The 57671-nt window shown below is 33.6% G+C and carries 50 protein-coding genes and 1 rRNA gene; 29 read left to right on the plus strand and 22 right to left on the minus strand.

Features of this window, described 5'->3' with window-relative positions:
• Window positions 1-116, minus strand: a 16S ribosomal RNA gene (locus tag GTZ96_RS13170); the annotation flags it as partial.
• A gap of 934 nt (window positions 117-1050) precedes the next feature.
• On the opposite strand from GTZ96_RS13170, the gene thrS reads away from it, so the two are divergent.
• From thrS to GTZ96_RS18435, 7 genes are all read left to right on the plus strand, one after another.
• Window positions 1051-2997: a threonine--tRNA ligase gene (gene thrS / locus GTZ96_RS13175; protein ID WP_161644381.1), complete on the plus strand. Its 1947-nt coding sequence runs from the start codon at window positions 1051-1053 to the stop codon at window positions 2995-2997.
• A 16-nt stretch (window positions 2998-3013) separates the two neighbouring features.
• The gene (infC, locus tag GTZ96_RS13180) at window positions 3014-3571 is read left to right on the plus strand and encodes a translation initiation factor IF-3 (RefSeq protein ID WP_394368016.1); all 558 of its coding nucleotides are present in this window, start codon (window positions 3014-3016) and stop codon (window positions 3569-3571) included.
• A 117-nt stretch (window positions 3572-3688) separates the two neighbouring features.
• Window positions 3689-3886, plus strand: a complete 198-nt coding sequence (rpmI, locus tag GTZ96_RS13185) for a 50S ribosomal protein L35 (protein ID WP_022827375.1) — start codon at window positions 3689-3691, stop codon at window positions 3884-3886.
• A gap of 171 nt (window positions 3887-4057) precedes the next feature.
• Window positions 4058-4402 (plus strand): 50S ribosomal protein L20, encoded by a 345-nt coding sequence (gene rplT, locus GTZ96_RS13190; protein ID WP_035633036.1) that lies wholly within the window; start codon window positions 4058-4060, stop codon window positions 4400-4402.
• A gap of 149 nt (window positions 4403-4551) precedes the next feature.
• Window positions 4552-6282, plus strand: coding sequence for a tetratricopeptide repeat-containing sensor histidine kinase (locus tag GTZ96_RS13195; RefSeq protein ID WP_161644382.1), 1731 nt, complete (start codon window positions 4552-4554; stop codon window positions 6280-6282).
• Window positions 6283-6292: 10 nt separating this feature from the next.
• Window positions 6293-6463: a hypothetical protein gene (locus GTZ96_RS18430; protein ID WP_317168908.1), complete on the plus strand. Its 171-nt coding sequence runs from the start codon at window positions 6293-6295 to the stop codon at window positions 6461-6463.
• 8 nt (window positions 6464-6471) lie between these two features.
• Window positions 6472-6867 (plus strand): response regulator, encoded by a 396-nt coding sequence (locus GTZ96_RS18435; RefSeq protein WP_317168909.1) that lies wholly within the window; start codon window positions 6472-6474, stop codon window positions 6865-6867.
• A gap of 660 nt (window positions 6868-7527) precedes the next feature.
• Here the strand turns inward: GTZ96_RS18435 and GTZ96_RS13205 are convergent.
• The 7 genes from GTZ96_RS13205 to tgt all read right to left on the minus strand — a co-directional run bounded on the left by GTZ96_RS13205 (window position 7528) and on the right by tgt (window position 16834).
• A complete protein-coding gene (locus GTZ96_RS13205) occupies window positions 7528-8790 on the minus strand; it encodes an asparagine synthetase B (protein WP_161644383.1) in 1263 nt (420 codons plus the stop codon).
• A 34-nt stretch (window positions 8791-8824) separates the two neighbouring features.
• A complete protein-coding gene (dnaB, locus tag GTZ96_RS13210; RefSeq protein ID WP_161644384.1) occupies window positions 8825-10369 on the minus strand; it encodes a replicative DNA helicase in 1545 nt (514 codons plus the stop codon).
• Window positions 10370-10510: 141 nt separating this feature from the next.
• The gene (locus tag GTZ96_RS13215; protein WP_161644385.1) at window positions 10511-11464 is read right to left on the minus strand and encodes an acetyl-CoA carboxylase carboxyltransferase subunit alpha; all 954 of its coding nucleotides are present in this window, start codon (window positions 11462-11464) and stop codon (window positions 10511-10513) included.
• A gap of 184 nt (window positions 11465-11648) precedes the next feature.
• Entirely contained in the window at window positions 11649-13583 is a 1935-nt protein-coding gene (locus GTZ96_RS13220; RefSeq protein ID WP_161644386.1) for an LTA synthase family protein, read from the minus strand.
• 67 nt (window positions 13584-13650) lie between these two features.
• Window positions 13651-14553 (minus strand): DMT family transporter, encoded by a 903-nt coding sequence (locus tag GTZ96_RS13225; RefSeq protein WP_161644387.1) that lies wholly within the window; start codon window positions 14551-14553, stop codon window positions 13651-13653.
• Entirely contained in the window at window positions 14540-15628 is a 1089-nt protein-coding gene (locus GTZ96_RS13230) for an LptF/LptG family permease (RefSeq protein WP_161644388.1), read from the minus strand. The genes GTZ96_RS13225 and GTZ96_RS13230 overlap by 14 nt, the downstream gene beginning before the upstream one ends.
• A gap of 75 nt (window positions 15629-15703) precedes the next feature.
• Window positions 15704-16834, minus strand: coding sequence for a tRNA guanosine(34) transglycosylase Tgt (gene tgt, locus GTZ96_RS13235; protein WP_161644389.1), 1131 nt, complete (start codon window positions 16832-16834; stop codon window positions 15704-15706).
• A 388-nt stretch (window positions 16835-17222) separates the two neighbouring features.
• Here tgt and GTZ96_RS13240 point away from each other — a divergent pair, with 388 nt between their 5' ends.
• The 4 genes from GTZ96_RS13240 to GTZ96_RS13255 all read left to right on the plus strand — a co-directional run bounded on the left by GTZ96_RS13240 (window position 17223) and on the right by GTZ96_RS13255 (window position 21540).
• Entirely contained in the window at window positions 17223-18785 is a 1563-nt protein-coding gene (locus tag GTZ96_RS13240; RefSeq protein ID WP_161644390.1) for a protein adenylyltransferase SelO, read from the plus strand.
• Between the two features lie 116 nt (window positions 18786-18901).
• A complete protein-coding gene (locus GTZ96_RS13245) occupies window positions 18902-19456 on the plus strand; it encodes an RBBP9/YdeN family alpha/beta hydrolase (protein WP_161644391.1) in 555 nt (184 codons plus the stop codon).
• Window positions 19457-19620: 164 nt separating this feature from the next.
• Window positions 19621-20475, plus strand: a complete 855-nt coding sequence (locus tag GTZ96_RS13250; protein ID WP_161644392.1) for a transketolase — start codon at window positions 19621-19623, stop codon at window positions 20473-20475.
• A 111-nt stretch (window positions 20476-20586) separates the two neighbouring features.
• Window positions 20587-21540, plus strand: coding sequence for a transketolase family protein (locus GTZ96_RS13255; RefSeq protein WP_161644393.1), 954 nt, complete (start codon window positions 20587-20589; stop codon window positions 21538-21540).
• Between the two features lie 598 nt (window positions 21541-22138).
• Here the strand turns inward: GTZ96_RS13255 and GTZ96_RS13260 are convergent.
• Both GTZ96_RS13260 and GTZ96_RS13265 read right to left on the minus strand, forming a co-directional pair.
• Window positions 22139-22639: a hypothetical protein gene (locus GTZ96_RS13260; protein WP_161644394.1), complete on the minus strand. Its 501-nt coding sequence runs from the start codon at window positions 22637-22639 to the stop codon at window positions 22139-22141.
• Window positions 22640-22650: 11 nt separating this feature from the next.
• Entirely contained in the window at window positions 22651-23415 is a 765-nt protein-coding gene (locus GTZ96_RS13265) for an MBL fold metallo-hydrolase (RefSeq protein WP_161644395.1), read from the minus strand.
• Window positions 23416-23516: 101 nt separating this feature from the next.
• Between GTZ96_RS13265 and GTZ96_RS13270 the strand changes: the two genes are divergently transcribed.
• From GTZ96_RS13270 to GTZ96_RS13280, 3 genes are all read left to right on the plus strand, one after another.
• Entirely contained in the window at window positions 23517-24971 is a 1455-nt protein-coding gene (locus GTZ96_RS13270; protein WP_161644396.1) for a TonB-dependent receptor, read from the plus strand.
• A gap of 158 nt (window positions 24972-25129) precedes the next feature.
• Complete coding sequence (locus GTZ96_RS13275; protein WP_161644397.1) at window positions 25130-26986, plus strand: sensor histidine kinase; 1857 nt, start codon at window positions 25130-25132, stop codon at window positions 26984-26986.
• Window position 26987: 1 nt separating this feature from the next.
• Window positions 26988-27752, plus strand: coding sequence for a LytR/AlgR family response regulator transcription factor (locus GTZ96_RS13280; protein WP_161644398.1), 765 nt, complete (start codon window positions 26988-26990; stop codon window positions 27750-27752).
• A gap of 356 nt (window positions 27753-28108) precedes the next feature.
• Here the strand turns inward: GTZ96_RS13280 and bcp are convergent, their stop codons facing one another.
• Complete coding sequence (gene bcp / locus GTZ96_RS13285) at window positions 28109-28561, minus strand: thioredoxin-dependent thiol peroxidase (RefSeq protein WP_161644399.1); 453 nt, start codon at window positions 28559-28561, stop codon at window positions 28109-28111.
• A 177-nt stretch (window positions 28562-28738) separates the two neighbouring features.
• Here bcp and GTZ96_RS13290 point away from each other — a divergent pair, with 177 nt between their 5' ends.
• Window positions 28739-29386, plus strand: a complete 648-nt coding sequence (locus tag GTZ96_RS13290; protein ID WP_161644400.1) for an endonuclease III domain-containing protein — start codon at window positions 28739-28741, stop codon at window positions 29384-29386.
• Window positions 29387-29446: 60 nt separating this feature from the next.
• Here GTZ96_RS13290 and GTZ96_RS13295 read toward each other — a convergent pair whose 3' ends face one another.
• Window positions 29447-29590, minus strand: a complete 144-nt coding sequence (locus GTZ96_RS13295) for a hypothetical protein (protein WP_181033191.1) — start codon at window positions 29588-29590, stop codon at window positions 29447-29449.
• Between the two features lie 54 nt (window positions 29591-29644).
• Window positions 29645-30229 (minus strand): RNA polymerase sigma factor, encoded by a 585-nt coding sequence (locus GTZ96_RS13300; RefSeq protein WP_161644437.1) that lies wholly within the window; start codon window positions 30227-30229, stop codon window positions 29645-29647.
• A 280-nt stretch (window positions 30230-30509) separates the two neighbouring features.
• Here GTZ96_RS13300 and uvrA point away from each other — a divergent pair, with 280 nt between their 5' ends.
• Entirely contained in the window at window positions 30510-33296 is a 2787-nt protein-coding gene (uvrA, locus tag GTZ96_RS13305; protein ID WP_161644401.1) for an excinuclease ABC subunit UvrA, read from the plus strand.
• 62 nt (window positions 33297-33358) lie between these two features.
• Here the strand turns inward: uvrA and GTZ96_RS13310 are convergent, their stop codons facing one another.
• From GTZ96_RS13310 to GTZ96_RS13340, 7 genes are all read right to left on the minus strand, one after another.
• Complete coding sequence (locus GTZ96_RS13310; RefSeq protein ID WP_161644402.1) at window positions 33359-33652, minus strand: hypothetical protein; 294 nt, start codon at window positions 33650-33652, stop codon at window positions 33359-33361.
• A gap of 139 nt (window positions 33653-33791) precedes the next feature.
• Window positions 33792-35264: a lipopolysaccharide biosynthesis protein gene (locus GTZ96_RS13315; RefSeq protein WP_161644403.1), complete on the minus strand. Its 1473-nt coding sequence runs from the start codon at window positions 35262-35264 to the stop codon at window positions 33792-33794.
• 14 nt (window positions 35265-35278) lie between these two features.
• Complete coding sequence (locus GTZ96_RS13320) at window positions 35279-36571, minus strand: glycosyltransferase family 4 protein (protein ID WP_161644404.1); 1293 nt, start codon at window positions 36569-36571, stop codon at window positions 35279-35281.
• Window positions 36572-36594: 23 nt separating this feature from the next.
• Window positions 36595-37062, minus strand: coding sequence for a nucleotidyltransferase (locus GTZ96_RS13325; RefSeq protein ID WP_235972991.1), 468 nt, complete (start codon window positions 37060-37062; stop codon window positions 36595-36597).
• A 6-nt stretch (window positions 37063-37068) separates the two neighbouring features.
• Entirely contained in the window at window positions 37069-37233 is a 165-nt protein-coding gene (locus GTZ96_RS13330) for a hypothetical protein (protein WP_181033192.1), read from the minus strand.
• A gap of 58 nt (window positions 37234-37291) precedes the next feature.
• Window positions 37292-39724 (minus strand): YfhO family protein, encoded by a 2433-nt coding sequence (locus GTZ96_RS13335; RefSeq protein ID WP_161644405.1) that lies wholly within the window; start codon window positions 39722-39724, stop codon window positions 37292-37294.
• A gap of 44 nt (window positions 39725-39768) precedes the next feature.
• Window positions 39769-40053 carry a DUF4834 family protein gene (locus GTZ96_RS13340; protein WP_161644406.1) on the minus strand — a complete coding sequence of 95 codons (285 nt, stop codon included), beginning with the start codon at window positions 40051-40053 and terminating at the stop codon, window positions 39769-39771.
• A 121-nt stretch (window positions 40054-40174) separates the two neighbouring features.
• Here GTZ96_RS13340 and GTZ96_RS13345 point away from each other — a divergent pair, with 121 nt between their 5' ends.
• Together GTZ96_RS13345 and GTZ96_RS13350 are read left to right on the plus strand one after the other, a co-directional pair.
• Window positions 40175-41128: a transporter gene (locus GTZ96_RS13345; protein WP_161644407.1), complete on the plus strand. Its 954-nt coding sequence runs from the start codon at window positions 40175-40177 to the stop codon at window positions 41126-41128.
• 12 nt (window positions 41129-41140) lie between these two features.
• Window positions 41141-42259 (plus strand): GTP cyclohydrolase, encoded by a 1119-nt coding sequence (locus GTZ96_RS13350; protein ID WP_161644408.1) that lies wholly within the window; start codon window positions 41141-41143, stop codon window positions 42257-42259.
• Between the two features lie 132 nt (window positions 42260-42391).
• Here GTZ96_RS13350 and GTZ96_RS13355 read toward each other — a convergent pair whose 3' ends face one another.
• Entirely contained in the window at window positions 42392-43660 is a 1269-nt protein-coding gene (locus GTZ96_RS13355; protein WP_161644409.1) for an aminotransferase class I/II-fold pyridoxal phosphate-dependent enzyme, read from the minus strand.
• A gap of 352 nt (window positions 43661-44012) precedes the next feature.
• Here GTZ96_RS13355 and GTZ96_RS13360 point away from each other — a divergent pair, with 352 nt between their 5' ends.
• The 10 genes from GTZ96_RS13360 to GTZ96_RS13405 all read left to right on the plus strand — a co-directional run bounded on the left by GTZ96_RS13360 (window position 44013) and on the right by GTZ96_RS13405 (window position 54257).
• Entirely contained in the window at window positions 44013-44327 is a 315-nt protein-coding gene (locus tag GTZ96_RS13360; RefSeq protein WP_161644410.1) for a hypothetical protein, read from the plus strand.
• A gap of 128 nt (window positions 44328-44455) precedes the next feature.
• Window positions 44456-45019 (plus strand): GNAT family N-acetyltransferase, encoded by a 564-nt coding sequence (locus GTZ96_RS13365; RefSeq protein WP_161644411.1) that lies wholly within the window; start codon window positions 44456-44458, stop codon window positions 45017-45019.
• Window positions 45020-45193: 174 nt separating this feature from the next.
• The gene (locus tag GTZ96_RS13370; RefSeq protein WP_161644412.1) at window positions 45194-45730 is read left to right on the plus strand and encodes a YfiT family bacillithiol transferase; all 537 of its coding nucleotides are present in this window, start codon (window positions 45194-45196) and stop codon (window positions 45728-45730) included.
• Window positions 45731-46103: 373 nt separating this feature from the next.
• The gene (locus GTZ96_RS13375; protein ID WP_161644413.1) at window positions 46104-46454 is read left to right on the plus strand and encodes a DUF2200 domain-containing protein; all 351 of its coding nucleotides are present in this window, start codon (window positions 46104-46106) and stop codon (window positions 46452-46454) included.
• Window positions 46455-46512: 58 nt separating this feature from the next.
• Window positions 46513-47310 carry an NYN domain-containing protein gene (locus GTZ96_RS13380; protein ID WP_181033193.1) on the plus strand — a complete coding sequence of 266 codons (798 nt, stop codon included), beginning with the start codon at window positions 46513-46515 and terminating at the stop codon, window positions 47308-47310.
• A gap of 521 nt (window positions 47311-47831) precedes the next feature.
• A complete protein-coding gene (locus GTZ96_RS13385; RefSeq protein WP_161644415.1) occupies window positions 47832-49340 on the plus strand; it encodes an FMN-binding glutamate synthase family protein in 1509 nt (502 codons plus the stop codon).
• Between the two features lie 712 nt (window positions 49341-50052).
• Window positions 50053-50631, plus strand: a complete 579-nt coding sequence (locus GTZ96_RS13390; protein WP_161644416.1) for a non-canonical purine NTP diphosphatase — start codon at window positions 50053-50055, stop codon at window positions 50629-50631.
• A 205-nt stretch (window positions 50632-50836) separates the two neighbouring features.
• Window positions 50837-52735, plus strand: coding sequence for a DEAD/DEAH box helicase (locus tag GTZ96_RS13395; protein ID WP_161644417.1), 1899 nt, complete (start codon window positions 50837-50839; stop codon window positions 52733-52735).
• A gap of 89 nt (window positions 52736-52824) precedes the next feature.
• On the plus strand, window positions 52825-53592 hold the full coding sequence (locus GTZ96_RS13400) for a carboxypeptidase-like regulatory domain-containing protein (RefSeq protein WP_161644418.1): 768 nt from the start codon (window positions 52825-52827) through the stop codon (window positions 53590-53592).
• Between the two features lie 137 nt (window positions 53593-53729).
• Complete coding sequence (locus tag GTZ96_RS13405; RefSeq protein ID WP_161644419.1) at window positions 53730-54257, plus strand: hypothetical protein; 528 nt, start codon at window positions 53730-53732, stop codon at window positions 54255-54257.
• Window positions 54258-54573: 316 nt separating this feature from the next.
• Here GTZ96_RS13405 and GTZ96_RS13410 read toward each other — a convergent pair whose 3' ends face one another.
• Window positions 54574-56037: an aminoacyl-histidine dipeptidase gene (locus GTZ96_RS13410; protein WP_161644420.1), complete on the minus strand. Its 1464-nt coding sequence runs from the start codon at window positions 56035-56037 to the stop codon at window positions 54574-54576.
• A gap of 216 nt (window positions 56038-56253) precedes the next feature.
• Here GTZ96_RS13410 and GTZ96_RS13415 point away from each other — a divergent pair, with 216 nt between their 5' ends.
• Entirely contained in the window at window positions 56254-57315 is a 1062-nt protein-coding gene (locus GTZ96_RS13415) for a DUF3810 domain-containing protein (protein ID WP_161644421.1), read from the plus strand.
• Window positions 57316-57671 lie beyond the last annotated feature (356 nt).

Here is a 57671-nt window from a genome sequence, read left to right on the forward strand (position 1 = left end):
TACGCGTTACGCACCCGTGCGCCGGTCTCTTGGTCCGAAAACCAATACCCCTCGACTTGCATGTGTTAAGCCTGCCGCTAGCGTTCATCCTGAGCCAGGATCAAACTCTTCATCGTATATTATGCGAATTAGATAAATCTAATTCTATTTATTTTGACTGAAGATTCTAGTGGTTTATTCTAATCTCTCGATTCTATTACTCTTATTCTTTTGTTTTGAAATCTCTTTCAAAACGGCTGTCAATTCAATATGTCTAGGAACGTGTTCTTCTTGTTTAAACTGAATTTATTTCAGTTTCTTTTCGTTTCGTTTAACGCGCTTGGCGTGTTTCCCGAAGCGGGTGCAAAAGTACAACTTCTTTTTAATCTCGCAAGAAATTTTTAAAGTTTTTTTTGAAGATTTTTTTCTTCGTTTTTCTCTCAAATCTCTTAGCAGTTTTTCAAATAACTTGCCGCTTTTGCGGGGTGCAAATGTAACATCTGTTTTTAAATCTCACAAACTTTTTGAAGCTTTTTTTTAAGAAATTAATTTTCTAATTAAGCTTATTTGTCTGTCAGTATTTTAATGAACGTCTGCGTTGTTGCGGGTGCAAAAGTAGAACCTTTATTCGTTTTGACAATAGATTTTCGGAAGTATTTTCAATCTTTTTTTTAACACATTGATAACATGAAGTTTAAATTGCGAGTTTTTTAAGCATTTTAAAAGCTCAAGGCTCATTTTGTCTTTCTACAGCGATTAATTAGACTTTACTACATTAGTTTATGAAAAGAATTCATCCATTTTCAAGAACAAAACAGCCTTTTCTAGCCTTTACCCTAGCCCCGACCTGTCTGCCGACAGGCAGATAGCAACGAAAATCCTTTCTTGCCCCGTTTTTTTTTAAAACGGGACAAGGAAGATTGTAGTGAATAGCGGGAAATAGCTTCAAAAAACAATACATATATAGGTAAGCTTTTTTATTTAGACTTGGATTCCAAGAAACATACTATAATATATATTGTATGTATTTTTCTAATACTCTATATTTGCATTCTCAAAATTAAACTAACAATGATTAAGATTACTTTGCCCGATGGGTCAGTTAGAGAGTTTGCGCCAGACGCGACTCCGATGGATGTTGCTAAAAGCATTAGCGAAGGATTTGCAAGAAATGTAATTTCGGCTTCTTTTAATGGTACAACTATAGAAACAGTAACTCCTTTAACGACGGACGGCAGTCTTACATTATATACATGGAATGATTTAGAAGGCAAAAAAGCTTTTTGGCACTCTACTTCTCACGTGATGGCACAAGTTCTTGAAGAAATGTATCCAGGAATTAAATTAACTCTTGGTCCAGCTATCGCTAATGGTTTTTATTATGATGTGGATTTTGAAGATCAAAAAATCACCGAAGCAGATTTCAAGAAAATCGAAGACCGTGTTTTGGAAATTTCGAGAGGAAAACACGAATTCAAACTTCGCCCTGTTACTAAAGCAGAAGCTTTAGAACTATATAAGGACAATGTATACAAAACAGAATTAATTTCGAATCTAGAAGACGGAACAATCACTTTTTGTGATCACGATACTTTTACTGACTTATGTCGTGGAGGTCACATCCCAAACACTGGACTTATCAAAGCCATGAAAGTGATGAGTGTTGCTGGCGCTTACTGGAGAGGTGATGAAAAAAACAAACAGTTGACTCGTGTTTACGGAACTTCTTTTCCAAAACAAAAAGACTTAACTGAGTATCTTTTACTTCTTGAAGAAGCAAAACGTCGCGACCACCGTAAATTAGGAAAAGAACTGGAATTGTTTGCTTTTTCTCAAAAAGTAGGCCAAGGCCTACCTTTATGGCTACCAAAAGGAGCTGCTTTAAGAGATCGATTAGAGCAATTCTTGAAAAAAGCGCAGAAGAAAGCTGGTTATGAGCAAGTAGTTACTCCACATATTGGTCAAAAAGAACTTTATGTAACTTCTGGTCACTATGCAAAATATGGAGCTGATAGTTTTCAACCAATAAACACTCCTGCCGAAGGCGAAGAGTTTTTATTAAAACCTATGAATTGTCCTCACCACTGTGAAATCTACAATGTAAGACCTTGGTCGTACAAAGATTTACCAAAGCGTTATGCTGAATTTGGTACTGTTTACAGATACGAACAATCTGGCGAATTACATGGTTTAACTCGTGTAAGAGGATTTACTCAAGATGATGCGCATATTTTTTGTACTCCGGAGCAATTAGACGATGAATTCAAAAAAGTAATTGACCTTGTTCTTTATGTATTTGGCTCATTAGGTTTCGAAAACTTTACTGCTCAAATTTCATTAAGAGACAAAGAGAACAGAGAGAAATATATTGGTACAGATGAAAACTGGGAAAAAGCTGAAAATGCTATTATCAACGCTGCCGCTGACAAAGGTTTAAATACCGTTGTTGAATACGGCGAAGCTGCTTTCTACGGACCGAAATTAGATTTTATGGTGAAAGACGCATTAGGAAGACAATGGCAACTAGGAACAATCCAAGTTGACTACAACCTACCTGAGCGTTTCGAATTAACCTATAAAGGTTCTGACAACGAATTGCATCGCCCAGTTATGATTCACAGAGCTCCTTTTGGATCTATGGAACGCTTTATCGCTATCTTACTGGAACATACAGCAGGAAATTTCCCTCTTTGGCTTATGCCTGAACAGGCTATTATATTGTCTTTGAGCGAGAAATATGAAAATTATGCTAAAAAAGTTTTAGATTTGCTGGAAATTCACGAAATTCGCGGGCTAATTGACAACAGAAGCGAGACAATTGGTAAGAAAATTAGGGATGCTGAATTGCAAAAAATCCCATTTATGCTTATCGTTGGTGAGGAAGAGGAGAAAAACGGAACCATTTCTATCCGTCGTCAAGGTCAAGAAGGAAAAGGAAATATCAGCGTAACAATAGAAGAATTTGCTTCGATTGTAAACGAAGAAATAAACAAAACATTAAAAGTATTTACAGTTTAACTTAAATTTAAAAGTCATAGCAATAAGAAGCAACAGAGGTTTTCAACCTCGCGTAGAAAAAAAAGATGCACACAGGATAAACAATCTTATCCGTGGAGTGCAAGAAGTAAGGCTTGTAGGTGAAAACATTGAGCCTGGAGTTTTTAAACTTTCCGAAGCATTAAGATTAGCGGACGAGTTTGAACTAGATTTAGTTGAAATTTCACCAAATGCAGATCCACCGGTTTGTAAAATCATGGATTATAAAAAGTTTGTCTATGAGCAAAAGAAACGAGAAAAAATTCTAAAAGCGAAATCTTCACAAGTTGTCGTTAAAGAAATTCGTTTTGGTCCTCAAACAGATGAGCATGATTATGAGTTTAAAAGAAAGAACGCTGAAAAATTCTTAAAAGAAGGTGCTAAATTAAAAGCATTTGTTTTCTTTAAAGGACGTTCGATTATTTATAAAGATCAAGGTCAAATCTTGTTATTAAGATTAGCTACGGATTTAGAAGAATATGGTAAAGTAGAAGCGATGCCAGTTCTTGAAGGAAAGAGAATGATTATGTTCATTGCTCCGAAAAAGAAAAAATAAGACACTAAGCACCTGAGTTGCTGAGTAACTGGGAAAAACTCAGTAACTCAGTTTCTTAGATTCTTAGTAACTCAAAATAAATAAGTAAGTAAGAATAAATTAAAACACTAGGAAAAAATGCCTAAAATGAAAACCAAGTCTAGCGCCAAGAAACGTTTCAAAGTTACTGGTTCTGGAAAGATCAAAAGAAAACACGCTTTTAAAAGTCACATCTTGACTAAAAAATCTAAAAAACGTAAATTAGCTTTGACTCACTCAGCGCTAGTTCACAAAACAGATATGAAAAGCATCAAACAACAATTAAGAATTATATAATTGTTAATCGTTAAAAGTTATTTGTTATGAGTTTTAAAACCTCTAACCTCTAACTTCTAACCTCAAACTTTTTTATTCTTTAGGTTAAAAACAATTTCAATAACCTTGGAGTATGGCTGTAAGTTCCCTTGATTAAATTCGGGACGCCTGCTACAAAAAAACAATAAAATTATGCCAAGATCGGTAAATTCAGTTGCTAAAAGAGCAAGAAGAAAAAAAATAATGAAGCAAGCCAAAGGTTTCTTTGGTAGACGTAAAAACGTTTGGACAGTTGCAAAGAATGCGGTAGAAAAAGCAATGTGCTATGCATACCGTGATAGAAAAGTGAACAAAAGAAATTTCCGTGCTTTATGGATTCAACGTATCAACGCTGGAGCTAGATTAGAAGGAATGTCTTATTCACAATTCATGGGTAAAGTAAAAGCTAACGGAATCGAATTGAACAGAAAAGTTCTTGCTGATTTAGCTATGAACCACCCAGAAGCTTTCAAAGCTGTACTTAATAAAGTAAAATAAACGTTTTATCAACTCAATTTAAGACTACTTACTTATATAAAATCCCTTATCGTTTGATAAGGGATTTTTTTATTTAAACAATCAAAGGAAACATAACAGATATAGAAAAATCATTTTTATAACATCGGATAAATCTGTATTTTCGTACTATGATAGTCAAAAAAAATCTCTACCCTATTTACATAATTTTAATCGTTATTTTTTTCTCTTTACAATCCTGTGAGAAGAAAAAAGAAGTCATTAGGAATACAAACTACAATTCAAAACTAGTTGATCAATACTACAAACTTGCCAACGATTATTACGACAATTCTAAATATGATAGTGCATTTTATTATGCCAATAAGACAAAACTAATAATCAATCCTGAAAAGGAAAGTAAAAAATATACCATTGCGATGTTTATTTTAATAACATCTCAGCAGCTACAAGGAGACTATTCAGGCGCTGAAAGCTCCATTGTAGAAACGCTTTCATTTGTCGACAAATCAAACAACGATAGATATAAATGGAAATTCTATGGCATGTTGGCTAGTAACTATTCTTATTTACACAATTACGATGATGCAATATACTATCACAAAAAAGCATTATCCTTCAATGTAAGTAAAATAAAAAAACTATCAGATGTTCTTAATATAGCTTATGCATACAGCAAGAAAGGAGATTTCAAAAAAGCTTTAGAAATATACGAACCAATATTAAAAGGACAAGAAATAAAAACAAACAAATACTACCATTCAAACCTTTTAAACAACATAGGATATTGCTATATTAAAATCGGCAACCCTAATGCAATTAATTATTTAAATAAATCGTTAGAGATGAATTTTAATATGGATTCCACTGCAGATGATGATTATAATTTAGCAACAAACTATCATTACTTATATAAATATTACCAAGCTCATGCCAAAAAAAAAGCTATAAAATATGCTGACTTATATTATCAAAAAGCGACAGAATATAACAATCCTGACGATCGCCTACAAGCCTTAGGTTTTTTAATAAAAAACAGTTCTGGAGAAGAATTAAAAAAATACTCTCTTACTTATGTTAATATTAATGACAGTATTACTGTAGTTAGGCAAAAAGCGAAAAATTATTTTGCCAAACTAAAATACGATTCTAAAAAAGAAAAAGAAGAAAACCGTAAACTTAAAGGCGGAAAAGAGCTACAGCAGGAATTAGAGAAAAACAAAAACATAGTAATCGTATTTATAATCGTAATCATAATAATTATTTTGGGCTTTGTTTATTATTATCTGATTGAGAAAAACAAAAAAGAAAAACTTAAAACCGCCTATAATACCGAAATTAGAATTGCCAAAAAATTGCATGATGAATTGGCCAATGATATCTACCAAACGATTGCTTTTGCAGAAACTCAAGACTTATCCACTCCTAACAATGCTGAAAAATTACTTGACAGTTTGGACAGTATCTATACTACAACAAGAAATATTTCGAGAGAAAACAACCTAATCGAAACGGGGAGTCTTTTCTCCTCCAACTTAAAAGAGATGATTTCAGGTTTTGACCATCATTCGATAAATCTTATGATTAATGGATTAGATGAAATAGATTGGACAAGCTTAGAAAACTTTAAAAAAATCACAATCTATCGTGTTCTTCAAGAGCTATTAGTAAACATGAAAAAACACAGTCAATGCAGCGTAGTCATTGTATCATTTAAAAAGCAGGAAAACAATTTGTTTATAAACTACTTTGACAATGGAATAGGAATAAATCTTGATGAAAAAATCAAGAAAAATGGTCTTCAAAATGTAGAAAGTAGCATTATAGCAATCAATGGAACGATTACTTTTGATAGTAAAGTAAGCAATGGAGTTAAAATAAATATGACTATACCAATATAATTAAGTCAATATGTTTAAAAAAGTATTAATTGCCGAGGATTTAGATTCTATTAGCCAAACCATTATACACACTTTAGAAGGCTTGTCTATAGCCAATATCCAGCACGTAAAATATTGTGATGATGCTTATATATTAAAATTAAAAAAGCCCAGGCAGACAATGAACCATTCGACTTATTAATAAGTGACTTGTCTTTTAAACAAGACCACAGAGAAAACAAGCTCATCAATGGCGAAGAACTCATTGCTGCTGTAAAAAAAACACAACCTGATATTAAAACAATTGTGTTTTCAATTGAAGACAAATCTTTTAAAATAAAGTCATTATTTAACAATTTGGAACTTAATGCTTATGTAGTAAAAGGAAGAAACAGTGTAGAAGAACTCAAAAAAGCAATCAACAGCATTTACAATAACGAAACTAGAATACTATTACCCAAAACAGTAGCGAATGCTTTAACAGAGAAATCAATAATCGAAATTGAATCTTACGACATTTCATTACTAACATTACTATCAAAAGGCTTAATATTAAACGAAATTGCAACTGAATTAAAAAATTCAGGAATAACGCCTAATAAGTAATAGTAGTATAGAAAAACGCACTAATAAACTAAAAACATACTTCAAAGCAAATAATAATGTACAACTTATTGCTATTGCTAAAGATATGGGACTAATATAAATCAAACCCTTACTAACTCAGCTGTTTCCTCTTTAAATTACTTACAAAAAAACACTCCGTTTACGGTTTTCCGTAAATAACTCATTTTTATTAGTCATAAATTTGGTCTTTAATTTTATTAAAACTGATTGAAATGCCTAATTTTCTAGCAAAGATTTAGCTTATGCTGGCTATGATACTATTTTCAAACTTAGCTTTATTGGATTATTAATCTGCTCTACTTCTTGTAAAAATGAAAATAGCAATAAAAAAGCTTTAGCTATAAAAAAACAATCAAAAGATTATACTTCAAATAGAATAAGACAAAGACTTTCTGTTTCTGATACGCAGCAACTTTATTATTATTCTACGGCGAATAATCGAAAATTCGATCATCGATTTACAGGAATAGATGAAAATGGAAAAAAAGTAAATGGAGTAATCAATCTTGAAAATGAAATAGCTATTGGAATTCTAAAAGCAGATGACGGTAATGAAATTGAAATTATTAGCGATCAAATCAAAGCTGATAAAATAATAGCTTCAGATATAAACGGTTTTATGTATCGTTTAAGAATGGATTAAGTTTTTTGCTTTTTCTTTCTTGCTGCAGGAAATAAAACATTATTTAAAATCAATCGATAACCCGGCGAATTAGGATGTAAATCTAAAACTGTTGGTGGATCCCCTACTTTGTGTTGATAATCTTCCGGATCATGCCCTCCATAAAAACTGAACATTCCTTTTCCTTTTTGCCCATGAATGTATCTTGCTTCTCCATTTAGCTCACAAGTTCCCAAAATCAAAACATTAGATTTGATTAATTTCGAATCAAAAGCAGTTGTTTGTCCCATAAATCCTTTTACGAGTTGGGTATGATTTTGACATAACATACTAGGAATAGGATCCCATTTGGCCGAAAATTCCATTAGCGTAAAATAATCTTTTTCCATAGGAATAATTCTTTTTTCAGTCATATCAATATCTGAAAACTCATATTTCTCCGGACTTCTTTCTAATACAAAATCTTTAAATGCAAATGAATTATTATAGTTCAATTTCGACTGATAATTAGCCTCACTAGGATCTCCATCAAACATCGATTCACAAATGTCTACCCCATCGGCTGATAAAGCAATATCAAAACTATCCGTTGCTGAACACATGGCAAACATAAATCCGCCACCGATAACAAAATCTCTAATTTTTTTGGCAACAGCTCCTTTTTCCTGAGAAACTTTTGCGTAACCCAACTTCGCAGCAAGAATTTCAGCGTCTTTTTTTTGTTCTATATACCAGGGCACATTTCGATAAGAACCGTAAAATTTACCATACTGTCCGGTAAAATCTTCATGATGCAAATGCAACCAATCGTAAAGAACTAACTGGTCACTTAAAACTTCTTCATCATAAATAGCGGTAAAGGGAATTTCGGCATAGGTTAAAACCAATGTTACAGCATCATCCCAAGGTTGTTTTCCCTTAGGTGTATAAACAGCAATTTTTGGTGCTTTTTCCAAAATTACATTTTCCATATTTTGGGATGGACTTGCAATTTCGTTTAAAATAGCCTGCTCTTCATTATCCGATAAAATTTCGAAACTTACTCCTCTAATCTGACATTCTTTTCGAATTTCAGTAGCATCAGGCAATAAAAATGAACCTCCGCGATAATTAAGTAGCCAACTCGCTTTGTATTTTTTATCTAAACACCAATAGGTAATTCCATAGGCTTTTAGATGATTTTGTTGCGAATTTTCATCCATTGGCAACAAAATAAAAGAAGCCTTTACCGAAAAAGAAATTAAGACAATAATAAGTAAGGCTATTTTTCTAAAAACCATTGGACTGTTTTATTTCAAATATAGCGCTTTTATCTTAAAACGGCATATCATCGTCGTCGTCATCATTCAAATTGCTACCAAAAGCTTCATGAGGAGACGGCAGATTTTTAGTAATAAACGAATTATCATCCTGATTCATTGCTGAAGGCAAATCGTCATCATAACCTCCACTGTAATCATCTAAATTATCAAACTTACCTAAATGACCTAAGAATTTCAAACGAACGTTTTCAATTCCACCATTACGGTGTTTAGCAATCATAATTTCGGCTTGTCCAGCTGTAGGAGCAGCTTCATCATCATCCCATTCGTCAATTTTATAATATTCAGGTCGATACAAGAACGATACAATATCGGCATCTTGCTCAATCGCTCCCGATTCACGAAGGTCAGAAAGTAAAGGTCTTTTACTAGAACCACGCGTCTCAACGGCACGCGATAACTGTGAAAGTGCAATTACAGGAACGTTCAATTCTTTAGCCAAGGCTTTTAAATTTCGAGAAATAGTAGAAATCTCCTGCTCACGATTTCCTCCTCCTTTTCCATTTCCACCGGCTGTCATTAATTGCAAATAATCGACAATAATAATTTTAATACCGTGTTGCGAAACCAAACGTCTAGCTTTAGCACGTAAATCAAAAATAGATAACGAAGGTGTATCGTCAATAAATAATGGTGCTTTTTCTAAGTCTTTTACTTTAGTACTCAACATTGTCCATTCGTGTGGTTCTAATTTACCTGTACGCAATTTTTCTGAAGATAAACCTGTTTCAGACGAAATCAAACGGGTAATTAACTGTACCGATGCCATCTCCAGAGAGAATAACGCCACTGGATGTCCATAATCAATAGCCATATTTCTAGCCATTGATAATACGAATGCTGTTTTTCCCATTGCAGGTCTTGCTGCAATAATAATTAAATCACTTGGTTGCCAACCCGAAGTAAGCTTGTCTAAGTTAGTAAAACCAGTTTCAACACCACTTAAACCTTCTTGTTTACTAATTTCTTCAATACGCTTTTTAGCTTGTAAAACTAAACTTTGTGCAGTTTCCGAACTACGTTTAATATTTCCTTGGGTAACTTCGTAAAGTTTAGATTCCGCTCTGTCTAATAAATCAAAAACATCGGTAGTTTCATCATAAGAATCTTCAATAATTTCAGAAGAAATACGAATCAAACTGCGTTGAATAAATTTTTGAAGAATAATCCTTGAGTGAAACTCAATGTGAGCCGAAGAAGATATTTTTTGCGTTAGCTGAATTAAATAAAAATCACCTCCTGCTAACTCTAATTTTGCATTTTTTTTCAACTGTGCAGAGACAGTCAATAAATCGATAGGTTGGGTTTCTGTAAACAATTGAACAATTGCTTCAAAAATATGTTTATGGGCTTCTTTATAAAATGCATCAGGCTGTAGGATATCAATAACATCATCAACTCCTTTTTTATCAATCATCATCGCACCTAACACAGCCTCTTCTAAATCAAGAACTTGCGGAGGTAACTTTCCTTTTTCCAGGTTTATAATAGTAGATTTATCCACCTTTACAGGCTTAACATTTTTGAAATTTTCCATATCACGAAAGTACCACAAATTTTAAAAAAAACACAGTTTAGTTATTACAACAATATGTTTACAACTAGTCTTTTTTTGTTCATAACCAAAAAAAAATCCGAAACGGTAAGGCTTCGGATTATAATCTTAAAAATAGGTTTGTTATTCTTTAAATTCACCCATTTTAGTGTATTTATCCATTCTCTGAGCAATTAAGTCTGCTGTTGATAAAACTTTCAATTCGTTGTATCCTTTTAGAATATATTCTTCAACTGTTTTAAAAGTTGTCTCTCTATCATAATGAGCACCACCTAATGGCTCTGGAATAATATCATCTATTAATTCTTGCTTTTTCATATCAGCAGAAGTCAATTTTAATGCATCAGCTGCTTTTTCTTTATATTCCCAGCTTTTCCATAAAATAGAAGAACATGACTCAGGAGAAATTACAGAATACCAAGTATTCTCAAGCATATAAACGCGATCTCCAACTCCTATTCCTAAAGCTCCACCCGAAGCACCTTCACCAACGATAATCGTAATAATAGGCACTTTAAGCAAAACCATTTCATAGATATTTCTGGCAATAGCCTCCCCTTGTCCGCGCTCTTCAGCTTCTAAACCTGGATAAGCACCTGGAGTATCAATTAAAGTAACTACAGGAATTCCAAACTTCTCAGCCATTTTCATCAATCGCAAAGCTTTACGATATCCTTCAGGATTAGCCATCCCAAAGTTTCTATACTGACGTGTTTTAGTATTGTATCCTTTTTGTTGGCCAATAATCATAAAAGATTGACCACCAATTTTCCCTAAACCACCTATCATGGCTTTATCATCTTTAAAACCTCTGTCTCCATGAAGCTCTAAAAATGTATCACCACAAAGTCCTCTAACATGATCTAAGGTATAAGGTCTACTTGGATGCCTTGATAATTGAACACGCTGCCAAGCAGTAAGGTTTTCATAGATATTCTTCTTAGTCTCAATCAGTTTATCGTTGATTTGATTGCATGTAGCAGTAACATCAACGTCTGATTCTTGCCCAATAACTTGACATTTTTCTAACTGTTCTTCAAGTTCTTTTATTGGAAGCTCAAAATCTAAATATTCCATAGGATTTGTGCGTTATTATTTTATTTGGAAGTGCAAATATAAAATATTAAATCATTTACACCCCTTTATTTTTAATTTTAGTACTACTTAGTAAAGATACTACCTATAATGTCATTCTTGTATTAAGCTCATTATAAACTTGATTCACCTGAAAATCAACACAAAAAACTTCTATTTTCTTAATCTATTTTTGCCCTTTCATTCTGTATTTTCTCTCTTTATATAGATAAGATGCCGTTGTAATATGTGCTAAAGCATCTTTGGCCAATTCAGGATTTAGCTTAGTTGGAATCAATACCGTATCATTTTTCATTTCAAACTGCAACGGTTTTGTATTAGGCTGTAAAATAACAACTTGATTTTCAACCCTAAAAGCATTATTGTCATGAAATTGCATAATAGCTCTTCCCGGTACATTAGCAGCTAAACTCATTAAATTTCTCCCTGGCATAGGATCATTAATATCCATTCCTATAAAACTTAATAATGTAGGAGCAATATCTATTTGACTACATAACTTTTTATAAGCTTCTCCTTTAGAAACGTTAGGCCCAATAAGTAGAGCCGGAATATGAAATTTATTAATTGGAACTAAGTTTTTTCCATAAGTTCTGGTATTATGATCGGCAATCACAAGAAAAATAGTATTCTTAAAATAGGCTTCTTTTTTAGCCATTTCAAAAAACTTTCCAATAGAAAAATCGGCATATTTCATTGCATTATTTACCGTATTTTTCTTTTTATCGTATAATTTTATTCTTCCATCAGGAAATTCAAATGGTTCGTGATTTGAAGTAGAAAACATCAAAGAAAAAAATGGTTTATTCCCCATTGATTTAAAATAGCTATTGGCTTTTGTAGCTAAATCTTCGTCAGAATATCCCCAAGTACCTTTAAAAGCAGCTTTTGATGAATCATAATCTTTTTCATCAATAATTTTACTAAAACCATTTCCATTAAAGAAAGCAGCCATATTATCAAAGTTAGCCATGCCTCCGTAAATAAAACTGGTTTGATACCCTTTCTCTCTTAAATTTTCAGCAAGTGTGTAAAATCCTGTTTGCGAATTACTCAATTTCACCACACTCTCAGAAGGCGAAGGCAAAAAACCAGTAACCACAGCCTCAATACCTCGCACACTTCGGGTTCCTGTACAATATAAATTGCTAAACAACATTCCTTCTTTAGTCAGTTTATCAAATTCAGGAGTTAAGGGCAATCCTCCTAAACTCCCTACATATTCCGCACCAAGGCTTTCCTGCAAAAAGATGACAACATTATAAGTTTTTGCAAGTGTCGTATTCGTTTTTTGCAAATGCATCAATGGTAAATTAGCATCAGTAAAATTAGCTTGAGGAACACCCATATATTTTTTTACACGACTAATAGCTTCATTAGTGTCCATTTCACCATACATCTTAGCCGCATTCGATTCATTTTTAAGCGAATACAAAGCAAACCCAACCGTATACATTGAATTTAAACCTAGATTATTAGTCAATTGATCTGTAGAAAAGATTGCATTACTAGCATTAATAGGTCTTTTTGAAACCAAACTGGAACGCGCTCCAAAAAATAACAGAAAAGCTACTAAAGGAAACAACATTAATTTAGTACGATAAGCTACAAATTTTGGATAAAACCAAAAAGCAGCTTTTTTAATACTATAATACAAGGCAATACCCAAAACCAAAAACGAAAACAACATTGAAGTCAAATAACTCTTCAGTAAAGTCCCCACTACTTCTTTAGGATAAATCAAATAATCAATAAATAATTTATTAGGACGTGTATCGTATTCTTTTATAAAATCATAACTCGCTAATTCCATAAAAAGCAATAGAAATAAAAAAGCGATAAAATAGAAACTGAAAAATTTCTTTATTTTTTGCAAATAATTATCAGGCAAAACAGCTAATAATAAAGTCGGCAAAAATGAGATATAAGACAATAGAATGATATCCATACGCAAACCAATAGGGAATATCATCCAATAATCAGGTGTTTGGGTTACGCGTTCCATAAAAATAAGAAACAACACTAAACGACTTATTGTAGTAATCAATAAACCAATAAGAAAGAAATTAATTATTGGTTTAATAAAAATATATATTTTCATTTTATGTAAAAGATAAATTTTGAATAGTAAAAATGCGGCACCTTTTAACAAAGTACAATATGAATCATTATTGACTACTATTGTACGTTTTTCTAAAATTTCTTCGGTGTTTTAAAACACCATTCAAAATTACCGTAAGAATAATAACAACTGCCCCTAAATAAAATGAAGGACTCATTTTCTCTTTTCCTCCAATAATAAAATAAGCCAAAACAATACCGTAAACAGGTTCTAAATTAGTCGTTAACATCACGGTATAAGGACTCAATTGTTTCATAACCTTTACCGAAGCAGTAAAAGCATAGGCTGTACAAACACTGGATAAAACTAATAACAACATCCAATTATTGAAAGAAACGGTGAAAAAGTCTGCAGTAAATTTATTTTGAAAAAAGAAATAACAGCTTATAAAAAACAACCCTGCCAGAAATTCATAAAAAGTAATCACTGCCGAATCATGATTCTGAATAAGCTTCCCATTAGACAAGGTAAATAAAACACCTAAAACTATTGAGATTAAAGCAAATAACATTCCCTCAAAATAATTTACCTCAACCTGCATGATTATTGCCAATGCTGCAATTATAACTAATCCAAAAAACACTTCGTACCAAAGTACTTTTCTCCCATAAAACAATGGTTCCAGTAATGAAGTAAGAAAAGCACCCAGTGAAAAAACCGATAAGGTAATCGACACATTAGAAACATGAATCGCATGAAAGAAGAAAATCCAATGCAGCGCAATTAATAAACCTACAAAGCTTAATTTAAGCAAAGAATACCAAGGAATAAGAAAAGATTTTTTAGAAAAGAACAAATAAAACCCCAAAAACAGACCTGCAAAGAGCATTCGATACCAGACAATTACATCGGCCGAAATGGTAATCAAAGCACCAAGTATAGCGGTAAACCCCCAAATAAAAACAATGAGATGAAGATTTAAATAACTTTTAAGTCTATCGTTTGGCATTGCGCAACAAAAATACAGCTAAAATTCCAAAAATGATATTAGAGAACCAAACCGCTAAAAAAGGGGAAAAAGTCGATTTTTCAGCTAATACTCCAAATATCTTATCAAAAAACACAAAACCAAAAGCAACAGCAATTCCTATGGTTAGATTCATTCCCATCCCTCCTCTTCGTTTCATAGAGGAAACCGAAACAGCAATAATTGTTAGAATAAATGCCGAAACAGGAATACTGAATTTCTTATACAACACCACCAAATAAATGTTGATATTTGAAGAACCACGCTTTTTTTCCGTGTCAATAAAATCAATCAAATCACCCAATCGCAATGTCTCAGCAATATAAACCACGGGAGTTAAATCTTTGAGTTCAAATTTAAACTTGACTTTCTTTTCGGGTGAAATTTCAATCTTATCGCCTAATTTCCCAACTGTTCTTTTAGCATAATCATATAAAGTATAGGTACTATCTTTTTCATTCCATTTAATTCTACTGGCTGTGATTTTAGAGACCATTTTTTCTTTATCAAATTTCTCTAAAACAAAATTAAAAGCCATTTTAGACGCAGTATTAAAATTACTTACATACAAAAACTCTTTATCATTCAGCTGTCTGTAAACATCCGTATTATCGCCAGCCATTAGCTCTTTCCCGCCCGATCTTAAGTACGTATAGCGAAAATTATTGAATCCCTCACTGGCTTTTGGAACTACATAAAAACCCATTAACAAAACCAGAACAGAAACAATGGATGCGCCAATGATATACGGCTTTAAAAAACGGGTAAATGAAATTCCTGAACTCAAAATAGCTATAATCTCAGTATTGTTAGCCAATTTTGATGTAAACCAAATTATAGATAAAAACAAAAATATCGGAAACAAGGCATTTGCAAAATAGATGGTAAAATTATAATAATAGATAGCAACATCCGTAAATGGAACTTTGTTCTCTATCATCTTATTAATCTTCTCCGAAACGTCAATTATAATCCCAATTGGGATAAACATCAACAACATAGCCCCAAAAGTGGCTAAATATCTTTTCAGGATATACTTATCTAATATTGTTAACATATTTTTAAGTTAGAAGTTAGAAGTTGGGAATTAGAAGTTTCTTAACGTATAATAACCTCTAACTCCTAACTTTTTTTACAAACGTTGGCTCATGTTTTTCACCATCATCTCTTTCCATGGTCTAAAATCGCCAGCTAAAATATGTTTTCTAGCTTCGCGCACCAACCACATATAAAAACCAAGATTATGAATCGTAGCAATTTGCTTTCCAAGGTATTCATTGGCAGCAAAAAGGTGACGCAAATAGGCTTTTGTATATTCCGTATCCACAAATGTAATTGCCATTTCGTCAATTGGCGAAAAATCGTCTTCCCATTTCTTATTCTTGATATTGATGGTACCATTAGCCGTAAACAACATTCCGTTTCTGGCATTACGAGTTGGCATCACACAATCAAACATATCAATTCCTAATGCAATATTTTCTAAAATATTAATTGGCGTTCCCACTCCCATCAAATAACGGGGTTTGTCTTCTGGCAAAATTTCGGTAACGACCTCAGTCATCGCATACATTTCTTCCGCTGGTTCTCCAACAGATAATCCGCCAATAGCATTTCCTACCTGGTTCGAATTCGCAATATATTCTGCCGATTGACGTCTTAAATCTTTATAAGTACTTCCTTGAACAATAGGGAAAAAAGCTTGATCATAACCGTATTTGACTGGCACTTTATCCAAATGATTGATACAACGATCCAACCAACGGTGTGTCATATGCATCGAGCGTTGTGCATATCTATAATCGCAAGGATAAGGCGTACATTCATCAAAAGCCATAATAATATCGGCTCCAATAGTACGTTGAATTTCCATTACACTTTCTGGTGAAAAAAAGTGATAAGAACCATCAATATGCGATTTAAACTTTACTCCTTCTTCCTTAATTTTTCTATTATTCGAAAGAGAATATACCTGATAACCTCCGGAATCAGTCAAAATATTACGATCCCAATTCATGAATTTATGCAAACCACCCGCTGCTTCTAAAATTTTAGTTTGCGGACGCAAATACAAATGATAGGTATTTCCAAGAATAATATCAGGATTAATATCGTTTTTTAATTCTCTCTGGTGCACTCCTTTTACCGAGGCAACAGTGCCTACAGGCATAAAAATAGGCGTTTCAATTACACCGTGATCTGTGGTAATGCTTCCCGCTCTGGCTTTAGAAAGTGGGTCTTTTTGTAATAAATCAAACTTCATACTAAGGTTTTTCTTCCGATTGTTCGGCTGGCAAAGATAGTTTAATTTAGAAAATGTTACTCTGTTTTTAACAGCAAAGTAACGCTTAAAAAATACAGTTTAAAAAGTCATTTGGGCGTGCCACTAAGTTAAGGGATTTTTGATTGAAGATTAACGATTCTTGATTTCTGATTTTGGTGTTAGTAAATAAAATTCTTCCTGTTTTCAAGAATCCACACATCTAAAATCAAAAATCATTAATCAAAAATATGCAATCAAATTCATTGATTTTTCCTTAAGTTAATGACATTAACTACTATCCCTCACACTAAAAAAGCAGCAACAACATCATTAATCCGAAATTACAATTTGTAACTTTGTATCTATAAAAGGTAAAACAACAAACACAATGAAGCTCAACATTCAAGATACATTCAATAAAGAATTACCCGCCGACCCAATTACAGAAAACTATGTCAGACAGGTCGAAAATGCTTGTTTTTCATTTTCAACACCTACAAAAACAGCAAATCCTGAAATCATCCATGTTTCACCCGAAATGTTAGAAAACTTAGGATTAGCAACCGCTGATACGCAAAATGACGAATTCAAAAATGTTTTCACAGGAAACGAAGTTTTGCCTGACACTCAACCTTATGCCATGTGTTATGGCGGACATCAATTTGGCAACTGGGCAGGACAACTTGGCGATGGTCGCGCAATCAATTTAACTGAAATCGTTCATAACAATCAACGTTGGGCAATCCAACTCAAAGGTTCTGGAAAAACACCCTATTCCAGAACCGCCGATGGATTAGCCGTTTTGCGTTCTTCCATTCGGGAATATTTATGCAGCGAAGCCATGTTTCATCTTGGTGTTCCTACCACTCGCGCCTTATCTCTTGCCTTATCGGGTGACGAAGTTTTAAGAGACGTGCTTTACAATGGCAATCCTGCTTACGAAAAAGGAGCCATCGTCAGCCGAATTGCGCCTAGCTTTTTGCGTTTTGGGAATTACCAAATCCTTGCGGTTCGCAATGACATACAAACACTAAAAACATTAGTTGATTATAGTATCAAACATTTTTATCCCGAATTAGGTGCACCTTCTAAAGAAAGCTATCTCCAATTTTTTAAAAAAGTTGCCGAAAATAGCCTAGAAATGGTCATTCACTGGCAACGTGTGGGTTTTGTACACGGAGTGATGAATACCGATAATATGTCAATCTTGGGATTAACCATTGATTACGGTCCTTACGGTTGGCTGGAAGGTTACGATTATGGCTGGACTCCCAACACCACCGACTCGCAACACAAGCGTTACCGTTATGGAAACCAACCCAATATAGTGCTTTGGAATTTATACCAACTTGCTAATGCTTTATTTCCATTAATCGGAGAAACCGAAGGATTAGAAAAAGTTCTTGCTGATTTCGGTACTGCGTTCGAAAGTAAATACTTGAACATGATGCGTTCTAAAATCGGTCTTTTCACCGAAGATGAAAACGATCAAAAACTCATTCAGGAATTGGAAAACAATTTGCATTTGACAGAAACCGATATGACCATTTTCTTTAGAAACCTAAGTCGTTATCAAAAAGAAAACCTAGAACTAGGAATCTCGATTATTCAAGATGCTCTTTATAGTTCAATTGAAGCATTTCCAGAAATCACAGAAGCATGGAATAAATGGTTCGAGAAATACAGCCTTCGTTTACAATTAGAAAAAGAGTCCGATACAGAACGTGCTGAAAAAATGAATGCTATCAATCCAAAATATGTATTGCGAAATTATATGGCACAACTAGCCATCGATGCCGCCGACAAAGGAGATTACAGCCTAATTGACGAACTTTTCAACTTACTTAAAAAGCCGTATTCTGAACAAGAAGACCAAGAAAAATGGTTCGCCAAACGACCTGATTGGGCAAGAAACAAAGTAGGTTGCTCTATGCTTTCGTGTAGTTCTTAATTTTTCAATCATTTTTCCCATTATATAAAACAAAAATCAATTTTTATTAGACTAATTTGATATAATAAATTGGTATTTCATAGCTTTGTAGTATTCTTAGATTAGTATAAAACAATATGGAGTATAGCGTATTAATAGTTCCCGGATTAGGCGATTCGACCGCAGGACATTGGCAAGACAATTGGTTACAACATTTCCCAAATGCAAAAAAAGTAGTTCAAAACAATTGGAATCAACCGCAATTACAGGATTGGTTAATCAATCTGGATGCTACTATTAAAAGTATTGAAACACCCATTATTATTGTGGCTCACAGTCTGGCGGTTTCTTTAGTGGCACATTGGTCCCAACAAAATGATACCAGCAAAATTGCCGGTGCTTTACTGGTTGCTCCCGCCGATGTAGAATCATCAGAACACACACCTGAAGAAATTTGGAACTTCGCCCCTATCCCTTTAGATAAATTGAAATATCCATCTATTGTAATCACCAGCGCTAATGATCCTTATATCTCGGCAGAAAGAGCCGAATTTTTAGCTCAAAATTGGGGAAGTCTTTTTTACAATGTTGGCCCAAAAGGACATCTAAATCTGGCATCACAACTGGGACTTTGGGAAGAAGGGCAGGAAATATTACAAACATTAATAGAATCGATTGCAAAAAACGGATAAAAAACAACTAGTTTCAACCTCCACACATAGCATATTATTAAAAAAGTCCATGAAAATTGGGCTTTTTTTATGCCTATACATTCGACAATAAACAATTATAAAAATCATTTGTCTTAAGGGAAAATAAAATTTACATTTGCAACAGTTTAACTTTTACACTCAAAATGAAACCTAACACTCAACAATTAAACGATTTAATTATCCAAGTAAGAAGAGACATCCTTCGAATGGTACACGCTGTTAATTCAGGTCATCCAGGAGGTTCTCTAGGTTGTACCGAATTTTTGGTAGCCTTGTATCAAAATATAATGGACCGCAAAGAAGGTTTTGACATGGACGGAGCTGGAGAAGATTTATTCTTCTTATCAAACGGTCATATCTCTCCTGTTTTCTATAGCGTTTTAGCAAGAAGCGGGTATTTTCCAGTAGCGGAATTATCAACTTTTCGTTTATTAAATTCAAGATTACAAGGACACCCAACTACTCATGACAACTTGCCGGGAGTACGTATTGCATCTGGTTCTCTAGGTCAAGGATTATCAGTAGCAATTGGAGCAGCGCAAGCTAAAAAATTAAACAAAGACAATCATATCGTTTATACACTTCACGGTGATGGTGAATTGCAAGAAGGTCAAAACTGGGAAGCTATCATGTATGCTTCTGCTAAAAATGTTGACAACCTTATCGCTACAGTAGATTTAAACGGAAAACAAATTGACGGAACTACTGACGAAGTTTTATGTATGGGAAGTATCCGTGCTAAATTTGAAGCTTTTGATTGGGAAGTGGTTGAAATCACTAAAGGAAATGATGTTGAAGCAATCATTGCTGGAATGAATGAAGCAAAAGCAAGAACTGGAAAAGGAAAACCAGTTTGCGTATTGTTGCATACTGAAATGGGTAATGGAGTTGACTATATGATGTACAGTCATGCTTGGCATGGTAAAGCACCTAACGATGCTCAACTTGAAAACGCTTTAGGACAAAATTATAATACTGGAGGTAATTCAGATTATTAATTCCCTCCTACCTCCCGCCACGGCGGGGAGGAATATCAAAATTAATAAATAACATAAACCCTATCACCCCAATAGGAACTCCCCCGCCGCGGCGGGGGTTGGGGAAGGAAAATGAAAAAATATATAAATACAGGAAGTAAAGATACCCGTTCAGGTTTTGGAGTGGGAATGACTGAATTAGGTCAGAAAAATGAAAATGTAGTAGCACTTTGTGCGGATTTAATTGGATCATTAAAATTTGATGATTTCAAGAAAAATCACCCAGAGCGTTTTTTCCAAATCGGAATTGCTGAAGCAAACATGATTGGAATTGCTGCCGGATTAACTATTGGTGGAAAAATTCCTTTTACTGGAACTTTTGCTAACTTTTCTACAGGAAGAGTTTATGACCAAATTCGTCAATCGGTTGCTTATTCTGATAAAAACGTAAAAATCTGTGCTTCTCACGCTGGATTAACTTTAGGAGAAGATGGAGCTACGCACCAAATCCTTGAAGATATTGGTTTGATGAAAATGTTACCAGGAATGACTGTTATTAACACTTGTGACCACAACCAAACTAAAGCGGCTACAATTGCACTTGCTGATCACCACGGTCCAGCTTATTTGCGTTTTGGTCGTCCGGTTGTACCTAACTTTACTCCTGCTGACGAACCTTTCATCATTGGAAAAGCAATTATGTTAAACGAAGGTACTGATGTAACTATTGTTGCTACAGGACACTTAGTTTGGGAAGCTTTAATTGCTGCTGAGAAATTAGAAGAAAAAGGAATTTCTGCTGAAGTAATCAACATCCACACGATTAAACCATTAGATGCAGAAGCTATTTTAAAATCGGTAGCTAAAACTAAATGTATCGTAACGGCTGAAGAGCACAATTATCTTGGTGGTCTTGGAGAAAGCATTGCAGGTGTATTAGCTTTAAACAATCCTACTCCACAAGAATTTGTGGCTGTTCAAGATAGTTTTGGTGAGTCTGGAACTCCGGAACAATTAATGGAAAAATACAAGTTAAACAATCAAGCTATTGTTGAAGCGGTAGAAAGAGTTATTAAAAGAAAATAATTCGATTCTGAAATATATTAAAATCCCATCTTGTATAAACGAGATGGGATTTTTTTGTGCTATAATTATAATAAAATCGTTGGGTGAAATTGTTTTTGATTTTAAATTTTCGTCAGTTCGAGGAGTAATTTTTTATTCTAAAAAAACAATATAAAATGACGTTAACTTGTCTTATATTAAAAAATCAAACTCTCGTTATTTACGAGTTTCAACTGTCCTTAGCTTCCGCAGTCGAGTGTCAAATGTTTGAAGAATACGTAAAAAGAAAAGCTGTTTGATCCGCCGCGGCGGAGAGTTCTTTTCTTTTAGACTCGAGCCGAAGGCGAATAGAGCGAAGCTAATTCGAAAACTAATTTGACCGACGAGGAAGTGTTAGACTTGATTTTTTTGTTTCTTTTTTGATCAAGCAAAAAAGAAAATTGGTAAATCTAATTTTTCACTTTTGATAAAAACGTCATTGGTAGTGATTTTGATTAGAAAATCGTATCAAGCACAAGAAAATTTATCATCAAAAACGGCTCTCGATACATTTTTTGCTCTATTTCATTATGCAAAAACACTCGAACTAACGTTTTTGATTTCATTCAATAGATAATAACTACTGCGCATAAAGCAAAGACTGTATTACTTCAAAAGAAATACTTTCATCTTCATTGACAAAATACTTCAACAAGACTTCGCCCCACATTTTGCCATCACTATAATCAGCAATAATCCAGCGGTGGTTTAGAACTTTTACTTTGTTGATTACAAACTTATTCGCTCCTATTTGATCTTGTCCCACATAAGGATTCCCTTTTGGATTGGCATTAAAATCCATCAACTTTTCCTTTAATACAGGAATCAATTTTTCGTAAGGAATTATTTTATTGGCTATAGCCGAATCAAAATAATTTTGGGCATTCTCATTTTTTTCCAAAGAAAAATAATTAGCATCATTTAACTTTGTGGTAACCGAGTTCAAACTATCCTTCAATTTCTTTGTAGTTTTCTCGTACCTGTTTTGCTCAAATTCTACCTCTTTACTTAAAAACATATAGGTAAAAACATTAATTAATACCAGTAAAATAAAGGCGTAGAGCGCGAATGACTTTTTCATTGTAAAAAATATTATAGGGTGATTTCTAAATTATCATAAGCAAGGAATACATTTTCAGGAAGTTTTTGTTGTACTTCTTCATGAAAGCCCATCACATGACTAATATGGGTTAAATAAGCCTTTTCTGGTTTTACCAAAGCAATAAAATCCAAAGCCTCTTGTAAATTAAAATGCGAAAAATGATGTTCTTCACGCAAAGCATTAACCACTAAAACTTTTAAGTCTTTCAATTTTTCGATTTCGACATCCTCAATAGTTTTTACATCCGTTAAATAGGCAAAATCATCTATCCGATAACCAAAAACCTGAAGATCACCATGCATAAAATCAACAGGAATAGCTATTTTATTCCCTAATGGAAACGGAACATTATTCACTACCTCAATTGTTTTTACCGATGGCGCTCCTGGGTATTTATTCACCGTTTCAAAAACATAACCAAAACGACTTCGCATATCATCAAGAACTCTCTGATGAGCATAAATAGGCATTTCACCCTGTCTAAAATTAAAAGGTCTTATATCGTCTAAACCTGCAGTATGATCGGCATGTTCGTGAGTAAAAACAATTCCATCTACTTTATGACAATTGGAAGTCAGCATCTGTTGCCTAAAATCAGGACCACAATCAATAACAAACGAATACTCATCCCAGCGTATCAAAACCGAAACGCGAAGTCTTTTATCCTTACTGTCCGTACTTTTACATACGGGATGATCGCTCCCTATAACTGGAATGCCCTGAGAAGTACCTGTACCTAAAAAATATATCTTCAAATCTTATTTTTTTCACAAAAATAGGATTATTTCCCTTTTATTAGGCTAGCTATTTAATTAACTTTGTAACATCAGGCAAATACATAAAATTAAACTAAAAAATGGGTAGCGAAATAAAACTAAAAGGTGACAGAGTCATTGTACAAGTCCCTTCAATAAAAGACAAGGCACTACGTATCAATTTAAACGAAAATATTTATGGAACATTTGCCGAGATAGGCGCAGGACAAGAAACAGTAAGACATTTTTTTAGAGCAGGTGGCTCATCAGGAACCATTGCAAAAGCCATGTCAGCATACGATAAAGACTTTAGTGATGCCGTTTATGGTACCGAAAAAGACGGTCGTTATGTTACTGAAAACCGACTGAAGAAGATGCTCTCGCACGAAGTTGACTTAATTGAAAAACGATTAAGCAGAGAGAAACACCCCAACAAAATGTTTTTTAGTTATGCCAATACCGTAGCTACAATTGACTTCGCTAAACAATTTAAAGGACACGGATGGGTAGGTATTAGTTACCAAATTGACCCTAACGAAGAATACAACGAAATCATACTTCACATTCGTTTTAAAGAAACGGATGCCAAACTTCAACAGGAAACCCTTGGAATCCTGGGCGTAAACTTAATTTACGGCGCTTATTACAAGTACAACGACCCTAAAAAATTATTACGCTATTTATACGATCACCTGGACAAAGACCAACTAGAGATTGACACCATCAATTTTTCAGGACCTCGTTTTGCTGATGTAGACAACCGTTTAATCAGTTTACAATTAGTTAAAAACGGAATGACTGATGCCGTAATGTTCAACCCAAAAGGAAAAAACATTCTTCCTGCTACTATTTTATACAAAAAAAACATTCTTGCGCTAAGAGGAAGTTTCCGTCCGGTTACTAAGGTAAACATGGACATGTACGAGAAATCGATGCGCATGTTCATTGAAGAAAACAAAGTGGACAAAGAAAACACCTTGGTTATTTTCGAAATCACCTTGTCTAACTTGCGTTCGGATGGTGAAATTGACGAAAGAGATTTCATGGATCGTGCCGAACTCCTTTGTTCTTTGGGACAAACGGTAATGATTTCTAATTTCCAGGAATACTATAAGGTAGTAGAATATTTTGCTAATTATACGAAAGCCCGAATGGGACTTGCTATGGGTGTCAACAATCTGGTTGATATTTTTGACGAAAAATACTATCGCCATTTAAGTGGTGGAATTCTGGAGGCTTTTGGTAAATTATTCTTCAGAGACATGAAGGTTTTATTGTACCCAATGTTAGACGAAAACGGAGAAATCACTACTTCTGAAAACTTAAAAGTACATCCACGAATGAAAGAATTATACAAATTCTTTAAATTCAACGGAAAAGTAATTGACATTAAAGATTACAATCCAGAAAACCTAAAAGTGTTTTCACGTGAAGTTCTAAAAATGATCAGTAACGGAACACCCGATTGGGAACCAATGCTTCCTGAAGGAGTTTCTGAAATCATCAAAAAGCAACGCCTTTTTGGTTACGATCCTGAAAAGAAATTAGTTGAATAAAACAACATCTTAATTATATCAAACGCCACAAAGAAATTCTCTTGTGGCGTTTTTGCTTAAATGCAGTTTGCATCTCTATTTTGCAGTTTACAAGAAACTTGTTTTTATCTTATAATCATTATAGTTCTTTTGTGGGATAAATATTTAAATTTACTACCATGAAAAAATCACTCTACTTTTTAGTATTTCTAACAATTGGAAACTATTGTTTTTCTCAAGACCAAGAAAAACTTCCTGTAAAACCTTGGAAAGAAATCGTTGAGATAAACTCTTTTTACTATAATTCATTACAAAAATGGGACACTGATATACGTGTTAAATTAGAAGGAAACTATACTAAAAATGATTCTATAACGATAGATCATACTTTAAAAAAATTAGATGCTTTAACAGAAACTATTTCGATTAAATTTTCAAAAACAGAGAAACCTAATTTTAAAATTAATTTTTTAGATGCTGCTCTAAAAGAAGGCAATAGTTATACAACAAGCAGTTTTGGCCCTCAAAAGCAAGGACAAGGATATACAAGCTGTGAACTTTATATTTATAAAATTGATGCTACAGATACAGATTTAGAAATTAAAAAATCTTTAGAATCTCGAATAGCAAAAATGCTAGTTGGAGGATGTTTTGCATATCCGCCAATAGAAGAAAAAAGAAACAGTATCTTCCATTCTATATATGGACATTCAAACTACGATATCCCCTTAAACCATGAAGACGAAGCAATTATAAAAGAGGTTTACAAAAAAGGCTTTGAAGAACGACTGGCAAAGGCAGAAGATCAATTTGAAGACAGTGTTACAAAAAAAATACAAGATGCTAAAATTTCAAGCAGAGACCGTTCTTTATGGTGGGTAAGAAACCCAGTAGCATTAATTTTTTTACCTGCATTAATTTTAGGATTGCTAGGGCTATTTTTTATTAATAGCATCAATAAATCAATAAGCATTAAAATTAAGAAAGATTGGCTTCGATTTGGTACTATAGCCTTAATAACGTTGCTATTTGCAGATATACTAATCGTATTTTGTGTGTCTTTTTATGATTTTTTAACTATACCCGATGATTACAAAAATGTCCGTATAGTCAGAAATGACACAATTAAATCTACCACTTTATTCTTGGTTATTTTATTTCCTTTTCTTTATTTGTTTCGTTTTATTGAATTAAAAATTCAAAAAACTGCAAAGAACCTATTTACAAAAACGGGATTAATCTTTTTGTCAACAGGGTTCTTGCCTTTCGCCTGTTTATTAATTGTCTTTTTTATCTTAAAAAATGCACTTAGCTATCAACAAGATTATTACGCTTTATCTAAAATGTTTTTATTTTTAATGGCAATTGCATCGCTTCGAGCATTGATCGGTTATTTTATTTTTAAAGAACGAAACTTAATTATAGAAAATGAAACAAAGCTTGCCAACTTAAGAGAACTAAAAGTTAAAGCCGAATTAAAATCATTACAATCCCAAATAAATCCTCACTTCTTGTACAATTCTTTGAACTCAATTGCTAGTTTAGCACCTATAGATGCTCAGAAAACACAAAAAATGGCACATTCGTTATCCGATTTATTTAAATACTCCATAAACCGAAAGGATAAAAAAACGAATACCATTTTAGACGAAGTGAACATGGTCAAAACCTATTTAGATATAGAAAAAATTCGTTTTGGTGATCGTTTACAATTTACTGTAGATTTAGAAAAAGATTTAGAAAATCATGAAATTCCTTTGTTTTTAATTCAGCCACTAGTAGAAAATGCTGTAAAACATGGTATTTCAAAAAATGAAGGTCAAGGCAACATTGGTTTAAAAATTTCAAAAGAACAACATGAGATTACAATTTCGGTAAGCGATAATGGCCCAAATTTCCCCGAAGGTTTGTTAAGCGGTCACGGTTTACAAACGGTTTTCGATTTATTGCGATTAACTTATGGAGACAAAGCCACTTTAAACTGGACAAACAAACCAGAAAAAATGATTATCATTACAATTCCTGAAACTATATAATATGAACAAACGCTATTCCACTATAATTATTGATGATGAAACGCCTGCCAGACTAGGCTTACAAAATTTACTAAAAGAATTCCCTGAAACTTTTGATGTTATAGATATAGCACAAAACGGAACGGAAGCACAGCAAAAAATAGAAGCTTTAAATCCTGATATTATTTTTTTAGATATTGAAATGCCTGGTTGCTCTGGTTTTGAATTATTAGCACGTTTAGAAACTATTCCAATGGTAGTTTTTTGTACGGCTTACGACCAATATTCTCTGGAGGCTTTTGAGACCAATAGTATCGATTATTTGGTTAAACCAGTCAAATTAGAACGTATTGAAAAAACTGTACAAAAATTAAAAACGTTTCATGTAAAAAGTTCTTCAGATGAAATTTTAAAAGTTCTAAAAGACATTACAAATAGAAAAGAAGAGAAAAAAATGACTTCTATTACAGTTAAAAAGAACGATAAATTAATTTTTATAAAATTAGAAGATATATCCTTTTTTGAAGCCGATAATAATTACACAACAATACATTCAGAATCTGGAGTATTCTTAAGCACAGAATCTATTTCAAATTTAGAAAAGAAATTACCTGATAACTTTTTACGCATTCATAGAGGTATCATTATTAACAAAGACTATGTAAAAGAGGCTCAGAAATATTTCAACAGTCGTTATATCATTACTCTCAATGATGTTAAAAAAACAAATATTACTTCTGGGAGAAGCTATTCAGAAAATGTAAAAACTTATTTGGGATTTTTTTAATCTATTTTTTTTAGAATATCAATAGAAATGGGCTTTAGCCCATTTTTAAGAATGAAATATTGATAGGCTTTAGCCAAAATTTTTATATAAGTTTCGGCTAAAGCCTTATTATCTTATAAATTCTATCATCTGGCTAAAGCCAGATGCAATTGATTTCTGTATGTTTAATAATAATAGAACTCTAGTTTTAGATCAAGACATGACATGATAACAAAAACGCTACAAAATTTCTCTTGTGGCGTTTTTAGTTTATACCGATTGTATATTCAATATAGTCCAATTGCATTGTACTATTTTCATATTACATCGGTATGATACAAGAATAATTAGAATTAAAATTCACTATTATTTTGGTATCACTTCAAAATTTGAGCGGCGTGCTCTTTGGTTTTTACATTTTCAATGACTTCATCAATGATTCCGTTTTCATCGATTACAAAAGTAGTTCTGTGGATACCGTCGTATTCGCGTCCCATGAACTTTTTTGGTCCCCAAACGCCAAATGCCTCAATAACTTCTTTTTCTTCGTCAGCCAATAAAGGAAATGGGAATTCATACTTTTCTTTGAATTTGGCTTGCGCTTTTGCCGAATCGGCACTTACACCTAACAAGGCATAATTATTAGCCTTAAAACGCTCGAAATTATCTCTTAAATCACAGGCTTCGGCAGTACATCCTGGCGTACTGGCTTTTGGATAAAAGAAAACCACTAATTTTTTTCCTTTATAATCTTCTAATTGATGCGGCTTTCCGTCTTGGTCTACGCCAAAAAAATCGGGAGCTTTATCGCCTTTTTTTAATGTTATCATGTTTGTGAGTGTATGGGTTATGAGTTATGGGTTTTGAAGTGTGAAAATTAATTATTTAAAATTGAAATTGCTATTGACATTGTATTTTGTAATTGTATTTTTGACATTGCTATTGCTATTGATTTTTTGCCATTGCCATTGAAATTCCTTTTCTTTACAATCCAAAATTAAACTAAAATGACCAAACAAGAACGGGTAACATTTGTTATAAATACGTTAAAAGAACTCTATCCTACCATCCCGATTCCGCTAGACCATAAAGATCCTTATACACTGTTGATTGCTGTTTTGCTTTCGGCACAATGCACAGATGTAAGAGTCAACCAAATTACGCCTTTGCTTTTTGCTAAAGCCGATAATCCGTATGACATGATAAAAATGTCGGTGGAGGAAATCAGGGAAATTATTCGTCCTTGCGGCTTATCGCCAATGAAATCCAAAGGAATTCATGGTTTATCGCATATTCTAATCGAAAAACACGATGGCAAGGTGCCGCAGAGTTTTGAAGCTTTGGAAGAATTACCTGCCGTGGGACATAAAACCGCCAGTGTGGTGATGTCGCAAGCCTTTGGTGTTCCTGCTTTTCCTGTGGATACGCACATTCACAGATTGATGTACAAATGGAATTTAACCAATGGAAAAAACGTAGTTCAAACCGAAAAAGATGCCAAACGCATATTTCCTGAGGAAATTTGGAACGATTTGCACTTGCAAATTATTTGGTATGGTAGAGAATATTCGCCAGCTCGTGGCTGGAGTTTAGAGAAAGATATTATTACCCGAACTATTGGAAGAAAAACCGCCTTAGACGGCTATAAAAAGTAAATCTCACTAATTTTAAAAAATAATTAGTGAGATTTACTAAAACAGCTATTACTAGCTTAACTAATTTGCAATAATTTCAAAACTTTTATCTGCAACTTTTATCATGTGCAGTGCTTTTGAATAATTCAAAAGAAAAGAAATAACTTCTTTTTTAGGTTTCATCGTTGTAGTAACTAAATTTTTCTTAGAGTAAATTTTTGCCATATACTATTTCTATTTGTTTGTTAGAATAGAACGGGACAAGTATTAAAATATTGTTTAATTGGTTAAAATAATTTGGTGTTTATCAATTACTTTTCTCAAATTCATCAAAGCATAACGCATTCTTCCTAAAGAAGTATTAATACTTACTCCTGTCTGTTCTGAAATTTCTTTAAAACTCATATCCTTGTACATTCGCATAATGAGAACTTCTTTTTGATCTTCAGGAAGTTCTTCAATCAGTTTTTGAATGTCTAATTCTACCTGATCGGCAATTAACTGATTTTCGATAGTCAGACTATCATCAGTCATAATGGAAAAAACTGAAAACTCCTCGGTTTCCCGATACAATGGCATTTTTTTGTTTTTTCTAAAAAAATCAATAATAAGATTATGAGCAATGCGCATCACCCAAGGTAGAAATTTCCCTTCCTCATTATAGGAATTTGATTTTAAAGTTTTAATTACTTTTATAAAAGTATCTTGAAAAATATCGTTAGAAACATCTCTGTCGGATACTTTTGAATATATAAAACCGTAAATTTTGGATTCGTGTCTTTTAATCAACGTAGCTAAGGCCTCTTCGTTACCTGCTACATAATCCTGTACCAACAAAGCGTCGGGAATTTGAATATTAGCTATCATAGTAATACTTTTTAGTATGGGTTAAGGGTATTTTCTAAAAAGTAGTTTTATACTATAGGCGCTTTTATTTTTAAAGATGATTGATTCTTCAAATTTAACGAATTATTGTCTTGCTTGGCAAATAAAAAATAGAAAAATTATATATAAATTACTATTTATAAAAAAATAAGCCGTATTTTTTTAAAGTCAATCTTCGAATTTCATTATTATTTATGACTTCGCGGAGTTCTTTTCTCAGCTGGAAAATGATTACTTTTGTAAAAATCCAATATTTTTTATGAAAGTTGACTTTTCTAAAATAGATCCAAAGAAAAATATAATAATAAAAGGGGCTCAGGTACACAATTTAAAAAACCTTGATGTCGTAATTCCTCGTAATAAATTAGTGGTAATTACCGGGCTTTCGGGCTCCGGGAAATCCAGTTTAGCATTTGATACTTTGTATGCCGAAGGACAACGCCGATATGTAGAAAGTTTATCGTCGTATGCAAGGCAATTTCTTGGAAGATTGGATAAACCAAAGGTTGAGTACATTAAAGGAATTGCTCCTGCAATTGCTATTGAACAAAAAGTAAACACCACTAATGCCCGTTCTACCGTAGGAACTTCGACCGAGATTTACGATTATATGAAATTATTGTATGCTCGAATTGGAAGAACATTTTCTCCAGTTTCGGGTCGTGAAGTCAAAAAAAATACGGTTTCGGATGTTATTAGCGATGTGAAAAATCTGGAAATCAATAGCAAATGGTTGCTTCTTGCTCCTATTCATCTGGAAGAAGGAAGACAGCTAGAAGACAAATTAAAAGTATTGCTTCAACAAGGTTTTTCTCGAATATTAGTCAATAATGAAACGGTTCGTTTAGACGAAATTGACCAACATTCGTTAGACAATAAAGATATTACTTTAATTGTGGACCGAATTGTAGTAAAAGACGAAGAAGAATTCTATAATCGTCTTGCCGATGCAGTACAAACTGCTTTTTACGAAGGAAAAGGAATCTGTTATTTACAGGAATTAAATTCAGACAAGCGATTTGATTATTCGAATAATTTTGAATTGGACGGAATTACGTTCCTGGAGCCGAATCTGCATTTGTTTAGTTTCAACAATCCTTACGGAGCTTGTCCTAGCTGTGAAGGTTACGGAAATATCATCGGGATTGATGCCGAACTGGTAGTTCCAAACACCAGTTTATCGGTTTTTGAAAACGCTATTTTTCCTTGGCGTGGTGAAAGCATGAGTTGGTTTCGAGACGAATTAGTGAACAAAGCCTATAAATTTGATTTCCCTATTCACAAACCGTATTTTCAATTAACCGAAGAACAAAAAGAATTAATTTGGACTGGAAACTCCTATTTCCAAGGACTGAATGATTTTTTCAAAGAACTGGAAGAGAAAAATTATAAGATACAAAATCGTGTGATGCTATCGCGTTACCGAGGAAAAACCAAGTGTCAAACTTGCAAAGGAAAACGCCTGCGTGTAGAAGCATCTTACGTTAAAATAAATAACAAAACCGTTTCTGATTTAGTCGATTTACCCATTAAACATTTAGTTGATTTCTTTAAAAATTTAGAATTAGATGAATACGAAAAACAAATAGCCAAAAGATTATTAGTCGAAATTAACAATCGTCTGTCATTTTTAACCGAAGTTGGTTTGGATTATTTAACGTTGAATCGAAACTCGTCTACACTTTCCGGAGGAGAATCGCAGCGTATCAACTTAGCCACTTCGCTTGGAAGTAGCTTAGTGGGATCTATGTATATTTTGGACGAACCTAGTATTGGTTTACACCCAAAAGACAGCGAACGTTTGATAAAAGTATTGTTGTCTCTGCGTGATTTAGGCAATACTGTGATTGTGGTGGAGCACGACGAGGACATCATGAAAGCCGCCGATATGATTATCGACATTGGTCCTGAAGCGGGAACTTTTGGAGGTGAATTAGTTGCTCAAGGTAATTTTGCCGAAATCCTCCGTTCGACTTCGCTCACGGCACAATACCTCAATGGCGATTTAGAGATTTCTGTACCTAAAAGACGTCGCCCTTTTAAAAATTTTATCGAAATAAAAGGTGCCAGAGAAAACAATCTTCAAAATATTGATGTTACGTTTCCTCTAGATGTACTCGCTGTAATTACCGGAGTTTCTGGTAGTGGAAAAAGTACGCTAATTAAGAAAATCTTATTTCCTGCAATGCAGAAGAAGCTGGATAATGCGGGAGAAAAAGCAGGTCAATTTACCGAAATATCAGGTTCTTTTTCTCACATCAAACACATTGAATATGTAGATCAAAATCCAATAGGAAGAAGTTCGCGTTCTAACCCGGTCACTTACATCAAAGCTTATGACGACATCAGAGAATTATTTGCAAAAGAAAAATTATCAAAAATAAGAGGCTATCAAGCCAAACATTTTTCTTTTAACGTGGATGGTGGTCGTTGTGAAACTTGTAGTGGAGAAGGAAGTATTAATGTAGAAATGGTCTTTATGGCCGATGTGCAATTGCCGTGCGAAACCTGTAATGGAAAACGCTTTAAAAAAGAAGTCCTCGAAGTTGCTTTTGAAGGCAAAAACATCAACGATATTTTAACAATGACCATTGACGATGCAGTACACTTTTTTGAAACAAACAAGCAAACTAAAATTACCCAAAAACTAAAACCGCTGCAAGATGTAGGTTTAGGTTATGTACAATTAGGCCAATCTTCTTCTACACTTTCTGGTGGTGAAGCACAGCGTATCAAACTGGCTTCTTTTCTAGTAAAAGGGACTACCAAAGAAAAAGCCTTATTTGTTTTTGACGAACCCACCACAGGTTTGCACTTTCATGACATCAGGAAACTATTAGCTTCTTTTGATGCCTTGATAGAAAAAGGACATTCTTTGTTAGTTATCGAACACAATCTTGACTTAATAAAATGTGCCGACTGGATTATTGACTTAGGCCCGGAAGGAGGAGAAAACGGAGGACAATTATTGGCTGTCGGAACACCTGAAGAAATTGTGAAAAACAAAAAATCAATTACCGCTAAATACCTAAAAGAAAAGCTATAAAAAAAAAACTCCGTCTTGTTATTTTAACAAAACGGAGTTTTTCATTATTTTTTTTCAACTATCTAACCATAGCATTTTTCTTCAAAAGGCATTCCGTCTTCATCGATAGCGATTATAATTTTTCTTTCCTTCTTCGCTTCGAAATATTTATAAGCCCAAGGAATAGACCACAAACCAAAAGTAGCACAGGAAATCAAAAAATTCAAACGATGATTTACCTTAGTAGGCTTTTTCGATAAAACCACAAAAGGCAATTTATCATTGACTTCCTCTACTACAAATCCTTTCTTAATTTTTTGAGCTAAGACGCCGGATAATTTTAAATTTTCATTTTTAATAAGAGAAATGTTTTTCATAATTTGAGGGTATTGATGAAAAGATTAATTTTTTATTAGTAAAAATAAACCTACCACAAATTTAATACCATAAATCAAGATTTACAATACCCACTTTTAGTGATTAACAGTTCTTGAAAATAACATTTAATTATAAAACCTATCTTACAATTTTAAACTTCTTCAACAAGCCATCGATAACCTCATTAATTTGAATGGAAATAACAAACTTATAATTCAAATACACATAAGCAATGCTCACTAAAATTGACTTTAAACCAATGCCGACAATAGGATATGAAGGAAACAACTCCCAAAAGTAAAACAATAGAAATAAAATAGAGGTTAGCCCTATAGAATACAGCGTTTGGTTTGTAAAAGGATACAGATGCAATCTTTTTACAACAAACATTAATTTAGCGATGCTATATAAAGTGATTGATAATAAAGTCGCAAATGCAGAGCCTATAATGCCATACATTGGAATAAAAATCATATTTAGTACCACAGTAAGAAAAACCAAAACAACTCCTAAAAACAATACCGCCCTGTAATATTTTGTATTAAATATAATGGCATTATTATTCCCAAGGATTAAATCAAAATACTTGGATAAACCTATCATAAACACCACTAGAATTCCTCCTCCATATTCCTCAGGAATCATCTTATACAACTGACTGATATTTACAAAAATGCACAACATGACATAACCTCCTACAATCTGCAAATTAATTGAGGTCTTTTTGTATAAATCATTCAATTCATCATGTTTTTCCTCGTGCATCAATTTTGCCGTTATTGGATAAACAATTTGGTGCATCGCTCTACTTGGAACCGAAATCACCAAGGCAATATAAGTCGCAACTGAATAATAGGCGATATTTTCGATTTTGATATATTGATTCAGCATCAATTTGTCAATATCTAATAATAAAGTTGCTACTCCTCCTGATAAAATGATGAAAAAAGTATAGACTGTAATATCTTTTACATTGTGTGGTACCGAAAGTTGGAAATTGGGTTTCTTTAGATAAAAAGCATAAAACATCGTAGCCAGAAATGCCAAAAGATAAATGACTGCTGTGACATAGATAAACTGAATAGCACTAATCCAGTGGTAATACACTCCAATTAATGCTATTAACGAAAACAATCGCAAACCTACTTCTTTAATAAAATTCCCAAAAACTGAATGCATTTGCACTCTGGCCCAAGCATAAAATATTTCGAAATAAGCCATACAAATTCCTATAAACGGAATTAGCCACAAGAATTCTTTTACAATAGGATTTACTTTCGATAAATAAGCCGAAATGTCATTGTAAAAAAACAAACAAATCAACAGTAAAGGAATGGATAAGATTAAAGGAAATAAAACGGCAAAAGACAAAAACTCTTCTTCCTCTTTGTCGTTTTTACATTGGGAAAAAAACTTCACCAATGTATTTTGCATTCCAAAAGCCAATAAAGGCATTATTATAGCTGCTGCCGAAAGAATATAATTATTTAAAGCATAATAAGTTGCTCCTAAAAAATACGGATATAAATAAATGGTATTTACCGCCCCTATCCCAAAACCTATGTAAGTAAGTATCGTGTTTTTTAATGACTGATTTAATACAAGTCCCATTTATGAATATAAAATTAGATGTTAGAAGATAGAAGTTGTACCAATTGCTCAGTCAAATTTTTCCTTGAATATTTTTGTAATCCTACACCATGAGATTGCAATTTCCCTTCCAGGTATTGATTATAAAAGTCCAAAATTAACTTTTTAAGTTTTACTTTTTCAGAATAATCGAAAAATACTCCGGTGTTGGTTTCTGTAATAATTTCGGCAAAATCAGAACCGTTGGGTCCAATAGCGATAATTGGTCGATTAGAAACCAGATACTCAAACAATTTACCGGGAATAATGCTCTTTGTTTCCTCAGAATCAATTTCGATAAGTAATAAAACCTGTGATTTTCTTTGATGTGCTATCGCTTCTGCATGGGAAACATAACCTAAATTATTCAAATAGCCATTCAAACCAAACTCTGTAATAGAATCTAAGACTTCCTGACTGACTGCGCCAATTAATTTGATTTCTAAATGAGATTTGAAATCAGGAATTTCAGCTACTAATTCAACAATGGATTCCCATAGTAACTTTGGATTTCTAGCCGAAAGAAAAGAACCAATATGCGCCAAAGAAAATTTAGCATCTAAAGTTTGTTTCTCGACTTTTTCTATATCAAAACCATTTGTAATTACAGCAATGGGCTTTGTGGTCAGTGCTTGAAATTCGGTTTTTGTAGTTTTACTGGTAACAATAATAGTGTCAGCCGTATTCAAAACCTGTGACTCTAACTCCTTGTGTTTTTGAGCTGCAGTATCAGACAAACGTAACGATTTATGATAGCCTATAGTTGTCCAGGGATCTCTAAAATCAGCAAACCATTTTACATTTAATTTCTGTTTTAATTCCAATCCAATAAGATGCAAACTATGCGGTGGCCCTGAAGTAACAATAGTATCAATATTATTTTCAACTATGTATTTCTCTAAATAAGAAACAGAAGGTTTTATCCAAAAAAATCGAGCATCTGGAATAAATAAATTACCGCGAATCCATAGAAAAACTTTATCTAAAAAGGATTGTTTCTTCTGGTTGGGAATAATCCCCGAATTCATCTTCTTGGTTTTATTCTTCGATAAAAAAGAAGCCAATTGATAAGGTTCAAATATTTTCTGTTTTAGAATAATAGCCTTATCTGAAACTTCTTTTACTAAGTTTTCATCAACAATAGGATAAGTAGGATTTTCAGGAATATAGACTATGGGCTGAACGCCAAAATCAGGTAAATATTTAACAAATTTAAGCCAACGCTGTACTCCTGGTCCTCCAGCTGGCGGCCAATAATAAGTAATAATTAAAAGTTTTTCTGATTTCAAGTTTAAGATTTTGTGATATTGAATTATAGATCTCTATTTATTTTTTCAAGTTCCTCAATATCTAAAAGATCCTTGGGCCTGTTGGCTGCTTTTTTTGCAATTATTAGATTTTTATAATCAATAAAAAATACTGGGATTCCATTTATATCTACAACATTTGCTTTTTCTAAAATCGCTGTAAAAGACTGATTTTCTAAGCCTTTAACAGAAGTCATAATATCCAATCTAAGATTAAAATTTAGAGTAAAATCTGTCCAACCTGGAATAAATTGCATCGTATTAATACTTTCAAAATCGCCTAATCCCATTTGTTTAATGGCATTCCTTAAATTTTCACGATTAACAATTGTATCTTCTATAAAAATATCAATATCTCCAGTGTTTCTTCCGTAGCCATAAATATTTACCGCAAATCCACCAATAGTTAGATAGTTTACATTATTTTCTGATAAATATTTCCAAACATCTAATATTTGCTCATTCATATTCATTTCAAATTATTTTGATTTTGAATATTTTTTTGCATTTCTCAACATATAAGAAAGTTCGATTATTGCTATCAATTTTTCAAAACGCTGTTGATAGGTCAATTGTCTCGTTTCTTCTATATACCTCGCTTCCATTAATTTTGGGTGTGCGTGATTTAATTTGACTTTGCCCATTTCATTTAAAAATTAGATTCTTTCGAAATTTATCTTTATCAAAATTACAAATAAAATATCATATGTTGAGTCTTCCTTTTTTCCTTTCGTAATAAATTCCTCCAACTAAAAGTAATAACATTCCAATTGAGCTTATCAAAGTGATGGTTCCACCGGTTTTGATAACCTGAGGTTCAAATTTAAATTCAATCGTATGTTTTCCACCAGGAATTTCCATTGCTCTCAAAACATAATCAACAGGAAAATGATCTGTCAATTTACCATCGATATAAGCGTTCCACCCATTTTTATAATACATCTCAGAGAATACAGCTAAACCGTCTTTGCTATTATCAGATTTGTATTTAATATAATTTGGTTTATAAGTAACTACCTGAATAGTTCCCGTTGTATCCCAAGCTTTTTTCATTCTGGCATTTTTAAATTTACCTTCATGCTCATGAACATTGAAAACTGCAACTTTTTTAGTATCGATATCATCTAACGCTTTCATAACATCATCAGGCTTATTAACCAGTTTTACAGCGCTTACAAACCATGCATTTCCGTTTGCATCCGGATTTATTGTTGGTATAGGTGCACCCGTAGAATCGACCTGAATTACATACTTAACATTTAGCATGTTCAATATTTCCAGATTATTTTTTGCAATTTGATAATCATACAATTGTTGCATTCTTCTTGGTCTTACAGCACTGTAACCACCAATTGTTTTATGAAAATAAGAAGACCGACCCTGCAATTGTCCCTGTGGATCAAATACGCGATAAACCGAAGTATCTTGTAAAATTTTTGTATCAGCAGGTGTTTCCTGGAATGGAGCAGCAATCTGAACCGGGCTAACAAAATCCTTAGCTGAAACGTATTTTTTATCTACAAAGAACAAATCAAAAATCATTAATAATGCGACAATAACCAAAGCTGTTGTATGCGAAAATTTGTTTTTAATAAACAACCACAAAACACCAAAAGTTACTACAATAAAGAAACCAGAACGAAGCAAATCAGCAGAATATAAAGACATTCTGTCTTCTTTTAATGCATCAACAAATGCTGGTCCGTAACTTTCTAAATAATATTTATCGCTCATTCCTGTAAAATGGAAAAAACCTTTTGCAAAAACCAGAATCAAAAGAACTCCAAGTCCAAAAACTCCTGCTTGAATTAAAGCTTTCTGCTGTAATTTAGGTTCGTCTTTTGCTTTAAAAAAGGATTGCAACCCCATCACAGCAAGCACAGGAATACACAATTCTAAGATTACCTGAATAGACGATACTGCTCTAAACTTATCATACATTGGGACATATTCAATAAAGAAATCGGTCAGTAAAGAAAAGTTTTTTCCCCAGGAAAGCATCAAAGTAAATAATGCTCCAGAAAGAAAAACATATTTTATCTTTCGCTCATCTATAAATAAGGCTAAAACAGCCAAAAAGAAAACCACAACTCCAATATATGCAGGAGCCGAAACAATTGGCTGATCTCCCCAGTACGTCGGCATACCTGAAACAAAATCGGCCGCCTGATCTGATGGAACTCCCTGTTCAATCATAAAAGAATACATACGACTATCTGTACCAACATTCTCATGGCTTGATCCTCCAAAAATTCTTGGAGCAATTAAATTCAGACTTTCTGCAATTCCATAACTATATTCTGTGATATAATCTGTCGTCATAGACGCAGTAGTTTCATTTTTTGAACCATCAGGATTAAAAGTTAACTCACTTTTATCTCTAATACTGTATTTTGCATATTCACTGGTTGCTAATAAATTCCCAGCATTAGCTCCGAGCGCAACAATTCCGGCTATAGCCAAAGTTCCAATCGAAATTAAAAGTGGCTTATATTCTTTTTCTTTGATAAAATTAAAAGCAAAATAACCTGAAAGTATCAATAAGAAAATCAACAGGTAATACGTCATTTGGAAGTGGTTTGCATTTATTTCTAATGCAACGGCAAACATGGTGAGAAGTCCTCCCAAAATATATTTTTTCTGAAAAACAAGTATAAAACCTGCAATTACCAGCGGCATATAAGCAATAGCATGCGCTTTTGCATTATGCCCAACACCTAAAATAATAATCAAATATGTAGAAAAACCGAAAGCAATCGCACCAATAAAAGCTTTTAAAGGATCGGTTTTTAGGACTAGTAACAATCCGTAGAAACCTAAGAAATATAGAAATAAATAATCTGCAGGACGAGGAAGAAAACGTAGAACGTCATCTATTTTACCAACAAAATCATACGGATAATTAGCTCCTAACTGATAAGTCGGCATTCCTCCAAAAGCTGAATTGGTCCAATAAGGCTCGATGTGTTCAGTAGCTCTAAAATCATTTTGTTCCTTCGCCATACCCGTATATTGGGCAATATCCGATTGAAAAATTTGTTTCCTTTGAAGTACCGGATAAAAATAAATTAGTGAAACTAATACAAAACCAAGAATGGCAATAGCGTGCGGGTATAACCTATTTATTATTTTCAATTTTCGAGAATTTTATTAAAATTGGGATTACTAGTGCGGCAAATTTAATCTATTTCTTCGTAATCCACATAATCTCCTACTTTTTTGGTTTCTCGAGGTTTTTTTACGTTTTGAGTATTGTAAATAATGGTCTCATCCTCCTGGGTATTATTCCATGACTGTTGAGATTGATGCTGTTGTTGTTGCTGGTACATGTTTTGCCCCGCTTTTTCCACTACTTTTTTCACTAATAGCGGTAAAAACAATTTGGCCAAAAACCTAAAAATATAATAGAATGTTATAATATAAAACAGTGTTCTTATAAATCCTGCAAATGATGCTTCTTGCATAATCAAATATTTTTTTAGCAAAATTAACAAATACTAGATTCAAAAACAGATTATCATTCTTAAATAAATAATAAAATATAGTACATTTGGAAAGCTTATTACTTTTAAAATCCAAAACATCATGTCTCAATTTAAAATTTTATTAGCCTTAGCCATAAGTCTTTTAGCAAATTACAATTACGGACAACACACTGATGAGATTAATTCCAATCGACCTGGCTTAACTATGTCAGCCTATGCCGTTGGGAAATCGGTGATTCAAGTGGAAACAGGTGTTTATGGCATCCAAGAAAATCATCGTTTATTAAATTATGATGCCAGCGGATATGGCTTGGACCTTAATTTACGTTATGGCTTTTTTATGGAAAAACTGGAATTACTTGCCGATATCCAATATCAAAATGAAGACTTTGTAAGCACTTTTAATCAATACAATAAATCAGCATTAAAACAAACGGTTTTGGGAGCCAAATACCTCATCTTTGACCCTTACAAAAATTACGAAAAAAGAATCAATGTCTATAGCTGGAAAGCCAACCATGCTTTCAACTGGCGCCAATTAATTCCTGCAGTTTCTGTTTTTGCTGGTGCAAATTTCACCATGAAAAACAATCCGTATGCTTTTAGCAATGAAGCTATGATTTCGCCAAAAGTCATGTTAATTACGCAAAATCACCTGGGAGATGGTTCTTGGGTTTTTGTAACCAATATCATTGCCGATTACATTTCGACTGACTATCCTAGTTATGGCTACATCATTACTTTAACCAAAGGAATTAGCCGAAAATGGTCGGGATTCATAGAAAACCAAGGATTTAAAAGCGATTTTTACAGCGATGCCATCATGCGCGGCGGAGCTGCATTTTTACTAAACAAAAACATGCAAATAGACGCTTCAATTAGCCATAATTTAAAAGACACCCCTACTATTTTCTATGGTGGTATTGGTTTTTCATGGCGATACGACACTAATTACAAAGAAGTCCGAATCAACCTGGACGACGCTCCTTCTCAACCCAGATCGGTACGAAAAGCAGCAAAAAAAGATCAAAAACGAAAAGACGCAATAGAATAAAGAAACAACATAATGATTACAGTAAAAGAAGCAAAGACAAAAAAAGAACTGACCGAATATATCAAATTCCCTTTTTCGTTATACAAAGACAACGAATTTTGGGTTCCACCGTTGATTGCAGACGAATTAGAAACTTTTGACAAGACTAAAAATCCGGCTTTTGAAAATGCCGAAGCTTATTTTTACATAGCCTACAAAAACAATGAAATTGCTGGTCGAATTTCAGCCATTATCAATTGGGCAGAAGTAAACGGACAGCAAAAGAAAAAAGTGCGTTTTGGTTGGTTTGATGTTATTAACGACATTAACGTAACCGAAGCTTTACTGGAAAAAGTATACGAATTAGGCAGAAAAAATAACTTAGAATACGTTGAAGGCCCAATGGGATTTTCAAATTTGGACAAAGTGGGTGTCCTGACAGAAGGCTTTGACCAACTGGGAACCATGATTACCTGGTACAACCATCCGTATTATGCTACTCATTTTGAACAACTGGGTTATGTGGTAGAGAAAGAATATATAGAAAGTAAATTTCCTTTTTCTAACGTACAACCTGAGTTTTTTCAGAAAGCAAACGAGTTGGTTAAAAAAAGATACCAATTAAAACCGCTTAACTTTAAATCGACAAAGGAAGTAATGCCTTATGTGGATAAAATGTTTGATTTATTCAATGCCTCTTATGCTAATTTATCTTCATTTGTGGCAATTTCTGACGTTCAAAAAGAGTATTTCAAGAAAAAATACATCAGCTTTATTAACCCGGAATACATCAAATTTGTAGAAGACAAAGACCAGAATATTGTTGCTTTTAGTATTGTAATGCCTTCTTTTTCCAGAGCCTTACAAAAAGCCAAAGGAAAACTTTTCCCTTTTGGATTATTCCATTTGTTGAAAGCAAAAAAACAAAGCAAAGACATGCTTTTCTATTTAATTGGAGTGCATCCCGAATATCAAAACAAAGCCGTAACGGCAATTATTTTCAACGAATATTATGATACTTTTAAAGAAAAAGGAATCGAAAACTGCTTTAGAACTCCTGAACTTGCCGATAACGTTGCTATTCACAATCTTTGGAAACATTTTGACCCAAAAGTACATTGCCGCAGAAAAACCTTCAGAAAAGAACTTTAAAAAGAGTGTTCAGTGTTCAGCTTGAAGTGTTCAGCTGATAGTAATCCATAAAAAAATCCATTCACCTCGATGAATGGATTTTTTGTTTTAGCATTACTGAATACTAAAAAACTGAACACTGAACACTAATTTCTATGCTTCCGCATCAACATTAATTGTAGTTTTTTCAGCAATTGCTTTGTAAGTTCCATTTACTAATTTCTCACGAATAGCTTCAAAAGCAACCAATGTCTCATCGATATCAGCCAGCGTATGAGAAGACGTAGGAATCATTCTCAATAAGATAATTCCTTTTGGAATAACCGGATAAACCACAATAGACAAGAAAATACCGTAGTTCTCTCTCAAATCGTTTACCATCACCATTGCTTCCGGAATACTTCCTTCAAGATATACAGGAGTAATACAAGTATTTGTATCTCCAATGTTGAACCCTTTTTCTTTTAAACCACTTTGTAATGCATTAACATTTACCCAAAGCTTATCTTTAATTTCAGATGATTTACGTAATAATTCCAAACGTTTCAAAGAACCAATAGTCTGAATCATTGGCAAAGCCTTAGCAAACATTTGCGAACGTAAATTGTATTTCAAATAATCAATAATATCTTTATCAGCAGCTACAAAAGCTCCAATATTAGCCATAGATTTTGCAAAAGTCGAAAAGTAAACATCAATTCCGTCCTGACAACCTTGCTCCTCACCTGCTCCGGCACCTGTTTTTCCAAGTGTACCAAAACCGTGTGCATCATCAACTAACAAACGAAAATTGTATTTCTCTTTCATCGCAACAATTTCTTTCAACTTTCCTTGTTGCCCACGCATTCCAAAAACACCTTCGGTAATAAATAAAATTCCTCCTCCAGTTTCGGTAGCCATTTTAGTAGCACGTTGCAGGTTTTTCTCCATGCTCTCTAAATCATTGTGCTTATACGTAAAACGCTTACCCACGTGAAGACGAACCCCGTCAATAATACAAGCGTGCGAATCTACATCATACACAATAATATCGTTTTTAGTCACCAAAGCATCAATAATAGACACCATTCCCTGGTAACCAAAATTCAATAAATAAGCCGATTCTTTCATTACAAATTCAGCCAATTCTTTTTCTAATTGTTCATGATAAGTAGTATGTCCACTCATCATACGAGCCCCCATTGGGTATGCAGCACCAAACTGAATCGCAGCATCAGTATCAGCCTGACGTACTTCAGGATGATTCGCTAAACCTAAATAGTCATTCAAACTCCAGTTCAAAATATCTTTTCCAGCAAACTTCATTCTAGGCCCTAGTTCTCCCTCTAATTTTGGAAACACAAAATATCCTTCTGCTTGCGAAGCCCATTTTCCTAACGGTCCTTTATTGTTCTGAATTCTTTCGAATAAATCTTTTACCATACTATCGTGATGTAATAACATTAATTTTTAACAGTTTGCAAAATTAATTATTTAAATTTTATTAGCGGCTTTTAAGCTGAATTTATTTTAGGAGCAAAACTATGTCATCTAAAACCACTTTTACTCCTGCTTTCGCCTTTATCTCCTTTCGCTCCGCTACAGGAGGATATCGGCTCTATCAGGGCTAGAAAATAATATTTTGTTTCCAAAACGGCTGATAATAAAAATCGAGCTGAATGTTTGTAAGAAAAAATAAATATATTTGGGATAAAATAAATATTAACGTTTATCAGATTTAATAAAAAAGTTATTGAGCATTTTATAAAATCGTACCAAATACAACCTAAGAAAAATGGAAGGGCAAATTTTTATAGATAATTCAGCTATTGGAATTGTAAACTTTAAAATCATTGACGAAAGCATGGGCGCAATAGGTGGCGAATTTGTTGCAACAGAAAATTACAGTAATTTTAAAAATGAAATTCAAAAGTTAACTGACAAAAATGGAAACGCAAATTCACAGAATTTTAATTTTAGAATAATTTTGAAAAACATTGAATTAAATCCAATCGGAGGAATTTGTCTAATTGACTCAGAAGAATTTGGAGAAATGTATTTAGATGCGGCTGGAATAAATCAAATTGAATTAGAAAAAGTTAGCAACTAAAAACACCCTCCGCTACCGCACGAATCCTTTCGTGTGGTACTTTAAAGAACGCACACAACTACAAACTAACATAACATTAGAACAATTAAACATCCCAATGCTCAAGGTAAATATATACAATTACAAAAATGAACTTAGAAAATTTTTTCTCATCTGAATTGATTCTTGAAAATGAGTCAATTTTATTGCGCCCATTATCTATTGATGATATCGATAAAATAGAATCTATAAGCTATAACAAAGAATTAGGTGAATTTGGAGCACGAGTAAAAAACAGAAATGATTTAACTGATTATTTTAGCTTCTGTCTAAATTCTAAAAAAGAAAAAGAACTGTATCCTCTAATAATTATTAGGAAAGAAGATAATAGTCCTATAGGATTGACAATGTTTGGGAATTTTAGTTTTCAAAATAAGAGATTAGAAATTGGATGGACTTGGATTGGTAAAAAGTTTCAAGGAACTGGCATAAATGTAATTTGTAAAGAACTTCTCTTAGATTATTGTTTTGACACTCTAAATTTAAGAAGAGTAGAATTTAAAATAGATGTAAAAAACCTAAAATCACAAAAGGCAATAGAAAAAATTGGAGCCATTAAAGAGGGGTTTTTGAGAAATTATAATATTCAATCTTATGGAGACAGTGAAGGAACTTACGTTTATAGCATTCTAAAAGAAGAATGGAAAAATTGATTATCTCAAAACATAAATAAGAAAAAAATCCCCCCGCTACCGCACGAATCCTTTCGTGCGGTAAGTTTATCAATGAGGAGTTACTTGTGGAGTTCCCTCCTACGTCGGGAAGACAAGTTTGAGGAAATTGATTAGAAATTAAAAAAAAAGCAACATAACTATAAAAAAACTAATATGACACTAGAACAACTAAAGTATCCCATTGGAAAGTTTGAGCAACCAGTAACCATTACAAAAGACATTATATCACAATGGATTGCTGATATTTCATCCTTTCCCACCAGACTTAAAAACGAAGTCAATCATCTAACTGATGAACAATTAGACACTCAATACAGAACTAACGGCTGGACAATCAGACAAGTCATCCACCATTGTGCCGACAGTCACATGAACAGTTTAACGCGTTTGAAGCTCGCTTTAACCGAAGACCAACCCACAATCAAACCCTATTACGAAGAACGATGGGCTGAACTTATCGACAGTAAAAATATGCCTATTGCTCCTGCCTTAAAAATGTTAGAAGGCATCCACGAAAGATGGACTGCGTTGTTAAACCATCTGACAGAAGAAGAAAACGGAAGAATATTTATTCATCCCGAACACGGAAAAACATTTAGAATAGACGAAAATATTGGAGTCTATGCCTGGCACTGCAATCATCATTTGGCTCACATAACAGAAACCAAAAAACGCAACAACTGGAAATAAAAGTAGTAAGCAGCAATCAGTAGCAGTTATTATTAAATCAAGTATCTGGTATCATTCCGAGGAGTAATTTTTATTCAAGAAAAAAATGACATTTATCTCTGCATTCAACTGTCCTTAGCTTCCGCAGTCGAGCGTCAAATGTTTGAAGAATGCGTAAAAAGAAAAGCTGTTTGATCCGCCGCGGCGGAGAGTTCTTTTCTTTTAGCATTCGAAAACTAATTTGACCGACGAGGAAGTGTAAGACTTGATTTTTTTGTTTCTTTTTTGATCAAGCAAAAAAGAAAATTCGTAAACCTAATTTTCCCTTTTAATAAAACGTCCATAGTAATATTTTTTGTCTCGTTTTTATTTCAGCCCAAAAAGTTAAATCAATATGAACAACACCAGAGTCTACAAAATATCCTTTGCTTCCGTCTATCCGCATTACATTCAAAAAGCGGAGAAAAAATCTCGTACCAAACAAGAAGTAGATGAAATTATATTTTGGCTCACAGGCTATAACGAACAAAGCCTGCAACAACATCTTGACAATAAAACGGACTTTGAGACTTTCTTTGCCCAAGCTCCACAAATCAATCCAAATGTTTCTAAAATTACAGGAGTTATTTGCGGCTACCGTGTAGAAGAAATTGAAGACAAACTCATGCAGCAAATTCGTTATTTAGACAAATTGATTGACGAATTGGCAAAAGGAAAGTCAATAGAGAAAATTTTGAGAAAATAAAGAAATCGCCAACTCATATCTTTATATCTTTGATTAAATTTCACAAAACTCCTTGCAAATGTCAAATAACCCAAAAGAATTAAAACTTGCCGTTCTGATTGATGCCGATAATGTTCCGTACAGCAATGTAAAAGGAATGATGGAAGAGATTACCAAATTTGGTACTCCTACTACCAAACGTATTTATGCCGACTGGACCAAGCCGAATGCTAACGGCTGGAAATCGGTTTTACTGGAACACGCCATAACGCCTATTCAGCAATACAGCTATACTACAGGTAAAAATTCTTCTGATTCAGCTTTGATCATCGATGCGATGGATTTATTGTATTCTGGTAAACTCGATGGTTTTTGTATTGTTTCCAGCGATAGCGATTTTACGCGTTTAGCTATTCGCCTTAGAGAATCAGGCATGAAAGTTATTGGAATTGGAGAACAAAAAACACCAAAACCCTTTATCAGTGCCTGTGACCGATTTATATTTATCGAAGTTTTAGATGGAGCTATCAAGAAAAAAGCGCCTAAAACCATCATTGACACCAAGAAACCAGTCGAAAAAACCACTACTAAAACTCCTGAAAAACCAACACAAAAACCACTTAACAAAATTGACGAACCTACAATAGAATTAATAGAATCTACTATTGAAGACCTTGCCGATGATGATGGTTGGGCATTCCTGGGTGATGTTGGAAATCTTATTGTAAAGAAAAAACCAGAATTTGATCCTAGAAACTATGGTTTTTCAAAACTCACTCCTATGTTAAAATCACTTACGGACATTCTTGAAATCGACGAAAGAGACTCAGACAAAAAAGGAATTAAACATGTTTATGTGCGTTTACTTTTTAGTTAACATAACGCTGCATTCATTCGAAAAAACTAAAATTTGAAGTTTAAAAAGAGCTGTCAAATTACTTCTGCAATACATTGGGACAATTAATTTTCAATAATAATTTCTCAACCGTCATTAGCTTCCACAGTCGAGTGTCAAATGTTTGAAGAATACGTAAAAAGAAAATCTGTTTGATCCGCCGCGGCGGAGAGTTATTTTCTTTTAGACTCGAGCCAAAGGCGAATAGAGCGAAGCTAATTCGAAAACTAATTTGACCGACGAGGAAGCGCAAGACTTGAAATCGAAGATTCATGAATACCGAAAACAATAAGAACGCATGAATATTTTTTTGTTTCTTTTTTGATCAAGCAAAAAAGAAAATTGGTAAATCTATTTTTCCTCTTTTAATAAAACGCCATTGATAGTAATTGCGCTTTGGGGCAAGATTCTATCAAAAACATTTAAATAAATATTAAAATTTTTACTATTTATTTAAATGTTAGTTATTCTTCTTATTTTAGATATTCACAACGCTTTTTATTATGAGAAAAGAATTTTTTATTGTCGGGATAGGCCTTTTCATCCTTAGTTTTGCGGCGCATTTTTTATTCAAAACCAGTTTATTAATTGCCATTTTTCTATTCATACTATTGATTATTGGTCTCTTCAACAGCCTCCAACACAAACATACTATTTTAAGAAATTTTCCTGTTTTAGGCTATTTCAGGTATATGTTTGAAGAAATAGCTCCTGAAATCCAGCAATATTTTATCGAAAGAACCACTGACGGAAAACCTTTTTCCAGAAACGAACGTTCTCTGGCTTATCAACGTGCCAAAAACATTAGCTCCACAACACCTTTTGGAACCCAATTAGACATCAACACTTCGTCTTACGAAGGTTTAAAACACTCCATTTTTCCCGCTAAAGTTAACCACGAATTACCTCGTGTAACCATTGGTGGCGCTGATTGCAAACAACCTTATTCTGCTTCTCTACTTAATATTTCAGCCATGAGTTTTGGTGCATTGAGCGAAAATGCCATTGTAGCATTGAACAAAGGTGCTCAAAAAGGAAACTTCTACCACAACACTGGCGAAGGTGGATTGACCGAATACCATTTACAAGGAGGAGATGTCACCTGGCAAATTGGTACAGGTTATTTTGGATGTCGAGATGACCGAGGGGACTTTGACTGCGGAAAATTTGCAGAAAAAGCCAATCTTCCCGAAGTTAAAATGATTGAAATCAAACTCTCTCAAGGTGCTAAACCGGGGCACGGCGGCGTTTTACCAGCGGCAAAAAATACCGAAGCCATTGCAAAAATCAGAGGCGTACTACCTCACATCGAAATACTTTCACCACCATGTCATAGCGCTTTTGACTCTCCAAAAGGACTAGTCGAATTTGTGGCGCGCTTACGCGAATTAGCAAAGGGAAAACCTATTGGATTCAAGCTTTGCATCGGACAAACAGCAGAATTTGAAGCCATTTGTCAGGAAATGATGGATCAAAATTGCTACCCTGATTTTATAACAGTCGATGGTGCCGAAGGCGGAACTGGCGCAGCTCCATTAGAATTTTCCGATGGTGTGGGTATGCCCTTAGAACCTGCTTTAATCTTTGTAAACAAAACCTTAATTCGACTAAACATCCGTGATAAAATTAGAATTATTTGTAGCGGAAAAATAATCTCTGGACACGCTATTCTCAAAGCAATTGCTTTAGGTGCCGATTTATGCAATAGTGCCCGCGGATTTATGTTTTCATTAGGTTGTATTCAGGCTTTGCGCTGCAATACAAATAAATGTCCTGTAGGGGTAGCTACGCAAGACAAAATGCTGATGAAAGGATTATCAGTAACTGATAAGTTTGAAAGAGTCTTTTATTTTCATAAAAACACCTTGCACGCTGCCAATGAATTGCTGGCTGCAGCAGGAAAATCAAATTACGAAGAAGTAGATGTTTCTATATTTATGCGTGGAGATGAATTCACGCACCTATCTGATTTGTATTTCCCAGACAATTTAGGAAATGTAACCAAGCATTAAAAAAAAAAGGAGGGCTATTAAAGCCCTCCAAATTGGTTTTGATTTACTATTCTCAACTTATAATTAACTAAATTCTGCTGCTGATTGTGTTTTCATTTTTCTACCCAAATTAACATACACACATAATGAATCAAAACCACAGTGTAAAGATACAAACTTTATTTAAAAAAAACACAATCACTTCATTTTTTTTACACTTAATTAACTCAAAACCAAAAGATTAACAACACAAAGCACAATCCAAAACAGCTGTTATTTTTTATTCTTTTCTATCAAAATTACTTCAAAGCTATTTATATAAAAAACCACCTTAAATTTCAACTTTTAGAAACAAACATTTTCGGTTTAGACCATAAAAAAAGGAGGGCTATTGAAGCCCTCCAGTTGTAGTTTTGATTTATCATTATCACCTTATACATATACCAGTATAGCCGACTATTGAAGTATTAATCTCATTTTAAAATTAAGCCATTCAAGTAATTAATCGAAACCACATAGTAAAGATACAAATAACTTTGTCTCCCTTAGCAGAAAACCACCATTTTAACTGATTATTAACCGATTACAAAAATACTATTAAAATAAATTGTGGTAATCCAATCTGGTTTATACTAAAAAAGGACTCCACAGCCAGCTCCTTACACCTTATCCATCTTATTTATTACAGCTCAAAAAATTATTACATTTGTACAAAATCACAAATAAAACAACTATGCAACTCGTTTTCGCTTCCAACAATCAAAATAAAATCAAGGAAATTCAGCAATTAATTCCAAGTGCTATAGAAATTCTAAGTCTGGAAGCCATTGGATGTCATGAAGAAATTCCCGAAACAGCAAATACCATTGAAGGAAACGCCATTCTAAAAGCCAATTATGTAACTAAAAAATACGGTTACAATTGTTTTGCCGATGATACTGGTCTTGAAGTAACAGCGTTAAATGGAGAACCGGGTGTCTATTCTGCCCGATATGCCGGAGAACAACGCAATGCCGAAGACAACATGAATCTTTTATTAGAAAATTTAGCTGGGCAAAGCAATAGAACGGCACAATTCAAAACCGTGATTGCACTAAACCTTAATGGTCAGCAACAATTATTTACAGGAATTGCCAAAGGAAAAATCACTACTGAAAAATCAGGAAACCAAGGTTTTGGATACGATCCTATTTTCCAACCCGAAGATTTTCAAGAAACTTTTGCCGATTTGACATTAGAAATCAAAAATAAAATCAGTCACAGAGGAAAAGCAACTCAATTGCTAATTACTTTTTTAAGCGAAATAAAATAATTGTTTGAAATCCAACATTTTTATTCACTTTTTTTACAAACATTTCCATTATTTACTACAAAAATTCAAAATTCCGAAGCTCGAATTTTAGTTTAAAAAGATAACTTTCTGATAATCAAAAGATATTAAATCATTAAAACTTGAAATAGCATTAGTTTATATCGAATATTAACAGTAATTTTGCACCCTATTTTAAAAATACATAATGAATAAATTTGAACAATTAGGATTGAGTGAATCGTTACTGAAGGCGATTAAAGATCTAGGATTTGAAAATCCGTCAGAAGTACAGGAGAAGGCGATTCCCCTATTATTGGAAAAAGATACAGATATGGTTGCGTTGGCTCAGACTGGGACAGGGAAAACGGCAGCTTTTGGTTTTCCAGTTATCCAAAAAATTGATGCTGACAACAGAAATACACAGGCGTTAATTTTATCTCCAACGCGCGAGCTTTGCTTACAGATTACCAACGAACTTAAAAACTACTCAAAATACGAAAAAGGTATTAATGTGGTAGCAGTTTACGGTGGGGCTAGTATTACCGAACAAGCGAGAGACATTAAGAGAGGAGCACAAATTATTGTGGCTACTCCAGGAAGAATGCAAGACATGATTAATAGAGGATTGGTAAACATTACTCAAATTAACTATTGTATTCTTGACGAAGCAGACGAAATGTTGAATATGGGATTCTACGAAGATATCGTAAACATCCTTTCAACAACCCCAGACGATAAAAACACATGGTTGTTTTCTGCTACTATGCCAGCAGAGGTTGCAAGAATTGGAAAACAATTCATGACTAACCCTGAAGAAATTACTGTTGGTACTAAAAATTCAGGTTCAGCAACGGTTTCTCACGAATTTTACTTAGTAAATGCTCGTGACCGTTACGAAGCTTTAAAACGTTTAGCTGATGCTAATCCAGACATTTTCTCTGTAGTTTTTTGTAGAACAAAACGTGATACACAAGCTATTGCTGAAAAATTAGTTGAAGATGGATACAGCGCTGCTGCTTTGCACGGAGATTTATCTCAAGCGCAACGTGATGGTGTAATGAAATCTTTTAGAGGTCGTCAAATTCAAATGCTTGTAGCCACTGACGTTGCTGCTCGTGGAATTGACGTTGACAACATTACTCACGTAGTAAACTACCAATTGCCAGACGAAATTGAAACGTACAACCACCGTTCAGGTCGTACAGGTCGTGCAGGTAAATTAGGAACTTCTATCGTGATTGTTACTAAAAGTGAATTGCGTAAAATTTCTTCTATCGAAAGAATCATCAAACAAAAATTTGAAGAAAAAACAATTCCTTCTGGAATCGAAATCTGCGAAATTCAATTACTACACTTAGCAACCAAAATTAAAGATACTGAAGTTGATCACGAAATTGACAACTACTTACCAGCTATCAATGATGTATTAGAAGGTTTGACTAAAGAAGAATTGATCAAGAAAATGGTTTCTGTTGAATTTAACCGTTTCATCAATTATTACAAGAAAACCAGAGATCTTTCTTCTCAATCAGGAGAGAGACGTGAACGTGGTGATGATCACGCTCCAAGAGAAAACAATAATGGTGGTGCTACAAGATATTTTGTGAACATTGGTTCAAGAGATAATTTTGACTGGATGACATTGAAAGATTACTTGAAAGAAACATTAGACTTAGGTCGTGATGACGTTTTCAAAGTAGATGTAAAAGAAGGTTTCTCTTTCTTTAACACTGACCCAGAGCATACTGATAAAGTAATGGAAGTATTAAACAACGTACAATTAGAAGGACGTCGTATTAATGTTGAAATTTCTAAAAATGATGGTGGCGGAAGACGTGACCATAACGGAAGAAGTTCTGGTGGTGGATTTGGCGGAAGAAGCTCAGCTCCAAGAAGAGAAGGTTCATCTGACAGAGCTCCTAGACGTGAAGGTTCTGGTGGTGGTTTTAGAAGCGACAGAAACTCAGCTCCAAGAGAAGGTGGTTTCAGAAGCGAAAGAAGCAGTTCCGCTCCAAGACGTGAAGGTGGTTCATCAGAAAGACCAGCAAGACGTTCTGAAAGCTTTGGTGATTCACCAAGACCAAGAAGACCAAGAAGAGACTAACAGACCACTGTTAATTTTCTTATAATTAAAATAATAAACTACAAAATATTTAAAGCCGTTTTATTACTTTTAAAGTTTTAAACCAGTTTATGAAATATTTTGTAGTTTTCTTTTTTTTAGTACTATCTGCAGCCTCATTTGCTCAAGCAACAATTCCTTCTCAAAAGGTAACAGGCTATATTTATAACGATAACACCAAAACACCTTTAACTGGCGTTAACATTATAAACATCAACAAGGTAAGAGGCGCTGTAACCGACTCAAAAGGATATTTTGAAATTGATGTTCATCCTACAGATACTTTACATTTTTCCTTTTTAGGATTCCAATCGTTAAGAGTTAAAGTAACCAATGACTGGATCAAAAACAAAGTCGCTAAAATTTTCTTAACCGAAAAAGCCATCGCCTTAGAAGAAGTAATCATCCGACCATTTAACCTAACGGGGTATTTAGAAGTCGACTCGAAAACCATTCCTATAAATCAAAACTACCGCTATAATATTTCCGGATTGAATAGTGGCTACGAAGCAGGAGAATATTCGCCGGGAGCTTTTGGTAAAGTATTAGGCTCTATATTTAACCCAGCCGATATGCTGTATAATTTCTTTGGCAAAAAAACAACTGAGCTAAAGAAACTTAGGGAAATGAAAAAAGACGATACAGTTAGAAATCTTCTGGAATCTAAATTTGACCGTGAAACACTCGCTGTTTTATTGGGTATCGATAAAAAAGAAATCCCTGAAATATTACAAAGATGCAATTATTCAGAATCTTTTATTCAAACCGCAAACGACTTACAAATCATGGATGCCATAAGCGGATGCTATGAACAATACAAAATTTTGAAAAAGAAATAAACTAAAATATCATAATTTAGATATCCGATTTCAGTCCTCAATTACAAAGTAGTTGGGGATTTTTTTTATTGCTACCAATATAAATTACAATAATTTTCTATATTTGGCTAAAAAAACAAACTATAATTCTTATAAAAATGAAATACTCAATTACAGTCTTAATTATATTTTTTACACTAAAATCAACATTTTGTATTGGTCAAACAAAATTTATTCAACAAAAAGCAGGACATATCTTCTTTATAAATTTGCCTGACTATATGAATAAAACCATTGGTCTTAATGATGTAGCAACAATTCAATATAAAAACAGTGTAAAAGATGTTTATACTATTGCTATTGAAGACAGTAAAGAAGATCTTGCAATATTAGACATGCATTATTCATCAATAAATGAATTTCATGAAGATTTCGTTAAAGATTTTTTAAAAGACGAAGAAAAAAGAAATATTTCTAAACCTATTTATCAATCAAAAGACAACATTAATTTTGTTGAATTTGATGCATCATACTACGACAAGGAAGCAAAGATTGGAATTTATTATCTAGTAGGTATTGTCGAAAGTAAATCACATTTTTACAAAGTACTCTCTTGGACTAACATAGAAAATAAAGATAAATTTAAAGCTGATTTTCAAAATACGCTATATAGTTTAAAAGATTAATCCATTCGAAATTCAACAAAACATCTCCTCAATTACAAAGTAGTTGGGGATTTTTTTTACTGTTACCAATATAAATTACAATAATTTTCTATATTTACTAAAACACAACCTTAAAACACAATTACCATGTCAAAAAGTCAAGACGCTAAAAAAACGGTTAAAAAAGAACCGTTAAAAACAGCAAAAGAGAAGAAGGAAGAAAAAAGAGAAAAGAAAAACAGTCCTAAAAGAGACTAAAATTAAGTGGTCAGTATTCAGTAGTATAGTGGTCAGTTCCACTCTAACTACTGAATACTATACTACTGAATACTGAACACTATTTTACAGGGATATTCGCCAAAATTTCGATTAGAAACTTCCAGAATTTTTGAGAAGAAGCAATACTCGCTCTTTCGTCTGGTGAATGCGCACCGTGAATGGTTGGTCCAAAAGAAATCATATCCATATCAGGATAATTAGACCCTAAAATTCCGCATTCTAAGCCCGCATGGCAAGCCACTACTTTTGGTTTTTCTCCATTTAGTTTTTCATAAATTGGAACCAAAACCTCTAAAATCTCCGATTCTGGATTAGGAGTCCAACCTGGATATGAACCTGAAATTTCTACTTCGCAGCCCATTAATTCAAAAGCCGAACGCAAGTCGTTAGCCAAATCAAACTTAGCCGATTCAACTGAAGAACGCGTCAAGCATTGCACGGTTAATTTCCCTTTACCAACAGCAACCTTAGCAATATTATTCGAAGTTTCCACTAGATTATCAAAATCGGCACTCATTCTATGCACTCCATTGGCTGCAGTGGCCATCGAACGCACAAAATAATATTGCGCCATCGGAGGCATCACCTTTGATGGTGCTTTTTTCAATTTTTCGAAAACAATTTCTAAGTTGGGTTCTGTAGTTTTTAGTTCATTTTTAATTTCGCTGACAATTTGCTGCATATCAAAAACAAAAGCCTCATCATAAACCGAAGCAATAATCACCTTTGCCTCACTTTCGCGCGGAATAGCATTCCGTAAACTTCCGCCATGAATTTCCGAAATTTGCAAACCAAAATTATCAAAACCATCATACAAAAGTCGGTTCATGATTTTATTGGCATTGCCTAAACCTTTATGAATATCAATCCCCGAATGCCCTCCTTTGAGTCCTTTTACGGTAATACTATAACCTACAGAATGATCCGGAGTCTCCTCCTCATCGTACTCAGCCACCGCCGTAACATCTATTCCTCCTGCACAACCAATATCTATTTCATCATCTTCTTCAGTATCCAAATTCAACAGAATTTCTCCTTGAAGTAAACCGCCTTTTAAATGCATCGCACCTGTCATACCAGTTTCCTCATCAACAGTAAACAAAGCTTCAATAGCAGGATGTGCAATAGTTGTACTTTCTAAAATGCTCATAATCGCAGCCACACCCAGCCCATTATCCGCTCCAAGAGTCGTTCCTTTAGCACGAACCCAATCGCCATCAACATACATTTCGATGCCTTGATTAGCAAAGTCAAAAACAGTATCGGCATTCTTTTGATGTACCATATCCAAATGCCCTTGCAACACAATTGGTTTACGGTTTTCCATTCCCGCTGTGGCTGGTTTTCGAATAATCACATTATGAATCTTATCTTCAAAAACTTCTAAACCTAAGCTTTCGCCAAAGCTTTTTATAAACTCCACTACACGTCCTTCTTTTTTAGAAGGCCTGGGAACTGCATTTAAATTGGCAAAATTATTCCACAATGCCTTAGGTTCTAAATTCCGTATTTCCTGACTCATATTTTGTGTTGTATTTTCGATTTAAAAAACTCAAAGTTACAAAGTTTAAAATCCTTTTCTAACATTAATACCGTTTGTTATTTCAAAATAGCCCAATAAAAATTGGACTAAATGAAATATACAACGGCATTCCACCACAACGATTAAACTATATTGTATTTATATTCGGTGTAAATTAATTATTGTAATTATATTTACGCATATAAAATTGCTATTTTGAAACGGAAATACCTACTCCCCTTTTTGCTCGTTATTCAGATTTTAATTCTCAAAATAATTCGCTTTTTCCCTGAGACTGTAGAAGCATTTTACAGCAATGGAATGTATCCTTATATTTCCAATTTCCTCAGAATCACTTTGGGCTGGATTCCGTTTTCTATAGGTGATGTATTTTATTTTGTTTTGATTTTATTAGCTGTAAAATGGTTTTGGAATAATCGAAAAAATTGGTCATCCAATTGGAAAAACCGGGCATTATCAATTCTAAGTGTGCTGTCAGTATTTTATTTTTTCTTTCATTTTCTGTGGGCAATCAACTATTACAGAATTCCTCTTTTCGAAAAAATGAAAATTGAAAGAGAGTATTCGGATGCTGATTTATATAATTTCACAAAAAAAATCATTGCAAAAACCAATGAAATCCACAGTCAAGTTACCCAAAGTAACGTACTAAAAGTAGTTTTTCCTTACTCTCAAGAAGATACTTTTTACAAAAACTTGAATGGCTATAAAAACCTGTCAACTGAATATCCTTTCTTTGCTTATTCGAATTTAAGCATTAAAAAATCGCTATTTAGTTTGCCGTTAACATATATGGGTTTTGGTGGTTATCTGAATCCTTTTACCAATGAAGCACAACTTAATCATTTAATGCCAATGTATAATTTACCCACAACGAGTTGTCATGAAATGGCGCATCAAATGGGTTATGCCAGCGAAAGCGAATGTAATTTCATCGGTTTTCTGGCTTCGGTAAACAACAACGATTTATACTTTAAATATTCAGGATATAGCTTTGCTTTGCGTTATTGTTTGAACAATTGGTATATTCGAAACGAAAAAATATATCACAAATTACTTAAAACCGTTCATCCCGGAATTCTACGAAATTTCGAAGAAAGCGAAAAATTCTGGATGCAATATGAAACGCCCATTGAAAGAGGTTTTCATGCCTTTTACGACCGTTATTTGAAACTAAATCAACAAAAAGAAGGAATAGACAGCTACAGTAAATTTGTCAATTTAATGGTGAATTATTATAAAAAAAGGCCGTTATAGCCTTAAGTAAACTGTTGGATGAAATTATTTAAAACATCAGTTCGAGTATTTTTTGTGTAGTAAAACGGAATCACTACCAATGAAGTTTTTTAAAAGTAAAAATTAAGGTTTATTAATTTTCTTTTTTGCTTGATCAAAAAAGAAACAAAAAAATCAAGTCTTGCACTTCCTCGTCGGTCAAATTAGTTTTCGAATTAGCTTCGCTCTATTCGCCTTTGGCTCGAGTCTAAAAGAAAATAACTCTCCGCCGCGGCGGATCAAACAGATTTTCTTTTTACGTATTCTTCAAACATTTGACACTCGACTGCGGAAGCTAAGGACAGCTTAAACCCCAGAAACAACAATTTAATTCATAA

Source organism: Flavobacterium undicola (genome assembly GCF_009909155.2).
In the GTDB taxonomy this organism is placed as follows: Bacteria; Bacteroidota; Bacteroidia; order Flavobacteriales; family Flavobacteriaceae; genus Flavobacterium; species Flavobacterium undicola.

Bases quoted from the DNA above. Each gene is read 5' to 3' on its own strand.
- dnaB (WP_161644384.1), bottom strand. From the start codon at position 10,369: ATGGAAAATTTCAAAAATGTTAAGCCTGTAAAGGTGGATAAATCTACT.
- GTZ96_RS13385 (WP_161644415.1), top strand. From the start codon at position 47,832: ATGAGAAAAGAATTTTTTATTGTCGGGATAGGCCTTTTCATCCTTAGT.
- GTZ96_RS13225 (WP_161644387.1), bottom strand. From the start codon at position 14,553: ATGCCAAACGATAGACTTAAAAGTTATTTAAATCTTCATCTCATTGTT.
- bcp (WP_161644399.1), bottom strand. From the start codon at position 28,561: ATGATAACATTAAAAAAAGGCGATAAAGCTCCCGATTTTTTTGGCGTA.
- GTZ96_RS13195 (WP_161644382.1), top strand. From the start codon at position 4,552: ATGATAGTCAAAAAAAATCTCTACCCTATTTACATAATTTTAATCGTT.
- uvrA (WP_161644401.1), top strand. From the start codon at position 30,510: ATGAAAGTTGACTTTTCTAAAATAGATCCAAAGAAAAATATAATAATA.
- GTZ96_RS13375 (WP_161644413.1), top strand. From the start codon at position 46,104: ATGAACAACACCAGAGTCTACAAAATATCCTTTGCTTCCGTCTATCCG.
- GTZ96_RS13330 (WP_181033192.1), bottom strand. From the start codon at position 37,233: ATGGGCAAAGTCAAATTAAATCACGCACACCCAAAATTAATGGAAGCG.
- rplT (WP_035633036.1), top strand. From the start codon at position 4,058: ATGCCAAGATCGGTAAATTCAGTTGCTAAAAGAGCAAGAAGAAAAAAA.
- GTZ96_RS13260 (WP_161644394.1), bottom strand. From the start codon at position 22,639: ATGAAAAAGTCATTCGCGCTCTACGCCTTTATTTTACTGGTATTAATT.
- GTZ96_RS13280 (WP_161644398.1), top strand. From the start codon at position 26,988: ATGAACAAACGCTATTCCACTATAATTATTGATGATGAAACGCCTGCC.
- GTZ96_RS13215 (WP_161644385.1), bottom strand. From the start codon at position 11,464: ATGGAATATTTAGATTTTGAGCTTCCAATAAAAGAACTTGAAGAACAG.
- GTZ96_RS13410 (WP_161644420.1), bottom strand. From the start codon at position 56,037: ATGAGTCAGGAAATACGGAATTTAGAACCTAAGGCATTGTGGAATAAT.
- GTZ96_RS13405 (WP_161644419.1), top strand. From the start codon at position 53,730: ATGAAATACTCAATTACAGTCTTAATTATATTTTTTACACTAAAATCA.
- GTZ96_RS13290 (WP_161644400.1), top strand. From the start codon at position 28,739: ATGACCAAACAAGAACGGGTAACATTTGTTATAAATACGTTAAAAGAA.
- GTZ96_RS13220 (WP_161644386.1), bottom strand. From the start codon at position 13,583: ATGAAAATATATATTTTTATTAAACCAATAATTAATTTCTTTCTTATT.
- GTZ96_RS13360 (WP_161644410.1), top strand. From the start codon at position 44,013: ATGGAAGGGCAAATTTTTATAGATAATTCAGCTATTGGAATTGTAAAC.
- GTZ96_RS13395 (WP_161644417.1), top strand. From the start codon at position 50,837: ATGAATAAATTTGAACAATTAGGATTGAGTGAATCGTTACTGAAGGCG.
- GTZ96_RS13295 (WP_181033191.1), bottom strand. From the start codon at position 29,590: ATGGCAAAAATTTACTCTAAGAAAAATTTAGTTACTACAACGATGAAA.
- GTZ96_RS13380 (WP_181033193.1), top strand. From the start codon at position 46,513: ATGTCAAATAACCCAAAAGAATTAAAACTTGCCGTTCTGATTGATGCC.
- GTZ96_RS13365 (WP_161644411.1), top strand. From the start codon at position 44,456: ATGAACTTAGAAAATTTTTTCTCATCTGAATTGATTCTTGAAAATGAG.
- GTZ96_RS13340 (WP_161644406.1), bottom strand. From the start codon at position 40,053: ATGCAAGAAGCATCATTTGCAGGATTTATAAGAACACTGTTTTATATT.
- GTZ96_RS18430 (WP_317168908.1), top strand. From the start codon at position 6,293: ATGTTTAAAAAAGTATTAATTGCCGAGGATTTAGATTCTATTAGCCAA.
- GTZ96_RS13325 (WP_235972991.1), bottom strand. From the start codon at position 37,062: ATGAATATGAATGAGCAAATATTAGATGTTTGGAAATATTTATCAGAA.
- GTZ96_RS13310 (WP_161644402.1), bottom strand. From the start codon at position 33,652: ATGAAAAACATTTCTCTTATTAAAAATGAAAATTTAAAATTATCCGGC.
- GTZ96_RS13240 (WP_161644390.1), top strand. From the start codon at position 17,223: ATGAAGCTCAACATTCAAGATACATTCAATAAAGAATTACCCGCCGAC.
- rpmI (WP_022827375.1), top strand. From the start codon at position 3,689: ATGCCTAAAATGAAAACCAAGTCTAGCGCCAAGAAACGTTTCAAAGTT.
- GTZ96_RS13370 (WP_161644412.1), top strand. From the start codon at position 45,194: ATGACACTAGAACAACTAAAGTATCCCATTGGAAAGTTTGAGCAACCA.
- thrS (WP_161644381.1), top strand. From the start codon at position 1,051: ATGATTAAGATTACTTTGCCCGATGGGTCAGTTAGAGAGTTTGCGCCA.
- GTZ96_RS13255 (WP_161644393.1), top strand. From the start codon at position 20,587: ATGAAAAAATATATAAATACAGGAAGTAAAGATACCCGTTCAGGTTTT.
- GTZ96_RS13205 (WP_161644383.1), bottom strand. From the start codon at position 8,790: ATGGTTTTTAGAAAAATAGCCTTACTTATTATTGTCTTAATTTCTTTT.
- GTZ96_RS13250 (WP_161644392.1), top strand. From the start codon at position 19,621: ATGAAACCTAACACTCAACAATTAAACGATTTAATTATCCAAGTAAGA.
- GTZ96_RS13315 (WP_161644403.1), bottom strand. From the start codon at position 35,264: ATGGGACTTGTATTAAATCAGTCATTAAAAAACACGATACTTACTTAC.
- GTZ96_RS13350 (WP_161644408.1), top strand. From the start codon at position 41,141: ATGATTACAGTAAAAGAAGCAAAGACAAAAAAAGAACTGACCGAATAT.
- GTZ96_RS13230 (WP_161644388.1), bottom strand. From the start codon at position 15,628: ATGTTAACAATATTAGATAAGTATATCCTGAAAAGATATTTAGCCACT.
- GTZ96_RS13270 (WP_161644396.1), top strand. From the start codon at position 23,517: ATGGGTAGCGAAATAAAACTAAAAGGTGACAGAGTCATTGTACAAGTC.
- GTZ96_RS13275 (WP_161644397.1), top strand. From the start codon at position 25,130: ATGAAAAAATCACTCTACTTTTTAGTATTTCTAACAATTGGAAACTAT.
- GTZ96_RS13345 (WP_161644407.1), top strand. From the start codon at position 40,175: ATGTCTCAATTTAAAATTTTATTAGCCTTAGCCATAAGTCTTTTAGCA.
- GTZ96_RS13400 (WP_161644418.1), top strand. From the start codon at position 52,825: ATGAAATATTTTGTAGTTTTCTTTTTTTTAGTACTATCTGCAGCCTCA.
- tgt (WP_161644389.1), bottom strand. From the start codon at position 16,834: ATGAAGTTTGATTTATTACAAAAAGACCCACTTTCTAAAGCCAGAGCG.
- GTZ96_RS13390 (WP_161644416.1), top strand. From the start codon at position 50,053: ATGCAACTCGTTTTCGCTTCCAACAATCAAAATAAAATCAAGGAAATT.
- GTZ96_RS13355 (WP_161644409.1), bottom strand. From the start codon at position 43,660: ATGGTAAAAGATTTATTCGAAAGAATTCAGAACAATAAAGGACCGTTA.
- GTZ96_RS13245 (WP_161644391.1), top strand. From the start codon at position 18,902: ATGGAGTATAGCGTATTAATAGTTCCCGGATTAGGCGATTCGACCGCA.